Source organism: Pseudoduganella plicata (genome assembly GCF_004421005.1).
GTDB classification, from domain to species: domain Bacteria; phylum Pseudomonadota; class Gammaproteobacteria; order Burkholderiales; family Burkholderiaceae_D; genus Rugamonas; species Rugamonas plicata.
Map to the genome: position 1 here is coordinate 865,074 of NZ_CP038026.1, position 57,671 is coordinate 922,744.

The following is a 57,671-nucleotide window of genomic DNA, read 5'->3' on the forward strand; positions in this document are numbered from 1 at the left end:
GTGGGTCCAGACGCCGGACGACTGCGGCATCCTGGGCTCCGTCGACGCCAGATCCGCCTCCAGGCGCGCACACTCGTCGCGCGGCCGGATGTCGCGGATCGTCATGTGCAGGAACTCGTCCGTCGTATAGCCGTAGTGCCGGCAGGCGGCCGCGTTCACGCGCAGGAAGCGCAAGGTGTCGATATCGTAGATCCACATCGGCTGCGGATGATCCTGGAACAGGTCGCCAAAGCGCGCCAGGATGCGGGGCGCGGGCAATTGCTGGGCACGCCCGTGTACGGGGAGGCCTTTCCTTCGGTTCGCGGCGGCACGGTATTGGCCTTTCATGCGTGTCCCCTCATGCGACTCCCCGGCAGTGGTCTACGTGATAACTATATCCCAGGTGCACGGCGCTGTCGCGAATCGGGTGCACCCACGCGCGTGCGATGCGGCTTCGCAACAAAACAGCGTGGAGGATGCCATTTGGTCATGCCGCGCCCTGCGCCGACACGCCGTTGCGCCATTTTCCTACGTCAGCCGGCGCGCGAGCGACTTACCATGAGTCGTTGCCAGCCAAAGGAGAAGAAGATGTTTTCACTGAACAAGCTCAGCCCGACGATTACCGACATGATCCGCTTCGACCACTCGCACACGCTGGTGACGTTCCACCAGTACACGACGACGAAGAAACCGAAGGTAAAAAAAGCGCTGGCGGAAACGATCTGCACCGCGCTGGAAATCCATGCGACGCTGGAAGAGGAAATCTTCTACCCCGCCATGCGCCAGCTGGAAGGCTCCGATCCGACAATGCTGAAATCGGAACCGGAGCATAACGAGATGCGCCGCGTCATCGCCGCGCTGCGCGCCACCGACGGCGCCGACCCGCGCCACGATCAGCTCATCCATGAACTGATGCGCGACGTGATGCATCACGTGGCCGACGAGGAAACCGTATTGCTGCCGGATGCGGAACGCCTGATGACGCAGGAACGCATGAGCGAACTGGGGGTGCAGATGACGAAGCGCCGCATGCAGCTGGTGACGCCGCAGGCGGGCAAGATCGCGCGCGACACTGCCGTCGGCTTCTCCGGCAGCACGGCGGCGATGGTGGTGGGCGTAGCCGGGGCAGCGTTCGCGGCCAGCAAACTGCTGGGCAAGAAACCCGCCCACGCGTAACCCGGGATGAGACCGGGGTGCAGGAGCGATGGCAGGTATGCCACCACGCCTCCCTGACCCCGGATCTTTCGCGCGCGCTCGGCCGGACCGTTTATAAGAGACTATTTAAAACGTTTCCCACTCGTCGGCAGCCGTAGCAACGGTAACCTTTTTCGGCTTCGCGGCGGCGCTCTTCACCGGCGCCGCCAGTTTCACCTGGGCCGGCACCACGGCCGGCGCCTTGACATCCACGGCTCCGATGCGGAACTGCCCCACCAGCGACACGAGGGTGTCGGCCTGGTCCTGCAAGCTTTCCGCCGCGGCAGCCGCTTCTTCCACCAGCGCCGCGTTCTGCTGCGTTACGCTATCCATCTGCACGACCGCCTGGTTGATCTGGCTGATGCCGCTGCTCTGTTCGCCGCTGGCAGCCGCGATCTCGCTGATGATCGCCGCCACCCGCTGCACGCTGGAGACGACTTCGTCCATCGTGCCGCCGGCGTCGGCCACCAGCCGGCCACCCTGCTCGACCTGCCCCACCGAAGCGCCGATCAGCGCCTTGATTTCCTTTGCCGCGGAGGCGCTGCGCTGCGCCAGGTTGCGCACTTCGCTGGCGACGACGGCGAAGCCGCGTCCCTGCTCGCCGGCGCGGGCCGCTTCGACCGCCGCGTTCAGGGCCAGGATATTGGTCTGGAACGCGATTCCGTCGATGACGCCGATGATGTCCACCACCTTGCTCGACGAAGCGTTGATCGACGCCATGGTATCGACCACCTGCGCCACCACTGCCCCGCCGCGCACGGCCACTTCCGATGCCGACGCGGCCAGCTGGCGCGCCTGGATGGCGTTGTCCGAGTTCTGCTTGACAGTGCTGGTCAGCTGTTCCATCGACGCGGCGGTCTGCTGCAGCGCGCTGGCCTGCTGCTCGGTGCGGGCCGACAGGTCATGGTTGCCCTGGCTGATCTCGTGGCTGGCCGTGGCCACCGCTTCGGAGCTGTGGCGCACGCGCGCCAGCACGTGTTCGATCTTGGCGACGAATTCGTTGAAGCCGGTGCCGATCACGGCCAGTTCGTCCGTGCCGCGCACGGTCAGGCGCGCCGACAGGTCGGCATTGCCGCCGGCCAGCTGCTGCATCGTACGGGCCAGGCTGCGCAGGGGCTTCGTCATGCGGTTCAGCATGCACACCATCGCCAGCGCCGCCGCCGCGGCGCACAGCGCCGACACCAGTGCTGTGTACATCAGCAGCTCGCGCGCGGGTGCAGTGGCCACACTGTACGGGAACGACAGGCGCACGGCCCACGGCGCGATGTCGGCATGCAGCTGCAGCGGCTGCAGCAGGTGGACGACGTCGTCGCCGTCGCGATATTCATAGGCCTTGCCGGCGCGTACGGCGTCCAGTGCCGCCGCCGGAACGTCCTTGGCCGGCTTGCCGTTCAGTGCCGCATCCGGATTGCTGGCATACAGGCCGCCGTTTGAAATCAGCGCCAGCTGGCCGCCTTCCAGCGTCTTCATACCCGCGAGGATGGCCGAGAGCTTTGTCAGCATGAAGTCGGCGCTGGCCACGCCCAGGAATTTGCCGTTGACGACGATCGGGGCCACCATCGAGGCCATCAGCACGTCCTTGCCGTTGATCGGGTACGCGTACGGTTCGGTGAAGTGCACCTTGCCGCTTTTCTTCGGAATGTCGTACCAGTCGTTGGCACCGGGGGCGTTCGAGAACACGATCGGCTCCACACCCACGCCACCGGCCGGGTTGCGCGTGTAGTACGGCATGTACCGGCCGGTGGCATCGTACTCCGGTTTCTGGTCCGCATACTCGGCGTCCTTGCCATCCAGCGCGTCGGGCTCCCACGTGATGGCGGCGCCCACCAGGTCTTCCGACCAGAGCAGCGTGGCCTTCGTCATTTCGCCGATCGCGCGCCGATCCAGCGGCAGGCCAGCCGCCTTGGTGCCTTGCATTGCGGCGCCCAGCGTCGCGACGTTGGACAGATTGCTGGTGATGCGTGTGGCCAGCGCTTGCGACGCCTCGCGCGACGCGGTATTTGCCAGGCGCATGGCGGCGCTTTCCGCGTCGTTGCTGGCGCGGATGCCCGTGACCGTGGCGGTAATGCCCAGGCTGAGGATGACCAGCGCGCTGGCCGCCACGCAGATGCGTGCGTTCAGCGACAGCGCCAGTCGGGATGGTTTGGTTTGCATGGTGCGGAACTCCTGCTGCGGTTGCTTCGGATTCAGAAAGTACGGGTCACGGAAACGACCAGCGTGCCGCGCGTGACGTCGGCGTAGTCGATCGCGCCGCCCCTGGCGACGCCGGTGGTGTACGTCTTGTAGATGTCGGTCCTGCCCCAGGCGCGCGTGTAGGCCACGGCGGCGCTCCAGCCACCACCCAGCGTCCTGGTCACGCCGGCCCTGGCGTCACGCCAGTTCCAGATATCGTTGCCGTGTCCCGCCACGCGGCCGTCGCCGGCGTGCAGGTTGAGCATCCAGCCGTCGCCCAGTTCATGGTTGGCGCCCACGTCCAGGTAGCCCGTGCCGCGTGCGTTCGTGACGCCGAAGAAGTCGCGCGTGACCGTGTAGTTGTATTTGCCGTACAGCGACTTGTACGTCAGGCCGCCGGACAGCTCGGCGTAATCGAACTTCGTGCCGGTAGCGCTGATGACGGCGCGCGGATATTTATAGTAGTAGGCCAGCGCGCTGTAGCCGATCGCGCCGGCCGTGCCGCTGTAGCCGCCGTAGATGTCCAGTTCGACCGTGCCTTCTTCAACGAAGCGGTCGCTGATCGTCGATACCCACGTGCCGGCCGACCAGCCGCTCGGGTGGGCGTAGTCGATGCCCGCCTGCGCCGCCGGTTTGCCCCAGCTCTGGCGCACCCCGCGTGAGACATACTGGCTGACGAGGGTGGCATTGGCCGTCAACGACGCCTGCGCGGCGGGTGCCATCGTGGCGCCGTCGACGATCTGGGCGTGCGCGGCCGAGCCGCACAGCAGCGTGAGGAAAACAAGGGGAAACGCGGGCGTGAGCCGTCCGTGGCCATGCATCATGATGGTGTCCGAAATCCTGAGGTGCGGCACTGCCGCGGGGATGGAGGATTGGTGTATCCGTAGAGCAATCCTACAATGGCGATGCGCCTTTTCCGGCAGAAGTTGCCCAACCCGCCACGCAATAAATTGTTTGACGTACGTCAAAACAACACAACGGCGCCCGCCGTTGCAGGCGATTCAACGAGTTGTCAGGCCGCCAGCATCCCGCTTGCGGGGGCTTGGCAGCCGTCGCCGCAAATCATCCGCGACATCGTCTCGCAGACCGGAGCCTGGTTCCCGCGCGCATCCATCGGGCATCCGCGCGGGCTTCGCGTTGGCGCTGCCATGCTTTTGCCGCACTTCGGCGGCCGCGCATGCCGCGGATTACCTTAGCGTCGTGCAATGCTTTAGAATCGTGCTCTTTTATCACCACCGCAGGTTGCCATGGCAGACGGAAAGAACGAGCTCAAACGCGGCCTGAAAAGCCGGCACATCCAGTTGATTGCCCTGGGCGGCGCCATTGGCACTGGCCTCTTCCTCGGGATCGCGCAAACGATCCGCATGGCCGGGCCGTCCGTGCTGCTGGGTTACGCCGTGGCCGGCGTGATTGCCTTCCTGATCATGCGCCAGCTGGGCGAGATGGTTGTCGACGAACCGGTGGCCGGCTCCTTCAGCCATTTCGCCGACAAGTACTGCGGCCCGCTGGCCGGCTTCCTGTCGGGCTGGAACTACTGGGTGCTGTACGTGCTGGTCAGCATGGCCGAACTGTCGGCCGTGGGCATCTACGTGCAATACTGGTGGCCGGACGTCCCCACCTGGGTGTCCGCGCTGGCGTTCTTTGTCATCATCAACAGCATCAGCCTGTCGAACGTCAAGGCGTTCGGCGAGATGGAGTTCTGGTTCGCCATCGTGAAGGTGGTCGCCATCGTCGGCATGATCGGTTTCGGCGCGTGGCTGCTCGTTTCGGGCAATGCCGGGCCGGAAGCGTCGGTGGCGAACCTGTGGCGCCACGGGGGCTTCTTCCCCAACGGCGTCACAGGCCTCGTGATGGCGATCGCCGTCATCATGTTCTCCTTCGGCGGGCTGGAACTGGTGGGCATCACGGCTGCCGAGGCGGACGACCCGTCGCGCACCATTCCCAAAGCAACCAACCAGGCCATCTACCGTATCCTGATCTTCTACATCGGCGCGCTGGGCGTGCTGCTGTCGCTGTACCCCTGGCAGAAGGTCGTGGCCGGCGGCAGCCCGTTCGTGCTGATCTTCCACGCCCTCGACAGCGAATGGGTGGCGACGGTGCTCAATATCGTCGTGCTGACGGCGGCGCTGTCGGTGTACAACAGCTGCGTCTACTGCAACAGCCGCATGATGTACGGCCTGGCACTGCAGGGCAATGCGCCGCGTGCGATGCTGACGGTGAACCGTCGCGGCGTACCGCTGGCCGCGCTGGGCGTTTCCGCGCTGGCGACCGCCGTCTGTGTGTGCGTGAACTACTTCATGCCGGGCAAGGCGTTCGAGTTGCTGATGGGCCTGGTCGTTTCCGCGCTGATCATCAACTGGGGCATGATCAGCTGGATCCACCTGCGCTTTCGCGCCCACAAGCGCGCCCACGGCGAAACGACGGGCTTCCCGAGCCCGTGGCATCCGCTGTCGAACTGGCTGTGCCTGGCCTTCCTGGCCGGTGTGCTGGTGGTGATGTACCTGACGCCGGAGCTGCGCCTGTCGGTATGGCTCATTCCCGTCTGGCTGGGCGCACTGTATGTCGGCTACCGGCTCAAGGGCCGCAATGCCGCCACGCCCGAAAGCCGCGCGCCGGTCTGACGCCGCCGGTCAGTCCGGACCGGCGACCACACCGCGGTTGCGCCCGGCGGCCTTGGCTTCGTACAGCGCCATGTCGGCCTTGTGCAGCAACGCTTCGGGCGTATCGCCTTCGGCCGGCAGCATGGAACACAGGCCGACACTGATGGTGACGGCCGGTGCCGTCGGGGCGGTGGGATGCGGCAGGTCCAGCATCGTCACACGGCTGCACAGCCAGTCGCCGTACGTCAGCAGCTCCTCGCGCCGGGTATTGGGCAGCAACACGACGAATTCCTCGCCGCCGTAACGGGCCGCCAGCTCGCCCGGCCGGCGCGCGCCTTCGCGGATCGCGCCCGCCACGGCCTTCAGGCAGGCGTCGCCCTGCTGGTGGCCGTATTGGTCGTTGTACAGCTTGAAGTGGTCGACGTCGACCAGCGCCAGTCCCAGCGGCATGCCGTGGCGGCGGTGGCGGGCGAACTCCGTGGCCAGCTGGCTGTCGAAATGGCGCCGGTTGAACAGGCCCGTCAGGCCGTCCTGGTGTGCCAGCCCGTCCAGCGTGGCCAGTGCCGCCTGCAGCCGCAGATGGGTGCGCACACGCGCCTGCACCACGGCCGCGTTCAGCGGCTTGGGGATGAAGTCGACGGCGCCCGCGTCCAGGCAGGCGATTTCCGCTTCCGGCGACGACTGCGCCGTGACGAAAATGATCGCGCTGCTGCGCAGGGCCGGGTCGCGCCGGATGACGTCGCAAACGGCAAAGCCGTCCATCCCCGCCATCTCGACGTCGAGCAGGATCAGTTGCGGCCGCTGCAGCCGGGCGATGTCGATGCCGGCCGCGCCGTTGGTGGCGAACAGCACCCGCGCCTGGCCCCGCACCATGGCCGACAGCAGGCGGATCGTGTCGGCGTTGTCGTCGATGATCAGGATGGTGCTGTCGCTCTGCGTGACCGCGGTCATGGCGTCTCCCTGCGGGGCGACGCGGCGGGATCATGCCGCAGCCGCTCCGGCAGCACGGCCAGCACGGTATCGAAGTCGAGCGCGCCCATGGCGGCCGCGACGACGGCATCGTCCTCGGCGGACAACTGCGTGCCCAGCCATGTCCGCAGCGTTTCATAGTGCGTCACGGCGTCCAGGTCGCGCTGCTCCAGCAGCGCCAGCCATTCGGCCAGCGCCGCCGGCCGCTCGCCCGGCTGGCCGGACGACACAGGCTCCGGTGCTGATGAGGCCTGGGCCGCCAGCCAGGCGCGCGCCGCCGCCGCCGTGGCGCCGAGCTGGCGCGCGACTTCGTCGAACAGCCCTGCCACCAGTGCACCGCGCCCTTCGCGCAATGCCGCTTCCAGCCGCAACGTGGCCTGGGCAAAGTCGCGCGCGCCAAGACTGCCGACGCCACCGCGCAGCGCGTGCAGGGTCGCCCCGGCCGCCTTGGCATCGCCCTCCTCCCAGACCTCGCGCGCCCGCGCCAGCTCGGCCGGCGCTTCCCGGGCCATGCGTTCGACCAGCGTGACGAGGGCCAGGCGCTGGCCCGGGTCGCCGGCGCCCAGCGCGGCCAGCCGGTCCACATTGAACACGGCGGCGGCGGGCAAGGCGGGCGTCGCGGCGGCGCCCGCCGTCTTGTCCGTCCGTCCCAGGTGTTGCCGCAAGCTTTCCATCATCTGCTCCACATCGACCGGCTTTGCAATAAAATCGTTCATGCCCGCCGCGAGGCACTCTTCGCGCTCGGCGGCCGTCACGCCGGCGCTCATGGCCAGAATCGGCTGGCGCACGCCGAGGCGGGTGCGCAGGAGCCGCGTGGCCGTGTAGCCGTCCATGACAGGCATCTGCACGTCCATCAGCACCAGGTCGTAACGCGTCGGGTCCGCGCTCATCGCGTCCACGGCCTCCTGGCCGTTCCAGACGGCCGTCACGACCACCCCGGCCGGCTCCAGTATACCTTTCGCGACCAATTGGTTGAGCGCATTATCCTCGACCAGCAGGATACGAGCGCCCGCGAGGCCCGTGCCGCCAGCCGGCAGGTTCTCGCGCTGCGTGACCGCGGCGTGGCGCCCCGGCGTCGCCAGCGCGCTGCGCAGGCTGTGCGCGGTCACGGGCCGGGCCAGCGGCACCGCGCCCGGCAGCGGCGCCACGCCGCGGTCCGGGCCGCCCGTCAGCTGCAGCAGCGCCGCCTGCGCTTCCGGCCAGCGCGCGGCATGCGCGTCGAGCAGGCGCTGCACGCCCGGTTGCGCCGCGCCCGTCAGCAAGGCATCCACCGGCGCTGCGGCCAGCAGTTCCCCGGCCGCCTCTGTGTCGGACGCCGTGACGACCGTCCAGCCCAGGCTGGCGGCCGCGTGTTCGATCCCGCCGCGGCATGCCGGCGAGACGTCGATCACGAGCAGCCGTCCGCCCACCTGCGCCGGTGCCGGCACCGCGGGAGCACACGTCAGCGGCAGCGTCACGGTAAACGTGCTGCCCGCGCCAACGACGCTGGCGACGGCGATGCGTCCGCCCATCAGCTCGGTCAGCTGGCGCGCGATCGTCAGGCCAAGCCCCGTGCCGCCGAAGCGGCGCGAGATGCCCGCGTCGGCCTGTTCGAACGGCCGGAACAGCCGCGCCAGCTGTTCCTCGCTGATACCGATGCCGGTGTCGCGCACGTCGATCCGCAGCGACGCCGTGGCGCCATGCTGGGCGATGCGCGAGATCGTCACGACGACTTCGCCTGCCGTCGTGAACTTGAGCGCATTGCCGACCAGGTTCATGACCACCTGCTGCAGCCGCGTGACGTCGCCGATATAGGCCGGCGGCAGGTCCGGCGCAACGTCGACGACGAGATTGATCGGCTTGTCGCTGGCGCGCATGGCCGTGGCGATGCCTTCGACCAGTTGCGACAGCGGGAACGGCAGCGCGGCGATGTCGATGCGGCCCGCCTCGATCTTGGAGAAGTCCAGCACGTCGTTGATGATGCCCACCAGCGTCTTGCCGCACGACTGGATCATGGCCACGTATTCGCGCTGCGGCGGCGTCAGGCCGGTCTTGTCCAACAGGTGCGTCAGCCCCAGCACGGCGTTCATCGGCGTGCGGATCTCGTGGCTGACGTTGGCCACGAACTCGCTCTTGGCGCGGTTGGCGGCCTGCGCGAGGCGCTCGTTGCGCGCGTGGCCCAGCTCCGCCATCTTGCGGTCGGTGATGTCCGTCACCATCGTGTGAAAGCCCAGCACGACGCCGTTTGCGTCGATGTTGGGTACGTAGTCGCCCATGAAGTAGCGCGGCCAGCTGGGATGCTGGAAGTCCGTTTCGAAGTGCACGGATTTTCCCGCCAGCGCCTGGGCCACGTGCGGCTCAACGACGGCATAGGCCGGCTCGCCCAGCACGTCGCGCATGTGGCGCCCGACGATCGCCTCGGGCGCCAGGTTCAGCGTCGCTCCATAGGTACGGTTGGCGAAACGGTAGATGCGGTCGCGGTCGACGTAACCGATCATGGCCGGGTTGTTGTCGGCCATCGTGCGCAGGAAGCGCTCGCTGTCGGCCAGGCGGCGCTCGGCCTCTCGCCGTGCCGTGATGTCGCTGCTGGCCACCACGGCGCCCAGCGACTTGCCGTCGGCCGTCACCAGTGCGTGTCCGGAACACAGCAGGTGTCGCGCCGGCTGGCCCGGCGGGGCGATGACGATCTCCAAGCCGCTGATCGTCTCGCCCGCCAGCGCGCGCGCCAGCGGCACTGCGGCCGGCGCCACCGGCTCCGTGCCGTCCGGCGCGTACACGCTGCAGTGCTCCAGCCAGTCCTTGCGTATCGTCGCGTCGCGCGGGATGCCATAGATCTCGCGTGCGGCGCGGTTGAACAGGGTCAGCGCACCCGCTTCGTCGCACGCGGCGACGGCCACGTCGATCGCCTCCAGCACGGCGGCCAGCAGCGTGCGTTCGCTTTCCAGCTCGCGCTCGATGCGGCGGCGTGCCGAAATGTCGTTGACGAACGCGCCGAACGAGCGCACGCCCGCGACGTCGATCAGGCCGATCGTCATCTCGACGGGGAACTCGGTACCGTCGCGGCGCAGCGCCAGCAGTTCCAGGCGGCTGCCCAGCACGCGCGCCTCGCCCGTCGCCATGAAGCGATCCAGACCCCGTCGATGGGCGGAGCGCAAACCGGGCGGCACGACCACGTCGTGCAGCGGCGTGTCCAGCACCTCGTCGCGGCGCCAGCCGAACATGCGCTCGGCCTGCGGGTTCCAGTCGGTGATGCGGCCGGCACTGTCCATGCCGACGAACGCATCCTGGGCCGTCTCGAGGATCGTGCGGATGCGTTCCTCGCTGCGCCGCACCGTGTCGAGCGAGCTCGCCAGGTCGGCCGTGCGCTGTTCGACCCGGTGTTCCAGCTCGGCGTTTATCGCTGTCAGCTCTTTCTGCTGCTCGCGCAGGCGCCGCAGGCTGGCGTTGACGGCCCCCGTCAGCGCGGCCAGCTCGAAGAAGCTGCCCGGGGCAACGTCGATGGTACGGTCGGCGCCCTCCTCGATGGCGGCGGCGGACGTGGCGGCATCGAGCAGTGGCTGGGTGATGCGGCGCGAGACGCGCCAGCCCAGCAGTGAAAACGCCAGCGCCACGGCCACGCCCACACTGAACACGCGCAGCTGCAGCTCGCGCACCGGCGCATACGCCGACTGCGCATCCTGCCGCGTCAGCACGACCCAGCCCAGCCCCGCGTAGTCGCCCACGCCGGACGTCGGCGCCGCGGCGACCAGCCACGTATGGCCGTCGGCCCAGCGTTCCTCGGCGCTGCCGGTCTCGCCGTCCCGGGCGGCGGCCAGGCTGGCCGAGGCGATCACGGTACCCGCCAACCCCGCCGGTCCGGAAAGGACCTTGCCGGCGCGGTCGACGATCAGTGTCTGTTCGCCCGACGTCGCGGCCAGGTCGAACCGGCTGCGGATCTGTTCCGCCCAGCGCCAGTTCAGGTGCGCGCCCAGCACGGCCACGGGCTTGCCGTCCGGCCCGAGGACGGGAAAGGCAATGTCGACAAAGCGCGGCGGGCCGCCCGCCTGCACGGGCAGGAGCTTTGCCAGCAGGACGGCCTCGTGCACGTCATGCACGTAGAGGCCGGCCAGTGCGCCGGCAAACCACGGGCGCTTCGCCACGTTCGCCCCTTCCAGCAGGCCGCCGGTGGATGCCGTGACGACGCCGTCCAGATTGGCAAGGCCGATCCAGGCATACATGGGATAGCTGCCTTGCAGCGCCTCGATGACTTCGCGGCGGGCGCCCGGCGACAGCCCCGGCGCGCGCAGCTCGGGCCGGCCCGCGAGCAGCAGCACGTCGCGATAGCGTTCATGCATCGTCGCGTCCAGCTGCTGGGCGCCATGGCGGGCGCGCTCGGCCAGGCCGGCGCCGATCATGCGCTTGAGCTCTTCCGTCGACAGAAATCCCAGCAGCAGCACGAGCACCACCGTCAGCAGCAGCGCGCTGGCCGATGCCCACAGGGCGAGTGACGTGCCGAGCCGCTGGCGCGGCAGGATCGGAGTCAAGCTCACACCCGCGTCCCTGGCACGCGGCCGGGGCGAAGGGCCGCGGGCGCGGCGAAAACGGCAGAGGGGCGGCGGGCCAACAAGGCCACCACCGTGAAGATGGGCATGGATCGATCCTGTCTGGAGGCGAAGACACCAGCACCGCGGGCGGCTCGCGCGGCAACCGGAGTTGCCGCGCAGGTCATGCTACATGAGCGGGGCTGGCACTGGCGCAAGCTACCGCGCACCATTCGACGGCGCGGTGCGGCGTGGGCGGCGGGCCGGGCGCGGCAGCACCGCTCCGCCCGGCCGGTACATCAGGCGTGCAGCGCCTGCGCCGGTACGTCGTTCTGCGAAAACGCCACGCGGAACTTGCCGCGGCGATCGCCCATCAGCACGCGCAGGCCGGCAATCGTGATGTTGCTCACTTCATGCATGCGGATCAGCAGCGAAGGGCCGATGGCCAGGCGGAAATGGCGGATCTTGCTGATGACGGGCGGTGCCACTTCCAGGGTGCGGGCCAGGGCCGCGTCGTTCTTCAGGTCGAGCACGTCGATCAGGTGGTCCAGCAGGCGGTTCGGGTCGTAGTTCAGCAGCGGCTCGCCGGCATTGGGCATCGGTGCCGCCAGGGTTGCCAGGGTCATCGCAGTCATCGTGTGTTGGGTCGTCATGTCATTCTCCAGTCAATTGCAGTTCACAAGCCCCGGCAGGCGCCGGGACGATAAACCGGTGCCTGCATGAGGGGCCGTGGCGGCGCGTCGTGCGAGAAGATACCGGTGAGTGTGAGATGCGCCAGGAGTGGCGTCCCCGCGGAGGTGCGGAAGGGAACTCGAATCCGCGCGACAGAAGTTTGAGGTCGGCGAACTGGTTTCTATAGTGCACGAAAAATTCTTTAAATGCAATCGGCACGTGCGCATGTGGCTTTTCTGCAATATCGCGCAGGGCGCGCCCGACTTGCGCGGAACGCGGTAGGATCGGCAGGGAGGCGCCGACAATGAAAAATCACGATCATCCAGCCGTACCGGTGGACGCGTCCGCCTTGCCGCGCCACGCGAATCCGCCCGCCGATCTGCACCTCGAACAGCTGCTCGCGCATCTGCCGGCCGGCGTCGTGGTCCACGCCGCGGACGGCGTCATCCTGTCGGCCAACCCGGCGGCCGAACGGCTGCTGGGCCGGCCATTGCGGCAATTGCAGGGGGCCGCCGCCAGCGCGCCCGAATGGGCCCTGGTCCAGGGGGACGGGAGCCCGATGCCGGCCGAGCTGTATCCCGTGCATCAGGTGCTGCGCTCGGGCGCCCCGCTGTCCGGCTTCATTGCCGGGCTGCGCCGTCCTGGCGGCGCGACGTCGTGGATGATCTGCAACGGCTATCCCGTGCGCGACGCGACCGGCTACCTGTCCCAGGTCGTCGTCTGCTTCACCGACTGCACCAGCCTGAAGGACATGGAGGAGCAGTTGCGCAAGTCGGACGAGCGCCTGCGCCTCGTGCTGAGAGGCTCGCGCGACGCCGTCTGGGATTTCGACCTGCGCACGGGCGAAGCCTACTTTTCCGCGCGCTGGTGGGAGATGCTGGGCTACCAGCCGGGCGAAGTACATGCCGACCAGCTCTCGTGGCGACGCTTCCTGCATCCGGACGACAGCCGGCACATCGCCACATTCATGCAGGACCTGCTGGGGGGCTCGCGCGACAGCTTCAGCGTCGAGCTGCGTCTGGCGCACCGCGACGGCCGTTATGTGCCGGTGCTGACGCGCGGCTTCGTGCAGCACGACGGCGCCGGGCGTCCGGTCCGCGTGTCGGGGACCAATACCGACCTGACGGAGCGCAAGGAAAGCGAGCGGCGCATCCACCACCTGGCCTATTTCGATCACCTGACAGGGCTGCCCAACCGGCGCCATCTGCTGGAACAGCTGGCCAAGGTCGCCAGCCGCGGCAGCCGCCAATGCCGCGTCGGCGCCCTGCTGTTCATCGACCTGGACAATTTCAAGCAGCTCAACGACACGATGGGCCACGATGCGGGCGACCTGCTGCTGCGCCAGGTCGCGGACCGGCTGCGTCACGCCGTGCGCGACAGCGACCAGCTGGCGCGGCTCGGCGGAGACGAGTTTGTCGTGGCACTGGAGGATCTGGGTGCGACGGTGGATAAAGCCGCCGTCGAGGCCGAGAAAGTCGCCCACAAGATTCTGGTGCTGCTGGAGCGCACGCACCGGCTGGGCACGCGCGCCATCACCGTCACGCCCAGCATCGGGATCGCGCTGATTGGCGGCGGCACCCCGATGGACACGGTCATGAAGCAGGCCGACATCGCCATGTACCACGCCAAGGCGGCCGGCCGCAACACGCTGCGCTTTTTCGATCCGGCCATGCAGGCCGCCATCGACGCGCGCAGTGTGCTGGAGAACGATTTGCGCACGAGCCTGTCCTTGCACAACTTCCCGCTGCATTGCCAGCCCCAGTTCAGCGCCGATGGCAAGCTGGTCGGCGGCGAAATGCTGCTGCGCTGGCAGCATCCACAACGCGGGCTGGTGGGCCCGGCCGAATTCATCGACCTGGCCGAAAGCACGGGGCTCATCGTCGCGCTGGGCGACCAGGTGCTGCTGGACGCGTGCGCCTGCCTGGCCCGCTGGGCACGCCTGCCCGTGCTGTGCGATATCGCACTGGCCGTCAACATCAGCGTGCAGCAGCTGGTGCAGCCGGACTTCGTCAGCCGTGTGATGGCGATCCTGGCGGAAACGGGCGCGCCTCCTGCGCGGCTGAGCCTGGAGCTGACGGAAAGCATCCTGGCACAGGACGACGTAATCGACAAGATGGTTGCGCTGCGCGCACAGGGCGTGCTGTTTTCACTGGACGACTTCGGCACGGGCTATTCCTCGCTCAGCTACCTCAGGCGTTTCCCGTTCGGCACGCTGAAGGTGGACCGTTCCTTTGTCCATGATGCATGCCAGGGGTCCGATGCGGGCGCCATTGCCGAGATGATCGTCACCCTGGGCAAGACGCTGGGCATGAAGGTCATTGCCGAAGGCGTGGAAAACGAACAGCAGTTCGGCTTCCTGCGGGCGCAGCAGTGCGACGCATACCAGGGTTTTCTGTTCGCGCCGGCCCTCCCGCTGGACGAGTTCGAACGCCGCTACGGCGTGCACGGCGTATAAGCCCTGTTCGCCGTATAAGCCTTCTCAGTGGGCATCGCTGTATTCGCCGGGACGGCTTGACTTGCACCACACAACGGGAGATGCTGACGTTTGAACAGCATGTGAACGAGCCGAGGAGCCCAAATGTTTCAGGCAAGCGAACCGAACGGAGAGCGCCGGCGCGATACCGCCCTGGCAATCGCCGTGGACGAAGCGATCCGCTTCGACAGGGAATGCGGCGCAGCGCTGGCCTGGGCCTATCTGGCCAGCCACGGCCTGCCGCCCGAAACCATTCTGCGCGTGCTGTCGCAGGCGCCGGACGGGGCCGTGCCGAGGCGGCAGACCACGCACTGAATTTTCAGGCAGGCTGGTATGGATCAGTGCGCGGCCATCTGGGCCAGCGCGCCGCGGGCGGCGAAGTAGCAGGCACCGGCGCAGCGCTCCAGCCCTGCGCGGTCCAGCACGACGACCATGCCGCGGCGGCACTGGATCAGCCCTTCGGCCTGCAGCTTGCCGGCAGCGGCCGTGATGCTTTCGCGGCGCACGCCCAGCAGATTGGCGATCAGCTCCTGTGTCACTTTCAGCTCAAGCGATGGCGAACGGTCGATCCGCTCCAGCAGCCAGCGGCACAGTTTCTGCTCGATGCTGCTGTGGCGGCTGCTGACGACGTTCTGCGCCAGCTGGGCAAACAGGCAGCTGGTGTAGCGCATCAGTTGCTGGGCGAGCATGCCGCCTTCGCCGAAGAGTTCGCGCAGCGTATCGGTACGCATGCGGTATCCGTAGCCGGCACCCTGCACGACCGCCGTGTTGCTGGCGCGTTCGCCCTTGTACATCGTCACGCCGGCCACGCCTTCACGGCCTACCACGGCGATTTCCGTCGTGATGCCGTCCTCGTTGACATATTGCAGCGAGACGATGGCCGTCGTGGGGAAATAGCTGTATTCGACCTTTTCGCCGAAGTCGTACAGATGCTTGCCGACAGGCATGGCTACCAGTTCCAGATCCGGGATCAGTCGCTCCAGTTCCGCCTGCGGCAACGCACGCAGCAGTTCGTTCTGCTGCACGCCCGCCAGGCTGATGCCTTGCGGCAGCGCCTGGCCGCGCTTGGCCGAGGCGCGCTCGGCGGGCATCGTCAGCGTTTGCAGAGGCGCGCGCAGCGTGGTCGATTCGGTCTGGAGGGTCTTGAACATGTCGGTTACCTGTAGTGTTGTTGTCATTTCCTCCACTTTATTGCTGAGCCCTTGTTTTGAGAGTCGGACGAAGGGTCCACGCAATGTAGTACAGAAGCATTCGGCGCTGTAATCTAAGTCCTACGTGAACTGGCGCACATTCACGGCGAGGCGAATCCGCGAAAATACGTCTCAAGGGCAATGTCGCCGGGCCACCTCAGACCGCTTTCATGAACAACTTTGTCAAAGTCTCATACGCACTGCAACGCCAACAACGCGCTGTCGAACGCACGCTGTATGCCAGCTCGACCGAGGAGAGCGTTACGGCATCGAAATGGGCCGATGCCTGGCACCGCCTGGTACAGGCCCGCCTCGATCGCATGGCCGACATGGAAGCCCGCAGCAAATACGTTGACAGCCGCGGCCGCCTGCTGCACTGAGCCCCCTCCGGCGGCGCCGCCCGGTGCCGCCTGCTCAGGTCGGGCCGTTGCACACGTCAACCGCGTTCGGTGCCCCGCCTGCCACACTCCCGCGCCATTTGCCAAGCTCCATCGCACATCTCCCGTCAGTTTGTTGTCTGCGCAACAATTCCCCTTTCGGCAATCTGTTAACTCTGATTCACTGTTGCGCCGTGTGCTAGTATGCGGCGGCGGCGCGCCGGCCTCGGCCGGCCGTCCGACAAAGAACCGCTGCGGGCCTACCCGGCAACGCTCGGCATGACGAGACAACCAGTCACCCAATTGGAGAAGCAGTGAGTATTTTCAGAACTAAGAATCTCGACGATATGGTCGCGGCCAGCCGCAAACCGGGCGGCCTGAAGAAAGTCCTTGGCCCCTTCGACCTCGTGCTCATGGGTATCGGCGCCATTGTCGGTACCGGTATTTTCGTGCTGACCGGCACGGGCGCCCTGACCGCGGGCCCCGCGCTGCCGCTGTCGTTCGTCATCGCCGCGGTGGCCTGCGCCTTTGCCGCGCTATGCTACGCGGAATTCGCCTCCACGGTGCCCGTCGCCGGCTCCATCTATACGTACAGCTACGCCACGATGGGCGAGCTGGTGGCATGGATGATCGGCTGGGACCTGATGCTGGAATACGGCCTGGCCACGTCCGCCGTATCGGTCGGCTGGTCCGGCTACTTCCAGTCGCTGATCGCCAGTGTCGGCTGGCACCTGCCGGACGCTCTGACAGCCGCGCCCGGCGCCGTGCCGGGCAAGGTGACGTATTTCAACCTGCCTGCGCTGCTGATCATGCTCGTGCTGACGTGGTTGCTGGCCCTGGGCGTGCGCGAGTCGGCCCGCCTGAACAACGTGATGGTGGCCATCAAGATCGGCGTCGTCGTGCTGTTTATCGCCGTCGGCATCCGCCATGTGGAGCCCGCCAACTGGCAGCCGTTCATGCCGTTCGGCCATACGGGCGTGCTGGGCGCGGCCGCCCTGGTGTTCTTTGCCTTCATCGGTTTCGATGCCGTCACGTCCGCGGCCGAGGAAGTCAAGCGTCCCGAGCGCGACCTGCCGATCGGCATCATCGGCTCGCTGACCGTCTGTACGCTGCTGTACGTGACGGTGTCGGCCATCATGACCGGCATCGTGCCGTTCAAGCAGTTCGAAGGCGTCGATCACCCCGTCTCGCTGGCACTGAAATTCGCCGGTGAAAACTGGGTGGCCAGCTTTGTCGACGCCGGCGCGATCCTCGGCATGACGACAGTCATCCTGGTGATGCTGTACGGCCAGACCCGCGTGGTCTTCGCCATGTCGCGCGACGGCCTGCTGCCGGCCCGCCTGTCGGCAATTTCGCCGAAACACGGCACGCCCTACTTCGCCACGTGGGTGGTGGGCATCATCTTCAGCCTGATCGCCGCGCTGATCCCGCTGGACACGCTGGCCAAACTGGTCAACATGGGCACGCTGGCGGCGTTCTGCCTGGTGTCGGTGGCCGTCATCGTGCTGCGCCGCACGCGTCCCGAACTGCACCGCGCGTTCCGCTGTCCTGGCGTGCCGTTCGTCCCGGCGCTGGCCGTGGTCTGCTGCCTCGGCCTGATGTCCTACCTGTCGCTGGAAACGTGGATCGCGTTCGGCATCTGGCTGCTGATTGGCCTGGTGGTCTATTTCGCCTACGCGCGCAAACGCTCGCTGTTGCATCCGCGCTGATGCCTTCTGCGCGCTGCTCGCAGTAAGAGAAAAGGCACATGTCACGCGGTGACATGTGCCTTTTTTTCCGGCCCGCCACGCCAAGGTACGACAGCCCGGAAGAGCCTGCAACTCCCCGTCCTTGACGCCAGGTGGCGTGGCGTGCCTCATCCGGTCTGCCACGTAATGGCTGCGGTGTATCCGCCTGCCCCTAAGCCCGTGCCGGCCAAGGGGCCGTAACCTCCCCCGCGGGATCGGCTAGAGCAGCCGCAGCATGGCCGCCTTGACGACCCCGGCCGTCTTGTTGACGGCACCCAGCTTGGCCAGCGCATTGTTGACGTGGAAATTGACGGTGCGTTCCGAGATGTGCATGATCTGGCCGACCTCGCCGGACGTCTTGCCGTCCGCCGTCCAGCGCAGCACCTCCAGCTCGCGTGCCGTCAACGCCGGCCCCGACGGCGCGGCGATCGACACGACGCGCGTCATGCCCTCGTGCGCCACCTGCACGAGCCAGGACATTTTCAGCGAGTGGTCGCGCAGTTCCGACTCGCTCAGCCTGTCATGCGAGCGGGCCAGGGTCAGCAGGCCGCCCACGCCGCGCGCATCGTAGGAGGACTGGGCCCAGCCCACGCGCAAGCCGTGGTGGCGCGCATCTTCCCAGAACTCCTGGCACTGGTCGAACACCTTGTCGGTCCACACCAGCGGCAGCACCGATTTCATGCCGTGCGCTACCGTGGGATCGACGCGCACGTAGTTCAGCCGCGCATAACGCTCCTGCCAGTGCGGCGAGTAGTTATTGCGCATGTATACCTTCGGGTTCGACACGGGCAGCGGCATCCGCAGCCCATATGCGCAGTATTCGAATCCCAGGTCGCGTGCGGCAGCCGACAGCACGGCGAACAGATCGTCCTCCGTTGTCGCCGTGAGCAAACCCTGCAGCTGCAGGTCCTGCCATTGCGTGAAATTCACAGTATCAACTCCCTAGAAGCGGCGCACCGTGCGTCGGCATCGCCACAATGCCCGCCATATCGGCGGCGCGCGCCCGTTTGCTTCGCGCCACCTGTGGCGCGAAGAGAGCGTCTCTTATTGCAAGTCACAATAGCAGCATGGAAATTTGCCGTCAAATCAAAAGTTACCTGCGCGGAGGCGTCGATCGAAAAAAGATTGTCTCTGGCTGTCAACGTTAACAGTGGCCGGGACGGCCCGCCCACGCTTCAATAACCCTTACGGCGCGCCGGGCGCCGCTATCAGAGAGGTATTTCCATGTCCGATAAGCCCTACGTACGCATGACGTTTGACGCCATGCAGCGGCGCGCGCTGCGTCATCTGGTTTCCGCGCTTGACGAGGACGACACCGGCCATCCCGGCGATGGAGCATTTGCCAGCGCCATCACAGGTTATACCGAGTGGGTGGGCGAAGGCGAGCCCGTTTTGACGATGGGCTGGGATTGGGAGATGCGCGCCGGCAGCGACGGCGTCGCGCTGCGCCGCGTGGGCGATCCCCGCAGCAACCTGTGCGTGGTCATGCGCCCGGGCGCCGCCGACGATATCGCCGACAGCAGCACCCTGCTGAAAATCCTGATCGACCGCTCCAACTGGCAGGAGGAAACGTTGCGCTACTTGCAGCGCCGCTACGACGGCTGATGCTGCCATCCGGCACCGCCGCGACCCCGCCCCCTCGGACTCTCCCGTCCCGATGCTGTCAGCCCCGCTGACCGGCAGGCACTCCCACAATCCCAACTGTCAGAAGTTACAGTTTTGGCCGCGACGCAAAAATAGTCAAATGGCAACTCCTGATCAACCAGTCTTACCACTACAACGGAGCGGGGAATGAACAAGAACGCGGGTACCAGCAGCACTCTCAGCAAGGAGTTGTTCAACCAGGTCGGTCGATACCGCCACAAGGTGTTTGTCGAAACGCTGGGATGGGAACTGACCACACGCAACGGCGAGGAACTGGACCAGTTCGATCGTCCGGACACGCTGTACGTCGTCTCGCAGGACGACAAGGGCAACGTCAACGGCTGCGCCCGGCTGCTGCCGACCAGCCAGCCCTATCTGCTGGGCGAAGTTTTTCCCGAGCTGATGAACGGCGCGCCTGTGCCGTGCAGCGACGATATCTGGGAACTGTCGCGCTTCGCGGCCGTGGACTTCAACAGCCGTACGACGTCGGCGCTGTCGCAGTTCTCGTCGGAAGTGGCGGTCAAGCTGCTGCAGGACTCCATCGCCTTCGCCGCCGAGCAGGGTGCCAAACGGCTGATTACCGTGTCGCCGATCGGCATCGAACGGCTGCTGCGTCGCGCCGGCTTCCACGCCCACCGTGCCGGGCCGCCGATGATCATCGGCGGGCATCCCATCTTCGCCTGCTGGATCGAGGTCCGCCAGCCGGGGTAAGCGATTGGCGGCACGGCATCGGGGGCCGGCTGCGCCCCGATCTGCACCGCCGCTTCATCGTCTGGCCCCGCATTGCCATAGACCGCGCGAGTCGCGGCTGCGCCAATACCGGTGGCACGACGATATTGTCGTTGAGCCGCAGGAACGCGAAGCCGGCCAGGCGTACGGCCAGCTTGCCGGCACGCTCCTTGTCCGCCGCGCGGCGGCCGGCGTGCGCCCTGTTGTATCGAACGTTTCCTCGCGTACGCGAGGCCCGGCCGAATTCAGGAAGTGCCGCGTGCCGGCGCCAGGCACGACCGGTCACGGTGGCATGAGCAGCACCGTTGCCCGCCGGGTGCCCCCCGCCCATATTCTCGTTGTCCAGGGCGCCATCACCGTCGATACTAGGCGGTATAGCCAAACATCGTGTCCGGCCGAGAGGTCCGCCAGCCCTGACCTTGGCGTCAGATCCGGTTTCGACGCATCGCCGCACCGCTACCGCACGGGAGCACTATGGACATCTGCCTCAGCACCCACCCCGTCCGGCTGGCACTGTCGCGCTTCCCCCCGGCCGATGCCAGCCAGGCCATCACGTTCGCCGCGCAGCGCGAGGCCGAACAGTTCCTGCGTGCGCAGGCCGTGCCACCGACGGCCCTGCCGGCGCTGCGCGACCTGCTGGCGGCCAACGGCGCGGCCGCACCGGCAGGGGACGACGCCATCTGGCGCGGCTTGGCCCTGCTGCTGGTCACGCGCAGGCTGCATCTGGTGCGCCGCACCGTGCCCTCTGGCGGACGCTCGGGCGCAACGGCGGACGAGGCGCCCGCTCCGGTACCAGGACCAAAACGGGGCGCCGTGTCCGCCACGCCGCCCGTGCCGCCGCCCAGCGGCTCGAAAACCGCCGAGCCGGCGGCCGAGCCGGTCGTGGAACGCACGGCGGCGCTGGACCAGGACGTACAGGCGGCAGGCCTGGAGCAGGCCCATGCCGGCGCCAAGCCATTCTGCGCCGTCTGCGAACAGCGGCGCCAGGAACGCGAACGGCAGCAGGCCGCGGGGGAGCAGCCGGCATGACCGACATTCTCGACACATCTGCCGACGGGAGCGTCGACGCGGCCGTCGCGGCGGCCATCGCCACGCTGTGGCCGGCCGGCGACTCGCTGGAGGGTACGCAGGTGCACATGCTGGTGGACGGTGCCGCCGACCCGCAGCTGGCGGCGCGCATCCGCCTGGGCAAGCTCGATCACGACTGCCTGTTTGCCGGCCCGCTGACGGCGCGGCTGCAGGCCGCGGCTCCCTGGCTGGTACACCTTTCCGCCGCGTCGGCGCAGACGCGCGAACTGATCGGCCGGGCCGCATGCCACCAGGGCATCCTTGTCACGGCACCGGCGCACGTCAGCACCCGGCAATTGCGGCTGCACTTCAAGAAGCTGCTGTGGGTGCGCGACGAAAGCGGACGCGAACTGTACTTCCGCTTCTACGACCCGCGCGTGCTGGCGATCTACCTGCCCACCTGCACGCCTGAAGAAAAGCGCATCGTGTTCGGTCCCGCGCAGGCGCTGCATTGCATGGACGCGGACGGGCTGCGCAGCTTCCATCCGCGCTGACCCGCGCCGCGCCCGTCAGTACGCGCCCGTCAGTACGCGCCGGGCGGAACAGCGATACGGCGGAACTGGCGGTCGGCAGCTGCCCGGTTCTTGCATTTGCCGTTGCCGCCGGGCTGGTTCCTGCCATCGTCGCTGAGGATGTGCAGCGTGCCGGCCGGATCGAAGAACAGCGCTTCCGGCGTCAGGCCGGCCAGCAGAGGGAACGCCACACGCTCGGGCCGGTCGTTTTGAATGCCGGACCAGCGGAACAAGGCGAACCGGCTGTTCCTGTCCGCTTTGTCCTTGTCCCTGGATTTGTCTTTGTCGAACGGCCCGGCGACGATGTAGTAGCCCTCCCCGTGGCGTTCGATGCTGCGGATGCCCAGGCCACCCAGGTCGAGCGTGAAGCACGGCCCGAACCGGGCGGCGCCGCCCTGCACGACGTCCGCCGGGTTTTCAAGCGTCAGCACGAGCGCGCCGTCGGCGGGCACGGGATTGCGCAACCCGATCAGCAACGCGCCCCGGGGTGTCTCGGCCAGGCCCTCGATGCTGAGCCCGCCTTCTTTCTTCGGGTCCATCAGGGCGGCGCCCAGCAGGTCATAACCCTCGCGCGCGGGCGAAGCGTCGAAGTCTTCCAGCAGGCGGCGGTAAGGCCGGCCGAACTGGCGCAGCGTCCGCTCTCCCGGCCGCGCCCCCTCCTCCAGCCGCGTTGCAAACAGCACCCGCCGCAGTGGCGCCGGCATGCCGTCGCCATCCGCGCCGTGCGATCCGATCCAGTAGATCGTGTCGCCGCTCAGCGCACAACCTTCCAGATCGGCTTCGTCGTCCTTGCCGGTTCCCAGGAAGGCGTCCAGGTTGACGGAGTCCGCTGCATCGGCGCCATCGAAGCGGAAGATGTTCAGGACGCTGCGTTCGTCGTCGGCGACCACGAAGCGCCGCTCGTCCAGCGCCAGCGCGGCGGAGGCGTCGCAGATGCCGTAATGAATGTAGGGCTGGGGTGGTATTGCTGGGTCGGCAGGCACGGCGGTCTCCTTGAAGGTCTTCCCTGGTTCATTGTCCATGCCGTCAACATAGCAGACGTGCGCCCGCCGTGCCAGCACAGCCGTACGCCCCGGGTCTTCCCAGCGGTCGAGGCGCGGCCGCGCCGGCCGGTCCGCCCAAGCCTTACCAGACAGCGTGAACGACAACGTCACCGGCGCCGACAACGATCAACCATGCTGCATGCGCCGGTGCTCCACCGCAAACACGGCAGCCTGCAGGCGGCTGGAGACGTGCAGTTTCTTCAGCACGTCCTGCACGTGGATCCTGACGGTGCTTTCCGACAGGTCCAGCGAGCGCGCGATCACCTTGTTGCTATCGCCGCGCGCCAGGCACTCGAAGATTTCCTTCTCGCGCGACGTCAGGCGGTCGATGTCGGATGCCGGTTCCGCCGTGCGCCCGCCTGCCTGCAGTTGCGCCACCAGCTTGGCCGTCATCGCTTCGGCCACCATTGCCGCGCCGGCGGCGGCGCGGCGCGGCGCACGGCGCGACGGGAACCATGGTGCGGCGCGCGCATCGCGCCATATTCCGGGCGCAAGCAGCGCTGCGGCTCATGATCGGGGCGATCCGGCTGGGAAAGGCTGGGTCATTCGACCCGGAGGGGATGCCGCTGCGGCAGCATAGGGGTCTCAGGCGATGGGATCGGGGGGCGCTTGTCATGGGCGTTCCCGCCCGCGACAAGCGCCCGATCGACGGCTTGCGAAGGCCGGTGCCCTGAAGCAGACCTTCGCAGCGTCAACGTGTAAAGCTACGGGTCAGGCGTTCTTGCCGGCGCCCTTGCCCGACTGCTGCGCCGGTTGCGAAGCCTGCACATTGCCGTGCATCGACGCGCCGCCGGCTTCGCCATCGACCTGCATGCTGCCGCCTTCGCCCGCTTGCAGGTGGCCACGCGCGCTGCTGCCGTTGCCGTTACCGCTATGGCGGTGCGAATCGTGCTCGAACGGATCGCGGAAGTTGCGCAGCGACTCTTCCTGCTGACGCTTGCTGCGTTCGCTTTCCTCCGCCGCGACGCGTGCGACTTCATTGGCCAGGGTCTGCGCCGTGCGCGACGTTTCCTGCACGTGTTGCTCGGCCACGCGGGCCAGCTCGACCTGGGCATCGGCGGCCACGCGAGAAATGTGCTGGCCATAAGCGCGCAATTTTTCCGATGCGGGCTGGGCGCGCGACGCGGCGACCGAGATCGCGTCGTCGGCACGGTTCGTCGTCAGCAGCCGGTGGCCGGCGATGGTGCTTTCCTCGATCAGCGACTGGCCCAGCTGGATGTTCAGCTGGCACAGGTCCTGGAAGGAGCGGGACAGCGATTTCGACATGTCGTTCAGAAACGCGACCTGGGCATCCAGGTGCGAACGTACGGCGGGCGTGACGGATTGAGAGAATGGGAACATGACTGACCTTTATAAATGATAAAGCGCGTTGGAATTCGACCACGTCAGGCAATTCTGTTATCGGCGTCTGGCGGGCCAGGAGACAATTGGCAGCGTGCTGCCTTTTTCGCCCCGTCCACTGAGCAATGGGCGGAAGCGAATGCATACCCTAATCCCCGTTTATGACGGGCGTTTGACATATGGATGAGATTGGCCTCGCGGGACGCGAGATTTATTACACCGCAACTGTACTGCCGTCATAAAACAATTCCCGGCCGCCTCGTTTATTTCCTGCCTTTCACGACCAGGGAAATTCGCCTTCACAGCTGCAAGCAAACACCCCGTCAGACGCAGAAAGACGCTCCGCGCCCCCGGCGTATAGGGGGAAGACCGCCGGCCAATCCCCGAATCCAGCTGTCTTATTATATGGCCGCACATTAACCGCAGGAATGCACCTATTAATATGCAACTGAAATCGCCGGGGTGCACCACAATATATTCAGAAGGCCGAATCCCGGTTTGCGAGACAGATTTACGCCGCGTGCGGGCGATTATCGCGGGCCAGCCCAATCGAATCCAGGCGCCACCGGCATCGTGCCAATTGATGGTCGCGGCGCGAATCCACTATCGGCGCAATTGCCAGCAGTGAAGGTAAGGTAATCTCTCGAAACATATAATGATCAAGATAACGATGCCTGTTTATGATGTTCGCCGCGTCGGATCTGGCGAGCGTGCGGTGCACGTCAGAGCCTGCAAGCGGGCGCGAAAGACGGTCCGGCGGGCTGGCTCCGCCGGCGAGAACCTGGTCCAGATGCTCAGCCGCGAGCGCAAGGTGGCGCGCGTCGCCTTCCCGTGCCGGCGCCGTCAGGCCCTTTGCGGCAGCCTGTCCGGTTTTGCCCGGTGGCGTCCGTCGCCTCGCGCGATGGGCGTCAGTGCGGAACGGTTTTCGCAGTTGTTCGCACTGATAGACCTGTCGCGCCTGCTGCCCTGCACGTACCGGGCAGGCCGGTGCTGACCAATATTGCCACTGGCACGGCAGAACCATCATCGGACTGTTTAACGTTGTCGTGAAATTGTCTCGCGCGGTGACCGCCGCGATGTCGGTTGCTACGATGTTTTCCGGGCGGCCCATCCGGGCAGGCCGGGAGAGATCGATGAAAGCACTGGCGTGTCTTGCGATGCTGGCCCTGTTGAGCTCTTCCGCCGGCGCACTGACGATGAGCGAACAGACGAAGCGCCTGGCGCGGCAGGAGTTCCGCACGTCGGCGCAGCGTCCCTGCCTGCCCGCCAAACCCTGCTTCAGGGTGCGCAACAACTACCCGCAGACGGCCAAGCCCGGAAACCCGGCATGGGCGGCGATCGACTACCCGGACCGAACCGGAACGCTATCTGCAGGCCGTACTGGACTATCTCGTCGAGGGCAACGCGGCCGTCGACTGGGCATTGCACAAGAACCGCAAGCGGGACTGGTATCACGCCGCATGGATGCACCCGGCACGCGAACCCGTCCATGGCCTGACGTTCGAGCGCGGCAGCCGCCTGCACGAGCTGAGCGCGCAGCAGACGCGCCGCACCAACAACTGGGCCATCGGTTTCTACAACCGGGTGGGCGCGACAGCGTTCGCGAAAGTATGGAAAGACCGCACGCAGCCGACGACGGCCGGCTTCAGCTTCCCCGAGGGCACCGTCAGCGCCAAGTTGCTGTTTACCGACGCCACGGATGAGGAAGCGCCCTACCTGAAAGGCAACAACCTGACATGGGAAGCAGACATCCGCGGCAACGGTCAGCCGGTGGCATTGCGGCTGCTGCAGGTGGACGTGGCGATCAAGCACAAACCGGGCAATGGCCTGAACGGGTGGGTCTTCGGCACGTTCTATTTCGACGGGCGGCTTGGTCATGCGCACTACTGGAATAACCTGGTGCCGGCAGGGCTGGAATGGGGCACGTCGCCCGATTTCACGCGCGCGGACTTTGCGCAGGGCAAGCGCCCGCCCCAGAGCTGGGTCAACCCGGTCGCGGACGCGCAGTTTGCCACCCGCGCGCCGGACGGCAAGCTGGGTTACCTGGGCCGCATGAACGGTCCCGTCGACGATCCGCGCTCGAGCTGCCTGGCCTGCCACAGCCGCGCGATGGACATGGCCGGTGGCGCCGACCCGCCGCTGTTCGCCACGTTTGCCGCCAGCCGCATCCGCCAGGTGGCTGTCGCGCCGAACCAGACGTATGAAACGGTGCTGGCGGCCGGCCCCGTCAATGAAGAGGAGGTAGGCTTTTTCTTTCGCAACCTGGCGCCGGGCGAGTCGTTCGACGGCACGCATCAATCCCTCGACTACTCGCTGCAGCTGATGAAAGGTGTCGAGTTTTGGGGAGCGTGGGTGAAGGAGCAGACGGCAACGCCGGCGCTCATGAGGCGCCGGAACGCGGGCACGACAAGGGGGAATTAGCGCACGGCACTCCAGTGAGGCCGGACGCCGCTACGGTCCGGGTCAGTGTGCCGGGGCGGTCTGGGCGGCAGCCCGGTCCCGTCTGGCCTGCTCGGCGCGCGCTTGCTCTGCGGCTTTCTCCTTCTTCGCCTTCTTGTTGGCCATGTGACGGCCGACAACGCAGCCGCCCACCGCACCGACAACACCATGTTTGCCAGCCACATGCCCCGCTACGCCACCCACGGCGGCGCCCTTCAGGCATCCGGCCGCGTTGGCCGTGCCGGCGACCAGGGCAAGGCCGGTCACCAGGATTGTCATCAATCTTTTCATCGTCTTCCCTTCTGATGGCGCGACCGCTCTTGCGTCGGTCGCTGCCGTTGATCGGATCGCGCTGGCGTATCGCGAGTGCGGGCACGCCAGCGCTTTAGTTGCAACAATAATATCAGGCCGGGAATAACTCAGCCTGTCGCAATCGTGCGCGGCGGCGCTGCCATGTACGGGTCGGCTCTGGCAAGTCGCTACCGCCGCTGCTAAGATGTCCGCAAACCGGGGCGATCGCCCCACCGGCGCCTCGCGGAACCAGGGGCACACTGAAAGAGATTGCGTGCGCCTGCTGATTGCCCTCATTTTCCCGTGGCTGACCTTCTTCACGATCGGCCGGCCGATCGCCGGGATCATCTGCCTGATCCTCCAGATCACCCTGCTGGGCTGGCTGCCCGCCACCATCTGGGCTGTGTATGCGCTGAGCCAGTACAAGACCGACCAGAAAATCGCGGAGGCGATGCGCGAGCGGGGTTAAGGCACGCAGCGAACGACGGTTCGCGTGCGCGCCGGCAGAGAGGCGTTACCGGCACCTGGCGGTGCGGGAGTCGCCATATGCGGTCCTGTTTGCCACCATCGCCCGGGTGGGCGCAAGCGTGCGCCCGAAGCCGACCAACCGCGCCACTGTGCCAGCCGCAGCCGCTACTTCGGTTTGCCTTCTCCTCGAACGTCAAAATCGGCGCCTCCCGATCCTCGCCGCACAGCTCCACGGGGATCCTGCGTACGCACCGACCCGTTGCCGCAGGCCGGCCCATCGACGGGCCGGCATTTATCGCATCCCGGCACGGTATCCCGCTGTCAATGTGGAAATTTTTGACTTAGGTCAAGGATTTGCCGGTTCGGCCGGAGGCACAATGGCGGCAACGCAAACGCGAAGGGAAAAGGACCGTTCATGACGACATTGCACGACTACCTGGCCGCCGAGCACCGCGCCTGCGATGCGCACTACAAGCAAGCGAAAGAACATGTTATCGATCGCGACTGGGAGGCCGCCAGCGACGCGTTCGGCCGCTTCGCCTGCACGCTGGAGCAGCACCTGCAAGGCGAAGAGGCATTGCTGTTCCCCGCCGTGGAGCGGCTGACGGGCGGCGGCGGCCCGACCGCCACGATGCGCATGGAGCATGGGCACATACGCCTGCTGGTGCAGCGCATGGCCGATGCCATCGACGCGCACGATGCCAACGCATGCTTCGACCATGCTGACAGCCTGCGCATCCTGATGCACCAACACAAACTGAAGGAAGAGAACGTACTGTATCCAACGGCGCTGCACCTGCTGGGTGCCACCGCCCGGCCGTTGCTGGAACAGATGCGCCGGCAATGGGAGCACCCCGCAGGAGCGCCGTTGGGAGAACCTGCATGAATGCGCGCCAACCGGCGCCCGTGCATGCGGACGACCCGCTGCAACGGCGGACCACGCGCGGGTATGCAGTACTGTACCGTCCTGTTGCCGCGGCCGTGACGCGCTCTGTCGCGCCGGTCTACCGACTCTCGAGAACCCCATGAGAAAATACAAGTCGACCAAGCCGGTCCCGCAGCCCTCGGCCACGGGCCGCCTCAGCATCTACACGCACGCCGACGGCGGCCGCGTGCACCGCCTCAGTGACGACATCGCCTATCCGCTGCGGCGCACCGTGGGGGCCATCGGGCGCGACCCCATGGTGGCGGCGTTGTTCGGACCGGCACGGCGGACGACGTAGGCCGACCACATTTAGCGGTGGCAATCGTTAATTCACGGGTGCCGCAGGGTGTCACACAATTGTTTATAGGTGAACTGGCGCACTGTCCGGAGCGGCTGTACCGGGTAATCTGACGCTGTGCTCTCGCACGCACACAGATAACCTTCAGGAGAGACGCAATGAACCAAGTACAGCGCGCATATTCCCGCACCGACGTCACGACCGAACTGGTCATTAACCGTGCCCTGTTGATGCAGCAATCGCTGGGGTTGCGCGACGCGCATATGTTCCTGACGCGCAAGCGTATCAAGCCGGCCACCATCAAGCGCGTGCTGGCCTGTCCGGGCGAGCGCCGCGGCGTCTGAGCCGCGTCGGCAACCCCGTCACCACCGACATCAACAATACAGGCCGGCGAACAGCGCCGGCGGCAGCGCGGGATTGAACCACCATCCCTGTGCCTCGTCGCAGTCCTGCCCGCGCAGGAAATCGACCTGACCGAGGTGCTCGACGCCTTCGGCCACGATGCGCCGGCCCATGCTCTGGCCCATGCCAATCACGGCGCGCACGATCACCGGCCCGGCCGGATCCTGCCCGAGATCGCGGATGAAACTCTGGTCGATCTTGATCGTATCCACGGGCAGGCGGCGCAGGTAGCTGAGGCTCGAATACCCCGTGCCGAAATCGTCGATGGCGAGTCCGACGCCGAGATCGCGAATACGGCGCAGTTTCGCCAGCACCGCTTCGGTATCGCGCAATAGCACCCCTTCCGTGATTTCCAGCTGCAGGCGTTCAGGCGCGATGCCCGTATCGCGCAGCGTGCGCAGCAGGTCCGATTCAAAACCGGCACTGTGCAGCTCCTGCACAGACACATTGACCGCGACATGGGCCGGGGCGCAGCCGCCGCGCTGCCAGGCCATGTGCTGCGCGCATGCCGTCTCACGCACCCAACGGCCCAGTGCCACGATCAGCCCGAAATCCTCGGCGACAGCGATGAAGCGGCCCGGGGATACGGCACCCAGGGTCGGATGATCCCAGCGCGCCAGCGCTTCGCTGCCCGTCAGGCGCCCGGTGCGCAAGTCGAACTTGGGCTGGTAGTGCAGCGACAGTTCGCCATTGCCCAGTGCCGCGCGCAGCGCCGTCTGCAGGTACTGGCGCTGCACCGCGTCCTCGTTCATGTGCGGCTCGAAGAACCGGAATGCGTTCTTGCCCGCCGCCTTGGCCAGATACAGTGCCGTGTCGGCATTGCGCACCAGGCTTTCCGCATCCGCCCCGTCTTCCGGACAGATACTGATGCCGATGCTGGCACTCGTGTGCAGCACGGCGCCGTCGATCGTCAGCGGTGCGGCCAGTGCGGCCAGGATCTTCCCTGCCGTGACGCCGGCCATGTGGGCGGCATTCTCCGTCATCGTCAGCAGCACGACAAACTCGTCGCCGCCGAAGCGGCTGACGGTGTCGCTGCGGCGCACGCTGTCGCACAGCCGCTGCGCCACCGCAGCCAGCAGGGCGTCCCCGGCGCTGTGGCCAAGGGAGTCGTTGACGTGCTTGAAGTTGTCCAGGTCGAGGTACAGCACGGCCACGCCGGCGCCGTGCCGCGCGGCCAATGTCAGCTCATGCGTCAGCCGGCTCGACAGCAGCGCACGGTTCGGCAGATCGGTCAGGAAGTCATGGGTGGCCTGGTGCGTTATTCGTAGCATGCTCTGCTGCGCTTCGGTAACGTCATGAAACACCATCACGGCACCCGCCAGCGCGCCGCCGTTATCGAAGATCGGCGAAGTGCCGTCCTCGATGGCCAGCTCCTCGCCATCGCTTCGGACCAGGATCGTTCCCGGAGGCAGGCGCGTTGGCCGGCCACTTGCCAGCACCACGGCAACAGGATGCGTCATCGGCTCGAGGTCGCTGGACAGCAGCCGGGCCAGCTCCTCGACCGGCTTGCCCCGCAGGTCGGCAGCGCGCCCTCCCAGCAGCTTGCAGGCGGCCGGGTTGACATACGTGACGACGCCGCCTGCATCCGTGCACAGCACCGCATCGCTGATGGCACGTAATACCAGGTCCTCGAAAACCGTCCCCGCCGCACGGGTGACATCCGTGTCAAGGCCATCGGCAACAGGTGCCGACCGATCCACTGTGCTGCGCTCGCTCATCACGCCCCCTGCGTAGTCGCCGCGCCGGATGGCGCTGCGTTTGTCCAGGACAATCTGGAGGACGCTTCACTTTTAACACGGAGCGTAGGCGAGTGCAAGCCACACGTGCCACCTCGGTCGCCTAGCCACCGGACGGTGCGGGACGCTCCATCCAGGTAGGGCCGTCCGTGACCGGGCGGACGTTCTCCCAGTGCAATTGGTCGATGCACATACGGCGCCCTCCCATGTCGGGCTGCCAGGCGTGATAGACGATCCACGTCTCCTTGCCGTCGGGAGAACAGGTGAACGAGTTGTGGCCCGGGCCGATCAATCGGCCCGGGCGGGTGCTCATCAGCAAAGCGCGGCCGCCACCGGCCGGGCGGCTGAAGGGACCCAGCGGATTGTCGGCGACGACATAACTGACGCCATAGTTCTCCCGTTCCCACGCGCCGCCGCTGTAGAAGCAGTAATACCGGCCGTCATGGCACTGCATGGCCGGACCCTCGACCGTGTGCCAGTCGTACACCGCGCCATACATTGCCCGGTTCTTGAGAAACAGGTGCCAGTCCTCATGCGGGCGCACCACCACCCGTGGCTCGCCGGCCAGCGTCGTCATGTCGAGCAGCCGGTCGACCACGATACCGGTGCCGACGCGGTGATCGTCCTCCAGTTCCAGGAAGTCGATACAGTAGTACAGGTACCACTGTCCGTCGCCGTCACGGAACGGGTGGGCGTCGATCGAGAACGGCTGGTCCGGCACCAGCACGACACCCGCGTCCAGGAACGGCCCCCCGGGATGTTCGCTGACCGCCACGCGCAGCTGGTGATCCGCGTCGTCGATGCCCTGCGCCGAATAGTACATATAGAACTTGCCGTCGCGCGCCGCAACCTCGGGGGCCCAGAAGTCATGCCCGCCGGGCGGCACGAGCGCATGGCCCAGCGGCTCCCACGCTACCAGGTCGCGCGAGCGCAGCACGGGAAACGCGCGCCCGTCGGCGCCGACGGGCGCTGTGCCGTAGGCGTAGTACAGGCCATCGTGGCGCAGCACGAACGGATCGGCCATCGTGTGCGGGTAGACGGGATTGAGGTAATTCCGGGCCATGCTTTCTCCGATGATGTCGCGATGATGTGGATTACAGCTTGAAGCGCAGCGCCAGGCCGTACGTCGTGGGCGTGTAGCGGATGTCGCGCGGGCGGCTCGCGTCGCCGACGAAGCTTTCGTATTTCTCCTTGGTCAGGTTGATCGCATCGAACTGCAACGTCAGGTTCTTCGTCAGCTCGTACGACAGCGACAGGTCGACATAGGTCTGGCCCTGCACCGTGCGGTTCTGCAGGAAGCGCGGCTCGTTGATCTGCTCGACGTAGGAACCCCGGTGCGTGGACGCCAGCCGGCCCGTGATGCCGTGGCCCTCGTACAGCAGCGCGAAGTTGTTGCTGCGCCGGGCCACGTCGATCAGTGCCGTACGTTCAAACGTCGGGCTGTTGATCGACGTGCGGGTTTCATTGTCGCCCGTGATCATCGTGAAGTTGTACTGGGCGCCGAAGCCGCTCCAGAAACCGGGCAGGAAGTCGAAGAACTTCTGGATCGTAAACTCGGCGCCCTTCAGCGTGCCCTTGCCCGAGTTCTGCGGCCGCGTGATACGGTAGGTCTGTCCGCCGATCACCTCGTCCTGCGTGTAGTTCAGCAGATAGCCTTCGATCTTGCGGTGGAACAGCGCGACCTGCACGTAGCCATTCTTCGGAAAGTAGTATTCCAGCGTCGCATCCGTGTTGACCGACTTGGTGGGGTCCAGCTCCGGATTGCCCGCGTCCCCCGTGCCCGGCGCATTCACCGTGGGCGGAATCAGCGACATGGCCGGATTGAGGCGGTTGAACTCCGGCCGCGTGATGGTCTTGCCGACCGAGAAGTGCGACTGCAGGTTTTCGCGCCAGCCCACCAGCGCCGACAGGTTCGGCAGCACATTCGTCTCGGAAGCGGAGACGTCGATCGGCGTGAACACGTCGCCATTGCGCACCGTGCCCTGCATCTTGCGGTTCAGGCGAATGACGCGCACGCCGGCGTCGCCACTGACGTCCATTCCCGCCAGCGTGGTCTGCCAGCGCGCCGACCCGTAGATGGTGGCCGTGCGTTCGCGCTGCTCGAACGCGCGCGTGGGATCGTCCGGCACGCGGCCGGCCGGTGCGCCGTACACGGCGCGCACCGCGTCCCGCTGATTGATCAGGAAGTCGCGCGACGGCACCAGGAACGGGCCGCCGAGGCGGTCGACGCCGGGCACGAGGCTTTCGAACGAGCCACCAAACGCATCGACGGGATTGGGCCGCGCGTTCGGATTGACGTCGCTGTGCCCTTCCGCGCTGTGGTACTCCGTATTGCGGTGCGACAGCCGCACGCCGACGTTGACGGCACGGACAAAGCCTTGCCCCAGCTTGTACGTGGCATCCGTACGCCACTGGGCCTGCTTGCCGGTCGATTCCTCCCAGTTCTGCACCAGCCCGCGCAGCACGAATTCGCGCGGGTCGCGCAGCGGGTTGGTGCTGGTCGGTGTGGTGATGGCGTTATAGCCGCCGTGGCCGTCCGCGCCGTAGTTGTAGATGTTGGCGCTGGCGCCGGGAACCTGCTGGTCGACGATAACGGTATCGTTGATGAACTTCGAGTGCGTCAGCGCCAGCGCGGAGTTGACGCTCCATGGGCCGTCGCGGTACTGCAGCGCGAAGTTCAGGAAGTGCGTGTTGGTGCGTTCCTTGACGCCCCACGCGCTGGTGGCGACGTAGGGGTCGTATTCATACTGGTTGCCGTAGCGCGCGGCCGGCGCATAGGCCGACTGGATCGGGCAGATGATGCCTTCCGGCGTCGCGCAGCCGGCGTTTTCCTCGCCCAGCACGACATTGGTCAGCCGCGGCGTCCAGCCGACGATCGCCAGCTGGTAGTCCACTTCGCGCTCTTCGCGGTAGCCCATGCCGAGGTAGTGCGTGGTGAACTCCAGCTTCGGATTGATCTTCCACTGGAACACGCCGTGGCCGGAGAAGCGTTCGCGGTCGCCCGCGTTGTAGATGCCGCCCACGTGCTGCAGGCTGCCGAGGCGGTCGCCCGGGCGCAGCGGCGCGACCGGCTGGTCGTCGTTCAGGCGCGTGGCCGTGCCGTCCGGGCTGACGGAGAAGATGCGGTCGGGCCGGTCGTTCCACTGCACGGGATAGGCCCAGTGCTCCTTGTTGTACGCCACGTCGAACAGCGCCCCCATCTCGCCTGCGCCCGTATTCCAGCGGTTGCTGTACAGCGCCCCGCCGCCGGGGCTGTTGCGCGTCTCGCTGGCGGTGCTGCCGTTCGCCTGCGGACGCCGGTTCTCCACGTAGCCCGTCACCGTCTGCCCTTTGAAGTCGAACGGCGCGCGCAGGCGGATATTGATGGCCCCGGCAATGCCGCCCTCGAACTGGTTGGCGGTGGCCGATTTGTACACGTCCATCCCCGCGATGGACTGCACGGGCAGATCCTGGTACGACAGGCGCCGGCCACGGCCCGTGAAGATGTCGTTCCCGTCCAGCGTGGTGGCGACGTCCGGCAGGCCGCGGATGATGACGGACGACGTCTCGCCGCGGTCGCGGCCGACCTGCACGCCGGCAATGCGCTGCAGCGCCTCGCCGGCCGAACGGTCGGGGAACTTGCCGATGTCCTCGGCGTTGATGGAATCGACGACCTGGGTGGCGTCGCGCTTGATCTGTTCGGCCGACCGGATGCTGCGCCGGATGCCCGTCACCTCGACGGTGGCGATGGGCGCGGCAGCGGCGGCGGACGGGTCCGCAGCACTGCCCTGCGTGCCCTGCTGGGCGCTGGCCCCGGCCGCGTCCTGCGCCTGGGGCGCGCCGTTGGCCGAGGTTGGCTGCGCTGTCTGCGCGTCGCCCTGCTGCGGTTGGGACTGCGGTTGAGTTTGCGATTGCGCTCCCGGCAGGCTTTGCGCCAGCGCGCCGCCCGCCGCCAGCAGCAACACGGCGGCGCAGATAGGCTTGATCCGTAATGCGTTCATATTGTCTCCACTCCTGTCGTTGGCCCAGGCGCTGTTCGCGGCGCCGGACGATCCGGCGCGCAATGCTGCCGCGTGGCTTTCGCCTGGTGAAAGCACGGGGAATACGGGTAGTGCGCGGTATTGCGGTGTGGCCTGCTTCGTGTTTCGCCGATGTCTTTCGATCAAAATGACTTAATAAATATTAGTCATAACGGGCCGACAATGCCAACGCGATGCGTCGCGTGCGCAACGCTTTCGCCACGAAACGTGTCAAATGCGCCGGAAAGGCGGCGCGACGGACTCGCGCCGCACCAGCGGGCACTCCATCTTGATGTTCTGCCGCAGGCTCGGCGCGCCGGCACGGGCCTGTGCGATCAGCGTATCGGCAGCCCAGCGGCCCATCTCGAAGTTCGGCAGCAGCACCGTCGTCATCGGCGGATGGATGTAGCGCGCCATGTCCTGGTCGTCGTAGCCGACGATGGAGAGCCGCTCGGGAATGTCCAGCTTCAGCTTGCGCGCGGCGTCGATGGCGCCCACCGCCATCAGGTCGTTGGCGCAGAACAATGCCGTGGGCGGGTCCGCCTGTACCAGCAGCGACAGCGCATGCTCGAAGCCGCTGCCAACCTGCCAGTCGCCTTCCCGCACCAGCGCCGGATCGTAGGGGATGTCGCCCGTGGTCAGCGCCTGGCGATAGCCCTTGTGCCGCTCGCAGGCAGCCTCCAGCCATGGCTCGCCGTTGATGAAACCGATGCGCCGGTGGCCCGCCTCGATCAGGTGCATCGTTGCCGCATAACCGCCCAGCACTTCGGCCGGGACGACGGACGCAATGCCGGCCGCGGCGCGCTCGTTCGTGTGGCAGTTCAGCAGCACCGACGGCACGTCGTGCAGCGCGGCCGGCACTGTCGCCACCCGCGTGAAGATCGTCGCGTAGATCACGCCCAGCAGCGCGGGATTCGCCAGCATGTGCGTCAGGATGGCCGCCTCCCGATCGGGATCGCTGCGGGTGGCGAAGACGGAAACGATGCAGTCGTGCTCCCAGGCGTGGTTGGTGGCGCCGTCGATCGTCTGCATCGCGTGCGGACTGGTGGTCAGCTCGTCGGTCAGGTAGAGGATCAGGTTGCGCACCGGCGTCCTCGGGTTGCGCACGTGCCGCACCTGCGGATAGCCGATCTCGCGCGCGATCGACAGCACCAGTTCGCGCGTGGCCCTCGATACCTTGGTGCCATGCACGTCGTTCAGCACCAGCGACACGGTCGACTGCGAGACGCCCGCCTGCTTGGCGATATCCGTCATCGTCGGGCGGCGTGCGGGCATCCCCGGATCAGCCTTTCAGTCCGGTAGCGGCCAGGAAGCCGTGCGTGACGCGGCGCTGGAACACGAGATACGCCAGGGCCACCGGCAACGCGCCCAGCAGCGCGGCCGCCATCAGCTGGGCATAGCGCACGCCGAACGCGTCGTAGGTCTGCGTCAGGCCCAGCGGGATCGTCATCATGTCGCTGGACGTGACGATGATGAACGGCCAGAGGAAATTGTTCCAGGCGGCGATGAACGTGACGATCGCCATCGCCCAGACGATATTGCCGGACATGGGCAGATACACGCTCCACAGCACCCGCCAGGGGGACGCGCCGTCGAGGATGGCCGCCTCGCGGAAGTCGGCCGGAATGGCATCGAAGAACTGGCGGAACACGTAGATGACGACGGGCGACACCACCTGCGGCAGCACGATGCCCGCATAGCTGTTGATCATGCCCAGGGAATTCATCATGCGAAACAGCGGCACCAGGAGGGACTCGAACGGCAGCAGGAAAGCCAGCATCGCCAGCAGGAACAGTGCATCGCGCCCGCGGAAGCGCATCTGCGAGAACGCATACGCCGCCATCAGGCTGACGCCCATCGTGACGACGGTCACCAGGAACGCCACCAGCGCGCTGTTGAACAGCCAGCGCGGCACGTTGCCCGCACCAAGCACCTTGGCATAAGCCTCGAGCGTCCATTCCCGCGGCAGCCAGTGGAACACGGGCGAGATGGTCTCGTATTCGGGCCGCAGGGACGTGGACAGGGCCCACAGCAGCGGCGCCAGCCACAGTGCCGCCAGGACGATGCCCGCAAGCGCCGCCACCAGCGTCCACCCGAGATTGCCACGCCCCGTTCTACGCACCTTCATGAAGAACCTCCCAGCCGCCGCGCCACCCAGCCCTGCAGCAGCGACAGCAATACGACGATGACGACAAACGCCGTCGCGATCGCGGCCGCGTAGCCCGCGTCGCTTTGGGTGAACGCCGTTTCGTACATATAGTGCAGGGTCACGCGCGTGGTGTTGTACGGGCCGCCTGTCGTCATGATGTAAGTCTGGCCGAACACCTTCAGCGATGCGATCAGCTGCAGCACCAGCGCGGTGCCGGCCACGGGTTTCAGCTGGGGCCACGTGATGTGGCGGAACAGCGCGAAGCCGCTGGCGCCGTCCAGGGCCGCGGCCTCGTACAGCTCGCGCGGGATATTGCGCAGCCCTGCCAGGAACATCAGCATATTGAAGCCGACCGTCCACCAGACGGTGCCGATGGCAACCATCGGCATGGCCCAGTGCACGTCCGCGAACCACGCGCGCTGCATTCCCAGCAGATGGTTGACGATGCCCGACGACGGCTGCAGCATCCAGTCCGCGATCAGGGTCATGACGGAGATGGGCAGCACGAACGGCAGGAAGTACGCCCCCTGCAGCCACGGGCCGGCGCGCGTGAAGCGGTCCACCAGGAGCGCCATCAGCAGGCCCAGGATCGTCAGCGGCGGCACCGTCAGCAGCGCGAAATAGAACGTGTTGCCCAGCGACGCCCAGAACGACGGGTCCTGCACGAGCGTGGCGTAATTGGCCAGGCCGACAAAGGCGCTGGTGCGCGTCAGGCTGCTCTCGGTCAGGCTCAGGTAGAACGTCTGAATGGCCGGGACGAGGAAGAACAGCAGGAACACGGCCAGGAATGGCGCCAGCATCAGCAGTGCGGGCATTGTCTCGCGGCGGCGGGCAGGCATGAACGGCATCATCGGTCCGGGACTCAGATTACCGCGTCAATACAGGGGCGGACGCTTGCGCAGCAGGCGCACCGCCTCGGCCTCGAAACGGCGCAATGCGTCCGCCGGCGTCAGCTGGCCGGCCAGCGGGGCGGGCAGGAATTTCGACGCGATCGCTTCCAGCGGGCCCGCCGCGCCCATGTACCAGCCGTCCGGATCGTAGACGACGTTGTGCGCCGCTTCGGCATACTGGGCGTTCGGCTGCAGCGCGAGCGCTTCCGGCGATTCGGCCACCGGCCGGTACGCAGGAATATGGCCCCCTTCGGCCCAGCCCATCGAATGGCGCGCCACATACGCGACAAACGCCAGTACGGCATGCGCCTTGGCCGGCGTCATCGGCCGCTCGCCGTTGGCCGGCAGCGCGAAGCCGTGCGAATCGGCCCACGCGCTGGCGTTCCCGTACAGCTTCGGCAGCGGCACGATGCCGTAGTCGAACCCCAGCGTGCCCTTCTCGGTGCCCCGTACCAGCTCCGGCACCTCCCAGACGCCATTGATCATGAAGCCGGCGTTGCCGCCCATGAACTGGCTGGTCGACGCGGGATAATCCATGCCAGGCGTCGCATAGCCGGCATTGAACCACGCGGCGATCCGGCCCAGCGTCGCGGCACCGGCGGCGCCGTAGGCAAAGCGGCCATCGGCCACCACGGGCAGGCCCTGCTGCGCCAGCAGCGACAGCCACAGGCGCCAGATCGCATAGCTGCTTTGCGCGCTTTCCATCGTCATGCCCGGCTTGCCCGTCGCTTCCCTGACACGGCGGAACGCCTCCGTCAGCGCATCGATGCCTTCGATGGGTTTCAGTTTGCCGGCGCGGTCCAGCAGCCCTGCCTTGCCGACGAGATCCTTGTTGTAATACAGGACCAGCGGATGCTGGTCCAGCGGCACCGCGAACGTCCTGCCGGCGTACTGCGACTTGGCCCACTGGCGCGGCAGGAAGTCGCCGCCGGCCAGCCCGACGGCCGCCAGTTCGGCCGGCGCGATGGGCCGCAGCACGCCGCCGCCGGCCAGGTTGGGCAGGCGTGACAGGTGGATCGTCGCCAGCTCCGGGCCGGCCCCCACCACCGTGGCCGTGATCAGCTTCGTGTAGAACGGCTCGCCCCATTTGAGGGTCGTGCTTTCGACCCGCACGGCCCGCTGCGACGCATTGAATTCCTCGACCAGCGCGCGCATGCGGGCCCCGTCCCCGCCGCTCAGCAGGGTCCACATGCGCACGATTTCCGGTGTCGACGCGCCGCGCGCAGGCGTATCGGCCAGCGCGCGCGCGGCCAGGCCTGGGCCGAGGGCCGCCAGCCCGGCGGCACGCAGCAATGCGCGACGCTTGCCGTTCACGGTCCGGTCGACGTTGCACAGGTATTTCATCTTGCCTGCTTACCTGGCGGGCGTGACGACGCGCGGGCCGGGCGGCCCGGACGTTCCCGGCTGGTCGTCGGGTCCGCCGCTGCCGGCGGTCGGGTCGGCCACGGCGGCATCGCCCGGCAATTCCTGCAGCGCGATACGCACGTCCGCGCCGGTACCGGAATCGAGCCAGTCGGGCGGCTCCTTCCACGCATGCTTTTCGCGCCACAGCAGGCTGTGACCGAGCGGATCGACATACCAGTCGTGCAGCCGCGCATCCGGCCCCCGCGTCGCCTCCGCCAGCGCCTCGATGGGCGCCTTCGGCAGCCGCTCTTCCGTCAGCAGGCCGTTCTTCTCGTGGAATGTATCCGTCAGCTGCGTGTAGCAGAAGCCGGACAGCGCGCGGCAGCGGTGGATCGCCGCCATCAGTTCCCGGTAGCGGGCCAGCAGCTCGGCACCATCCCTGGCCACCGAATAGCCCCAGCCTTTCGGGTCGGCCTGCTCCATGCAGGCGATACCGCCGAATTCGGACAGGAACAGCGGCTTGTCCAGCCCATTGAAGCCGTCGATGACGAGCCGGCGCCGGGCCGGCCGCACGTGTTCGAACGTGTGGGGCAGCCGTTCGCGGCTGCCGTAACGGGCATACAGCTCTTCCGGATCGACATGATAGTCGTGGATATTGACGAAGTCGCCGCACGGCATTTCCCAGCCGTCGTTGCCGACGACCGGGCGGGTGCCATCGAGCGCCCGCGTCATGTGGTACATGGCGCGCACGAAGTCGACCTGGCGGCGGTCGTGCATCAGTTCCGGCACGCCCCAGGATTCGTTGGTGGGCACCCAGGCCACGATGCACGGGTGCGAGATGTCGCGCTCGACCAGTTCCTTCCACTCCTCCATCACGCCGTGCACGGTCGCGCTGGAGAAGCCGTAGGCGGACGGCATCTCGGCCCACACGCACAGCCCCAGCACGTCGCACCAGTACAGCCAGCGCGGGTCTTCCGATTTCTGGTGCTTGCGCACCCCGTTGAAGCCCAGCCGCTTGATCAGAAGAACGTCCTGGCGCAGCTGTTCGGCCGTCGCCACCATCAGGCTGTCCGGCCAGTAACCCTGGTCCAGCACCATGCGCAGATAATACGGCCGGCTGTTGAGCAGGAAGCGGTCGCCGTCCACCGAGACCGTGCGCAGCGCCGTATAGCTGACGACGTGATCGAGCACGATGCCGTCCTCCGCATGCAGCGTGATTTCGGCGTCGATCAGCTGCGGGCTTTCGGGACTCCACATCCAGTGGGCGCGGGCGTCGTCGATGCCCGGGTCGGGCAGCTGGAACAGCCGCGACAGGCAATCCTCCGTCATCAGGCAGCGGTCCGACACGAGGATGCGTTCGCCCAGGCGCAGCGTGACGTTCAGCGTGCTGTTTTTGGGCAGATGGGCGATGTCCGCATCGAGCCGGATCTGCCAGGTGAACACGTCCGCCGTCCAGCGCACGCGCGCGATGTGCGCGTAGGCCACCTTCTCCATCCAGACGGTGCGCCAGATGCCCGTCGTGCGTGGATACCAGATCGAATGGGGCTCCAGCTCCCAGTCCATCTTGCCGCGCACCTTGTGCATGTCGTGCGGATCGTCCTCGGCCTGGACGATGATTTCCAGCGTGTGGCTGTTCAGGTAACGGGTGACGTCGATCGAGAACGGACTGTGGCCGCCCTTGTGCTGAATGGCGAAGAAACCGTTGATCCAGACGCGCGCCCGGTGGTTGACGGCGCCGAAGTGCAGCATCAGCCGCTCGTCGGACGCCGGCAGCAGGCTGTCGTCCAGGCCCACGATCCGCTTGTACCAGACGCGTCGGCGAAAGCCCGTGTCATGCAGGCCGCTGGCCCGCGCCTCGGGCGGAAACGGGACGTTGATGGTACGGTCGAACGGCACCGTGGCCGGATCGTGATGGACGGCTTCGTCGTCCAGCATGGCCTGCCACTGGCCATCGAGATTGAGCCATTCGGGACGCCGCAATTGCGGCCGGGGGTGGTCCACTTTGTCGCTCCTCCGTATTTTTGTGCTGCCTTTTATGCCATCTTTACTCCCGGTTCATGTTACCAGTAATAATATTGCCAACGTCGTCCGCTTGGCAGCCGTGCGGCCGTCTGTGACTTCACCGCGACAGCCGGGCCGCCGTCACGTGCGAAAACACGGCCTGGCGTGCGCCGCCGCCCATCGCCACCAGACCAAGCTTCAAGGGCTCTGGCCCCAGCCGGTGCGTCCAGACCGCGCCACCCACCCAGTTCCTGCCGTCCTGGCTGGACCACGCGGCGATCTGCTGCCCGGACCCCTGCCGACGGATCTCCAGCCGCAGCCACGTCCACGGCTGGCCCGGCGTGCCCGCCACCGTATTGCCGTAGCGTGGCCAGTCCGGCTGCTCCGGCTGCCCTTCCTTGGCGAATTCCACCTGGTGCAGGCCCGCGTCGGCCAGCACGGCCAGCTTGACGTAGTTGTCGTCGTCGCCCAGCACCACCAGGCCCGCCTGCACGTGCGTGGCGCAGCAGTCTTCCGGCGCATCGAGCCGCACGCGCGCTTCGATCCGCACGTCTCCCGGCGGCAACGCGCGGGTCAGCACCGCCGCCGAGTTGACGTCGCCATACAGGTCGCCCGCCCCGTACGCCAGGCCAGGCCGCCCTTGCCCGCGCCTTTTCCCACTTTCCAGTCCCCGGCAGGCGGACGGCGCAGCCATTGCCAGGCCGGCGCCAGCCGCGTCCCCGCGAACGTTTCGCGCCACAGCGGGCGCGCCTTGTCCACGGCGGCCGGCGGGTCCAGCGGCGGGCGCAGCGTGGCGGCGTCGCCCGCCACGGCGCTGGGTCCGGGCAGCTTCGTATCGGACGGCCCCCGCCCCCCCGCCACGACGGGCCAGCCGTCGACCCAGTCGACCCGGTCCAGCATGGCGAGGCGGCGCGTCAGGTCGGGCGCGGCAAAGTAGGGTTCATTGCGGTCGACGGCGTGGTAGATCGTCCACCACTGGCCGGCGCCGTCCTGGAACACCGTGTTGTGGCCGGGGCCGATCCAGCGGTTGCCGCTTTGCGGCAGCACCGGCGTGCCGCCCACCCGGGCCGCCGCCATGTCGATGCCGTGGCGGTCGAGGAACGGCCCTTCCGGGCGGGTGGCGCGGCCGACGTAGAGGGCATAGCCCGTCAACGGCCCGGCGCAGCAGTTGGTCGCGGAAGCGAAAAGATAGTAGTGGCCGCCATGTTTCACCACTTCGGCGCCCTCGTAGCGCCACGTCGTGCCCACGCGCGTCGGCGCGCCAGCAAGCGCCAGGCCGTCGCTTGCGAGGCGCTGCACGAACATGCCGCCGCCATAGCTGCCGTAGTACAGGTAGTGGCGGCCGTCCTCCTGCGTCAGCACGTCCGGGTCGTAAGTCCAGTGGAACTTGCAGCCAGGCGCCGCGCGGCGCGGCGCGACCACCAGGCCGGGAGCGGGCTGCCACGGCCCGACCGGCGAGGCGCTGGTGGCCACGCCGATGGCGCTGTCCGCGTCGCAGCCCGGTTCCGGGCTGTGGGCATCGTCCACGTCCGTGATCGTGTAGTACAGGTAATAGCGGCCATTCAGGTACACCGGCTCCGGCGCCCACAGGCCCGCCGTCGCGGTGGCCGGCGCGGGGCGCTCGCTGAACGCGTCGGTGACGAACGTCCAGTCGATCAGGTCGTGCGAACGGTAGATCGGCATCAGGCGGAAGCGCCAGCCTTTCGCGTCCTTTTCCTTGCGGCTGACGGGGTCGGTGGTGCAGTACAGGTACCACGTGGGCTTGTCCGCCTGCCGATCGCGCAGGATGGCCGGGTCGGCACAATTTTGCGCCAGTTCGCCACCGGGCAGGCGCAGGTTCAGGGGATTTTTATAGGTGGGCGCCTCGGCCGAGGCGGTGGTGGCCAGGGCGGCCAGCAGGGCAGAAAGGGAAATACGGGCGGACACGCGACTCTCCTTTACCAATGGTCGCGGTACGTTACCATGCTTCGGGGCCGGGGTCAGGCATTCCGACATTTTGTCCGGATGCCTGATACCGTTGCTGCAATGCCGGCTTGTCAGCCGACCAGCTTGCCGATCACGGGCGCCAGCGCCGGCGGGCGGCAGCCGAAGGCGGCGAGGCGCCCCTGCGCGCCGGGGACGAGATCGAGATCGTACGGCAGCCGCCCCGCGACGACCCACAGCCTGTCGGCGGGCAGCGCGGCCAGCAGCCGCTGCTGCCCTTCCACCAGCATGGCGTTATACGTCTGCACGACGATCTGCTCCGACCCGGCCGCGAATGCGATGGCCTCGTCCACGTCGGCCGGCGTGGGCTGGGCGGACAGCGCATGCTCGCGCACCGTCAGCCCGCCCGCCGTCAGGCCTTCGAGCATCGAGCTGCGCGCCTCCTTGTTGCGGCCATTGGCCACCTCGTCGACTTCGGTGCGGTCGCGCACTTCGAACGTGATCAAAGCGACGGGCCTGGCCGGGTCGAGCGGCCGGAACCGACCTTCCACCTTCAGCGCGCGGCGCTGCACGTCGGCCGCCAGCGCCAGCGCATCGGCGTTCATCAGCCCGGCCGGCGTGGCAGGCAGCTCGCGCCAGCCCTGCACGGCGGCGGACTGCTTCAGCCGCCGGACGCGCGCCAGCACCTGCCCGATGCGTTCATCCGGCAGGCGCCCCGATGCCAGCGCCCCCGCCACGGCGTCGATCGCCGCATGCTGGCGCGCCTCGCTGTGCGAGATCAGCACGATGTCCGCGCCGGCCAGCAGGGTCCCGATGGCGCCCTCCTCCACGCCGATGCCGTCGGCGATCGCGCCCATTTCCAGGCAGTCGGAGATGACGACGCCGTCGTAACCCATCTCGTCGCGCAGCAGTCCCGTCAGCACGGCGCGGGACAGCGTGGCCGGCACACCGGCATCCTTCTCGAATGCGGGGAACGCGACGTGGGCCGTCATGATGGCATCCACGCCCTGGGCAATCGCGGCGCGGAACGGCGCCAGTTCGACGGCGTGCAGCCGCTCCCGGTCGTGACCCACCAGCGCCATCGCGTGGTGCGAGTCTACCGCCGTATCGCCATGGCCGGGGAAGTGCTTGGCCGTAACGAGCACGCCGGCCTGACGCAGCCCGCCGATGGCGGCGCCGCCGTAGCGGATCACCGTGTCCGCATCCTCGCCGAACGCGCGCACGCCGATGACGGGGTTGCTGCGGTTGTTGTTCACGTCCAGCACGGGGGCGAGCAGCATGTTGATGCCGATGGCGCGCATCTCGGCGCCGCTGATGCGGTGCAGCGCCTCGCAGTCGGCGCTGGAGCCGGCCGCCTGGAACGCCATCGGCGCCGGCATCGGCGTCACGCCCTGCTCGATGCGCATCACCATGCCACCCTCCTGGTCGATGCCGATCAGCAGCGGCACGTCGGACACTTCCGCATTGATCTCCTGCAGCCGGCGGCACAGCGTGGCCACCTGGCCGGGGGTGTGGACGTTGCGGCGGAACAGGATGACGCCGCCCACACGGCGTTCGCGGATCAGCCGCCCGATCGCCGCATCCGGCTCCAGGCCGTCGAAGCCCACCATGAACAACTGACCGATGTCCGTATTCTGCACTGCCATATCGCTTCCTCTCGTTTCAATTCAGTTGCGCCAGGACGCCAGTCCCAGCAGCCGCTCGCCCAGCGGCGTCAATTGTGCCGCGTCGTAGCGGCTCCCGTGCGCCGCGCCGTGCAGGCTGTAGCCCTGCGGCGCCATGCGCTCGCGCCAGCAGCGGATGCGCCATTCGCGCGCAGCCGCGTCTTCTTCGCGCGCCGGCAGCATGGCAATATACTGGGCCATGCGCACCTTGTCGCGCGAAATATTCTGCCGGATGCCGTGGCACAGCCGGCTGTTGAAGATCAGCAGGTCGCCCTTGCGCAGCGGTACCGCTACCCGCGGCAGTCCCGTCACGTCCGGCCGATACCAGTCCCAGTCGTCCGGCTGACGCGCGCGCCAGCGCGCATAGTGGCGAAACAGCTCGGGGATGCAGACGAAGCCGCCCACCTCCGGGTCCACCTGGTCGCCGATCGACAGCACCCCCTGTACGCTGTCGGCTTCGCCATCGGGATCGTAGTCGAAGTGCATGAAGCTCTTGAACTCGAAGCCCGGTTCCGGCGGCAGGTTCAGGTTGACGCGGTCGATCGAGACCCACAGTTCTTCCGTCCCCCACAGGTCGGCAAAGGCGCCATGCACGCGCGGGGACTGGCGCGCATCCCACAGCAGCTGGTGATGATACAGCTCCACCATCCCCGCGTTGTAGCTCAGTTCCGTGCGGCGCAGCCGCGATTTCTCGGGCGGATACCACGTGGCCGGATCGGTCCGGTCCATCCCTTCGAATTCCCAGATCAGGTCGCCGATGCCCTCGACCGTCGCGCGCGGCACCGCTCCCTCGATGACGACGTAGCCATTTTCCTCCCAGTGGCGCCAGTCGCCTTCGCTCAGCACGCGCAGCGGGCGGTCGCCGCGTGGCGCGAGGCGCGTTACGGCCGTGCCGACGGTGGACGGGTTGCGGTCGCGGATGCTGTGCTTGCCGATGGTGTCGATCGTGTCGTTCATGTCTCCTCCCGGGTGGTTGCGAGCGGACGCGCCATGCAGTGCAGGCGGTCGAAAAACAGCGGGTACGCATCGTCGAACGTGCCCCTGACCGTGAAGCCGCGGCGCCCGTACATCGGCAGCGCCGCGCTGCTTTGCCAGACCGTCAGGCAGACGGCGGCGCACCCGAGCGCCAGCGCCCTGCGCTCCACGTCCGCCAGCAGCACGTCCAGCAGGCCGCGCCCGCGGCAGGCCGGCTCGATGGCGAGACTGGCCACGAACAGGTCGTCCGCACCCGCATGCCGCGCGACGAAGGCGTCGTACGCCGCGTCCATCGCCTGGACCTCGTCACGATAGTGGTTGAGGGCCGGCGTGCCGGCATACTGCGCTGGCGTTGCAGCATTATAAAAACCGGCCAGGCGCGTGCCTTCGTACAGCGCGACGATATGCCGCAGCCACGGATCGATGTTCTGCCGCCGCTGCAACTGCCGCGGCGGCAGCCCGAGGCGGTTGGCCACGGAGCAGTATTCCAGGTAGCTGGTCTCGAACAGCAGCGCCGCCATGCGGTCCAGGTCGGGCGCCGGCACTGCGGGACCGGGAACGAACGTCAACGCCGTTGGGTTGCGCAGGTCATTCATGGGCGAACAGCTCGCGCCGACGAGGGACGGGCAACGTACCTGCGCAGGCGCCGCGCATCGGCTGCCAGAAGCCGCCCTGGGCGATGCGCTCGCCGTTGCGCGCCAGCAGATAGGCGGCAAACAGCGCGTTGACGCGCTCCAGATGCGGATCGTCGCACAGGAACGAGTAGTAATTGCAGCCAGGCGATTGCGCGCGCAGCTGCGGCGCATACGCCATCGGCGCCACCTCCGTCACCCACGCCACCTCGACGACGCGCTCGAGCTCCAACGGGTGCGCCAGCCGCCAGTCGCGTTCCGCCAGCCTTGCCACCGAGCGCTCGTACGCCTGCGCTTCGGCCGGCGACAATGGCTGCGGTGCGCCCGTATCGGCGTCCATCCTCAATCGCATCCCGCGCACGCCCGCCACGACCGCTTCAGGGCGCGGGTCCGCCAGTACGCCATACCCCTGCGTCATCTCGTGCCAGGACAGCAGCGTGCTGCCGGCTTGGCGACGCCACCTGTAGTACGTTGCCTGTTGCAGAAGGCGCGGGTCAGGCGTGCCAAAGGGCGACAACGTACCCAGCGCCGCCGCCATCTCGTCCGCCAGCTCACGTACCGCCGCGTCGCCCCGGCGTGCCACCAGCAGGCCGTTCTCGTCGCGCACGAGGTTCAGCCACGACACGTGCCTGGCGGTCACCTGGCCGTCCACGCTGTCGAAGCCTACGTAGTCCGGCACCTCGGGCCGCGCCAGGAACACCGTGGCGCTGCGGTACGGCATCGTGTCCGCGTCCAGGTAGACGCCGCCGTGTTCTCGCAGCACGAGGATGCGCAGGTAATCGGACAGGTTGACGTAGCAGCCAGCCGCATGCCACCGGGCCAGCCGCTGCGCCAGCGCGGGCACGCACTGGCGGATCAGCGTGGCCAGGCTGTGCACGTCCAGGTCGCGGCCGCCGATCGTGTAGCGGCCGATGCAGCCCTGGTCGTTGCCCGGACCGGGCCGGAACAGCGGATCTTCCGCCAGTTGCGCCGCATCCCACACCCACAACACCGACGACCAGCCGCCATCGACTTCTTCGAGCGCGGCGCCCCACTGGCAGATGGCCTGGCGCGCCCCGTCGGGCAGCGCGCCGCCCATCCAGATGCGGTGCAGCAGCGTCTCGTCCAGCGCACGCGTGGGCATTCCGATCAGGGACGACACGCGCCGCGCGTCGAACAGTTCGAAATTCGTGTGCACGTGGTCGCGCAGCGCCGCCAGCCGCTGGCGCCAGGCGCGGCCCTGCTGGACCAGCCGCTGCGCCGCATCCGCCGACGCGCCGTGGCTGCAGAGCAGCTCCCACTGCCGGCAGGCCAGGAAATCGGCCTTCAGCGCCCGTACTGCCAGTTCGTATCCGGTATCGAAACTCATCGGCTTCTCCTTGCGCCGTCAGGCAAGATCGGGCAGACCCGCGACAGCGTCACGCACGCGCGCATCGTGGCCCCGGGCGATATGAAACAGCCCGGCGCAGACAGCCAGCGCCACGGGTACGCCGCACAGCGCGTACGCCTGCAACGTGTAGCCGAAGCGCTCGCAGATGGCGTTATACAGCTCCAGCCCCAGTGCGATGTACAGGCAATACAACAGGCTCATGGCGGCCGACGTCAGGCTCATCGACTGTCCGGTGGCGGTCAGCGCGATACGGATCAGCGCCCCGTTGAAGAGCCCAAAGCCGGCGGAAAACACGAACATGCAGGCGATGAACAGCTGCGGCTGGCCGGCCGCGAAGCCGGCACCGCCCAGCCCGACCACCGCCAGCACGCCGCCCTGGCGCAGAAGCCGTCCGAGCGGCAGCTCCCCGCCCATGCGCCCGATGGCAAAGGTGCTCAGGACGAAACCGACAAAGATGGCGCACTGCCAGGCGATGTAGGTGCCGTAGCTGGCGCCGCCGTGCTGCAGTAGGATGGCGGGCGAGAGGCCGATCCACGCCGTCAGCGGTGTAATGGCGAGCCCCGCGACCAGAATGCCAAGCATGAAGGTGCGGTTGGTGAAGATGGCGCGGTAGCTGGCGGTCAGGCTCTTGTCGCCGGCCGCCAGCGGCTTGCCGCCGCCCGCCGGCATCGTCCGCGCCAGGCCGAGCCACGCGACGGCACCCAGCACGAACGCCGTGACGAACACGGCGCGCCAGTCGAACACGCTGATGACGGCACTGCCGGCCACGGGTCCGATCAGCGGGGCGAACACGGTGGTGTTTCCCATCAGGGTCGTCAGCTTGACGGCGCGTGTGTCGTCGAACAGTTCATGGATGGCTGCGTAGCCGATAAAGATGAAGCACGAGCCCATGCCCTGGAAGAAGCGGATCGCAAGAAATTGCGGCGCCGACCCCGCCATAGGCACCAGCGCGGTGGCCAACAGGAAGAACGCCGCGCCGCCCAGCATCACGCGGCGCTTGCCAATGCGGTCCGCCAGCGGTCCCAGGCCGATCTGCAGCGTGCAGCCGCCCAGGATGTACAGGCTCAGCGACAGGCCGATATACCGGCTGGGCCCGCCAAACTCCGCCATGACGCTCGGCATGCCAGGCATGATCATGTCGTTGGTCAGATAGACCGTCAGCTCGTAGAGCAGGAAAAAAGCCGAAAACCACCACAGACGCTTCATGAATCCTCCGGTCAGGTTACGCGGCTCCGATACCAGCTGGACAGCAATCGGTATTGGATTGGCATGTATACTAGAACAAGTGGAATTGCATTGGTATCGTTTTGTGGTCTTTTTTCATCCACCGCTTTCGTTGCCTCACTGAACCGTGTGATTGGCTTGCCGCTGTGCTTGTTACCCTGCCGACAAGCAAAAGCCGGAGGCAACATGAAGTTCTGGAGTCAATTCACCTTTGTGCGCAGTATCGAACTGGAGAACTGGCTGACCGCGGGCGCCGTCGCCGTGGCGGCGTTCGTGCTGATGCATGCGCTAATCGCGTGGGCACGGCGGCGCATCGCCAGGCTGGCCGAAGCCGGCAAGTCGGACCGGCCCTATGCCGAAGTGCTGGCCGCCACGCTGGGCCGTACCAGCATGGTCGCCGTGGCGCTGACGGCCATCCTGATCGGGTTGACGGTGCTGGACCTGCCGACGCCGTGGGACCTGCGCGTGCGGAACCTGTGGTTCATCACCCTGGGCACGCAACTGGTGCTGTACGTCGACCATGCGGTGTCCGTGACGTCACGGCGTTATTTCCGCACCCACGCGAAGGCTCCCGACGCGCCGGCCACGGTGGCCCATACGCTCCTCAACTGGGCGATGAAGACGGTGCTGTGGACCGTGTTCCTGCTGGCCGTGCTGGCCAATCTGGGGATCAATATCTCGGCGTTCGTCGCCAGCCTGGGCATCGGCGGCGTGGCCGTCGCGCTGGCCGTTCAGAACATCCTGGGCGACCTGTTCGCGTCGCTGTCGATCGCGGTCGACAAGCCGTTCGAGGTGGGCGACGCGATCGTCGTCAACGGTGTCTCCGGCGCGGTGGAAAAGGTGGGGCTGAAGACGACGCGCATCCGCGCCGACAGCGGTGAGCAGGTCGTCATTGCCAACGCCGACCTGCTCAAGAACACGGTCCGCAACTACAAGCGGATGGCCAACCGCCGCGTGGCATTCCCGCTGCTGCTCGACCCGGCCACGCCGGTGGCGGTGGCGCGCGAGATTCCGGCACGGATGAAGGAAATCGTGGAGCGGCAGGAATCGGTGCGCTTCGACCGTGCCCACCTGAAGAACGTGACGCAGGATGCACTGGAGTTCGAGGTCGTGTACTTTGTACTGGTGCCATCGTACGGCACCTTCATGGACACGCAGCAGCAGGTGCTGCTGGGCGCCCTGGAGCTGATGGAGGAACTGGGCGTGGGCAATGTGCGCCCCGTTCAGCGCGTGGCCGTGGACATGGCGCGCGGCCTGCACGTCGTTGGCGAGGAAGATCAGGACTCCGAAGCCGGGAACGAGCCGGCGCCGGCCGCGCGGCTGGGCGTGCGCACGGTATGAGGCATTGTCTTACATGACCGGAGCGCGACGCGAATTGCTGATAGATTATGTTGACTGAAATCTCATAACCCATCTGTCAAACCGCCCATGAAAACGTTTCACTGCGACAAATGTTCCCAACAGGTCTTTTTTGAAAACACCGTCTGCTTCAACTGCGGCAGCATGCTGGGCTACCAGCCGGCGCTGCGCCGCATCAACAGCTTCGAACCTGCCGCCGACGGTCTCTGGCGCAGCCTGAACCGCCTCGATGAAGGCAAACTGTACAAGCAGTGCGCCAACTACGTGCAGCACGACGTGTGCAACTGGATGCTGCCGGCGGACGATCCGCACGACCTGTGCGAGTCCTGCCAGCTGACGGTCGTCATTCCCGCGCTGTCGTCGGAAAAGAACCGCGTGCTGTGGTCGCGGCTGGAAGCGGCCAAGCGCCGCCTGCTGTTTTCGCTGGCAACACTGCATCTTACGCCCGTCTCCAAGGAGGTCGAGCCGGACACCGGCCTGGCCTTCGAGTTCCTGGAAGACGGCGTGTCCGACCAGACGGTGATGACGGGCCATGCCAACGGCCTGATCACGCTGAACATCGCCGAAGCCGATCCGGCCGAACGCGAGCGCACGCGCGAACAAATGCACGAACGTTATCGCACGCTGCTGGGACACTTCCGCCATGAGAGCGGCCATTATTATTTCGACCGGCTGGTCGTCGGTACCGACTGGATCGACGAGTACCGGGCCCTGTTCGGCGACGAGCGAGCCGATTACGGCGAGGCGCTCAAGCGCCATTACGCCGAGGGTCCGCGCGCCGACTGGGCGTCGCATTTCGTCAGCAGCTATGCCAGCTCGCACCCGTGGGAGGACTGGGCCGAGACGTGGGCCCACTACCTGCACATGATGGACACGCTGGAGACGGCGCATTCGTGCGGCCTGGCGCTGAACCCGCCCAAGCCGAACGAGCCGGCGCTGGAGATTGCCGTGCCGCCCGCAAAGACGGACGCGTTCGACGAAACCGTCAGCGAATGGTTCGCGCTGACGTACGTCCTGAACAGCCTGAATCGCAGCATCGGCATGCCGGACTCCTATCCGTTCACGCTCAGCACGCCCGTTCTGGAGAAGCTCGCGTTCGTCCACAAGGTCGTGCGGGCGCAGATGAAGGCCGCCTGACGCCGTTCAGCGGCTACTCGCCGAATTCGGCCGCGATCAGCTCGCGTAGCCACGTGTTGCCGGGATCCTGGCCGAAGCGGCGGTGCCAGAACACATTGGTCTGCAAGGTCGGCAATGTCAGCGGCGGCTCGATCCACGTCAGCCCGAATGGCGCCGCGGCGCGCTCGGCGAGCTTTTGCGGCACCGTTACCACCAGGTCGCCGGCGCCGACGATGTACGGCACCGCCGTGAAGTGCGGCACGCTGGCCGCCGGCACGACACCGGCCCTGGCCAGCAGGCCGTTGATGCGGTCGTACGGACTGTCCACCGCATCGACGATCAGGTGCGCGGCGCCGACGAAGCGCCCGGCGTCGACAACGCCCTGGGTCAGCGGATGTCCGGCGCGCAGCAGTGTCACGAAGCGCTGGCGGAACAGGTGACGCTGGAACAGCGCTTCGGACATGTCGTCGAAGGCGCCGATCGCCACGTCGACGCGGCCCGTTTCCATGGCCTCCTTCAGCGCGATGCTGCCGGCACGCACGGAACTGACGCGCACGCGCGGCGCCAGCGCGCGGCAGCGCTCGATCAGCACGGGCATGAAATAGACCTCGCCCACGTCGCTCAGCGCGACCGTGAAGCGCCGCTCGCTGGTGGCAGGATCGAAGCCGCTGCGGTAGTTCAGCGCCAGCGCCACGTTGTCCAGCGCCGCGCCGATCGGCTCGGCCAGCTGCTCGGCAAACGGTGTCGGCTGCATGCCCAGCGCCGTGCGCACGAACAGCTCGTCGCCGAACGCCTTGCGCAGCCGCGCCAGCGCGTTGCTGACGGCCGACTGCGTCAATCCCAGCCGCCGCGCGGCCGCCGAGATCTGGCGCTCGCGGTACACATGCTGAAAGACTGCCAGCAGGTTCAGGTCGATATCCATGGCATCTAGCATTTATAAAATCAATAGTCTACATTCAAGTATTGATCTCGTAAAATCCCTGACCTTGCTTTACAGTGCCGCCAAGATAAAAAAAACCGGTGACAGGCTCCTGTTTTCACATGCCGAAAACAGGAGCCTGTCACCGGTTTTCAAAAAAAGGAGACCTGCCATGGAAGCAACCAGCCTGCCGAGCGGCTATCTGACCGGGTTCGGCAACGAATTCGCCACCGAGGCGCTGCCGGGCGCCCTGCCCGCGCACCGCAACTCGCCGCAGCGCGCGCCGTACGGCCTGTATGCCGAGCAGATTTCCGGCACGGCGTTCACCGCGCCGCGCAGCCATAACCGCCGCTCCTGGCTATACCGCATCCGGCCGGCCGCGCAGCACGGCGAATTCGAACGGATCGACAACGGCCGCATCGTCAGCGCCTTCACCAACGCGGCGCCGCCGAATCAGCTGCGCTGGGACCCGCTGCCGTTCCCGGACGCACCGACGGACTTCATCGAAGGCTGGGTCACGATGGCCGGCAACGGTTCGCCCGAGGCCATGACGGGTTGCGCCATCCACCTGTACGCGGCCAACCGCTCCATGGCGGACCGCTATTTTTATGACGCGGATGGCGAGCTGCTGGTCGTGCCGCAGCAGGGCCGCCTGCGGCTGCGCACGGAAATGGGGGTGCTGGACGTGGAACCGCAGCAGATTGCCGTGATCCCGCGCGGTGTGCGCTTCTCCGTGGATCTGCCCGACGGCAGCGCGCGCGGCTATCTCTGCGAAAACTTCGGCGCGCTGCTGCAGCTGCCGGACCTGGGGCCGATCGGCTCGAACGGCCTGGCCAACCCGCGCGACTTCGAGACGCCGGTGGCCGCCTTCGAGGAACGCGAGGGGGAATGTGAACTGGTGGCGAAATTCTGCGGCAATCTATGGCGTGCGCCGATCGGCCACTCGCCGCTGGACGTCGTTGCCTGGCACGGCAACTATGCGCCCTACCGCTACGACCTGCGCCACTTCAACACGATCGGCTCGATCAGTTACGACCACCCGGACCCGTCCATCTTCCTCGTGCTGCAGGCGCCTTCGGACACGCCCGGTGTCGACACGCTGGATTTCGTCATCTTCCCGCCACGCTGGCTGGCGGGAGAAAACACGTTCCGGCCGCCGTGGTTCCACCGCAACGTCGCCAGCGAATTCATGGGACTGATCCACGGCGCCTACGACGCCAAGGAGGGCGGCGGCTTCGTGCCGGGCGGCGCCAGCCTGCACAACTGCATGAGCGGCCACGGTCCCGACGCGGCCACCTTCGACAAGGCCAGTGCCGCCGACACCAGCAAGCCCGCCAAGGTGGCGGACACGATGGCGTTCATGTTCGAGACGAGGAATGTGATCGTGCCGACGGCGCACGCGCTGGCGACGCCGCTGCGGCAGTGCGAATATCAGCGCTGCTGGGATGGGATACGCAAGAACTTCAACGGCGCGCCGTAATCACACCGGCTTATTACATCGACGTCGGCGGCATCGGGCCGTCGACGAACGGCTGGCCCGACCTGTCGAAAGCGCGCACGAACGCGGCCCACAGGTTACGGGCAGCGCGGCGGATGGCACCGTGGGTCTGGATCGGCAGGGCGTGGCTGTAAGCGGACATCGTTTTGACTAGTTGGTGTTAAGCAATGGGCGTAGCTTACGCACCGCCAGCCCATCAATCCAATTGCGATTTCCCATCTCGGCCATTCACGGCGCTGATGACCGTGCCGCGGAGCATCCACACTTGATAATGATTATCATTTACGGCATGATGGCGCCTCCCTGAAACACCGGCCACGACATGATTCTCCGCCCGCTCCATCTCGCCATCGCGCTCGCCTTCCCTGCCGCCGCCCTGGCCCAGCCCGACGACACGGACCTGCAGGCCGTCCGCATCACCGCCGCCAGGGCGCAGGGCTTCGTGCCGAACACCGTCGAAGCAGGCACGTTCCGCGGCGCGGACATCATGGAGGTCCCGTCCACCGTCAACGTCATCACGCGCGAAGTGCTGGAGCTGCAGGCTGCCGCCGGCCTGTACGACGCCCTGCGCAACACGGCCGGCGTGACGCGCCAGCAGAACGGCGGCGAGACGTGGGACCAGCTGGTCATCCGCGGCATCGCTGTCGAGAACCGCACCAATTATCGTCTGAACGGCTCCCTTCCCGTGATGAACTTCTCGCAGGTGCCGATGGAGAATAAGGAAAGAGTCGAGGTGCTCAAGGGCGCCACGGCGCTTTACTACGGCTTCACGTCGCCGGCCGGCGTGGTGAACTTCGTCACCAAACGGGCTGGCGCGAAGGACATCACCACGACGGGGCTGGTCGTCGACGACAACGGCAGCGCCGTAGCATCGGTGGACGTTGGGCGCCGCTTCGGCAACGTGGGCGTACGCGTCAACGCCGCCGGTGGCACGCTGGGGTCGCACATGGACGATGTCGGCAACGGCAACCGCGCCTTTGTCTCGGCCGCGCTGGACTGGACCGTCAGCCCGCGCCTGCGGGTCAAGGCGGACGTGGAATACGATCGCCGCCGCATCACCGAGCAGGCGGGCATCGCGCTGCCCACAGCCGTGACGGGCGTCATTGCGCTGCCGCATCCTGTCGATCCGCGCCGTGCCGTGGGCCCGGACTGGGCGCTGTTTGCCACCGAATCGAAGAACGTGCAGCTGCGCGCCGACTACGCAGTCAACGACGACTGGGTGCTGACGGTCGAAGGCGGTCATGCGGAGACGGCACGCACGCGCCGGCTCGCCATTTTTCGCCTGAATAACGCAGCGGCCGTGACGACCGGCGCGGGGCGCATCGCCGGCAATATCCAGGACCTGGACGTGGATTCCACCATGCTGCGCGCGGAACTGGCCGGCACCGTCACGACCGGCCCTGTGCGCCACGATGTCACCTTCGGCGTGGCTCGCACCGACAAGGGCCAGGCGCCGATCTACCAATCCAACTACACGATCGCGGCGCAGAGCCTGTACGATCCGACGTTCATGTCGGGCGTAAAAGGCATCACGTTCAGCGCCATGCCGACAACGCCAACGACGGCCGCGCTGGACAGCCGCGACACGGGCCTGTATGCCATCGACCGCATGGCGCTGTCGGACCAGTGGCAGCTCATTACCGCCGTGCGCGCTGTGCGCTTGCGCAGCGACCAGGGTGCCAATCACTACGCCGTCAGCAAGACGACGCCGATGGCGGCCCTGGTCTGGCAGCCGACCCGCGACGTGTCGCTGTACGCTTCGGCCGCGCAAGGTCTGGAGGAAGGCGACACGGCACCGACGGGCAGCGCCAACCAGGGCGAACGCCTGGCGCCGGGCGTCAGCCGCCAGCGCGAAATCGGCATGCGCTGGCGCGCACCGGTCGGTACGCTGCTGCAACTGGCCTTGTTCGATATCGATCGCCCCGGCTACTACACCAACGCGGCCAACGTGTTCACCGCCGACGGCGAACAGCGCTATCGCGGCATCGAAGCCTCGGCCCAGGGCAAGCTGACGCCGCGCCTGTCGTGGCAGGCATCGGCCCAGCTGATCGGCCCGACGTTCCGCGACATCGGCGCCGCCTACGACGGCAAGCTGCCGGAAAACGCCTCGAAGCGGACGGCCAGCGCGTTCCTGTCCTACGACATCGCGGCCGTGCCCGGGCTGTCGTTCAACGCCGGCGCCTACTATACGGGCCGGCGTCCCGTAAACGATCTCAATCAGGCGTTCCTGGGCGGGACCACGCTGTACTCGGCCGGCGGGCGCTATGCGACCGAGCTGCTGGGACAGCGCACGACGTGGCAGCTCAACGTGGACAACGCCGCCGACAAGCGTTACTGGGCCAGCGCCGGCACGCGCCTGGCGGCGGGACTGCCGCGCACCGTCAAGCTGACGGTGAAGGTGGACTGGTAACGATCAGGCGCCGGCGTTGCCGTCCAGCGGCTCGCCGATCGCATAGTAATGGCCGCCGGCCACGTGGTGCAGGCTGCGCCACCCGGGCCCGGCCTGCTCGAAGTGCCAGTGGCCCTCGGCAAACACGCGCGTATCGGACCATGCCGCTTCGACTTCGCCGATGAACAGGTCGTAGGTCTGCTGGTTGTGCGGCTCCGGCACCAGCCGGCACGCCAGCCACGCGGCGCAGCCTTCCACCAGCGGCGCGGTTTCGCCGTCGATGCGAAACAGCGTGACACCACATTTCTCCAGCTTGTCCGGGTCGTCCGCCAAGGTCATGTTGCCGACCGCCTGCGTCAGTGCCAGCTGGCGCGCGGCCGGCACCTGCAAGACAAAGCGCCCGCCCGCCTCGACCAGCGCGCGCGTCTTCGTGCTCTTGTCCAGCACCACCGTCACCTTCGGTGGCGCAAAATCGAGCGCGCAGGCCCACGCTGCGGCCATCACGTTGTCCACGCCGGCGTGACTGGCGGAGACGAGGACGGTCGGGCCGTGGTTCAGCAGGCGGTAGGCTTTAGCCAGTTCGACGGGGGCGATGTGAGGGTTCATGGCGAGTCCGATTCGTGAGAGCCCCGATTATAGCGGCGCGGGCACTGGCGTGCCGGACGTCCTCGGGCGACAATAGGTCGGCAAATGGTGCGGCCAATCATGGAGGAAGCATGCAGATACTGGAAGCGTGGTGCGAAGAACTAGGCCAGAGCATGGACATCTACACCGCGCAGCGCGCCTACTTCGCGCAGCCGGAGCCCTGCCGTAGGCGCTTCACGTTCCGCTGCTCGGACGAAGCCTGCCGGCTGGCCCGCAATCCGCTCGTCTCCGGCGTGGGCTATCACCAGCTGGCCGAGGAAGGCGAGAAGTTCCGGCAGATTCACTTCCGCGCGCCGCCCGGCCATCCGCACCTGCCCACTTGCCGCTGGGTGCGCGATGAAGACGAACGCACTGCCGATGCGGTCAATGGCGACGGTGCGCGCAAGGAACGGGCCAAGGCCACCAACGTCATCGACGTCTTCGCTCCGCGCCGCGCGGAAGCGGCGCCCCGGCGCGCGGGCACGGGAACCGCTGCCGCCGCGGATGCCGACGGCGGCGACGGCGACGACGCTGGCGATGCCGGCCGGCCGCGTGCCGCGCGCACCGGCCAGACGCGCACCGGCCTGCTGGAAAAATTCATCGATTGCTGGTCGCAGTTCGAGGGGGACGAACTGAAAGAGCAGTACGTAACGATCGAGGGCCAGCGCCTCAGCTACCGGCAGGCCGTCACCCAGGTACGCTGGATCGGGCCGGACACCAATGGCCGCCGCATCGTCTACGGCGGCGCGCGCATCGCGCTGTGGCCGGCGGCGCAGCCGAAGCACGTCTACCTCAATTTCATCGACGAATGCGAAGGCCTGCCGGAACACGAAGGCAGCCGCAAGCTGA

General features: G+C 67.0%; 50 protein-coding genes and 1 pseudogene (2 of these 51 cut by a window edge). 20 read left to right on the forward strand and 31 right to left on the reverse strand.

Translation table 11 applies throughout. The features are described 5' to 3' along the window. A protein-coding gene (locus tag E1742_RS03615) for a sensor domain-containing protein (RefSeq protein WP_134383592.1) crosses the window boundary here: on the reverse strand, positions 1–327 show its start. 2,172 nt of this gene lie to the left of the window's left edge; 327 of the gene's 2,499 nt are visible here — the first part of the coding sequence; the start codon lies at positions 325–327; its stop codon lies beyond the left edge, outside the window. Between the two features lie 240 nt (positions 328–567). Here E1742_RS03615 and E1742_RS03620 point away from each other — a divergent pair, with 240 nt between their 5' ends. Further along, positions 568–1,155, forward strand: a complete 588-nt coding sequence (locus E1742_RS03620) for a hemerythrin domain-containing protein (RefSeq protein ID WP_134383593.1) — start codon at positions 568–570, stop codon at positions 1,153–1,155. 105 nt (positions 1,156–1,260) lie between these two features. Here E1742_RS03620 and E1742_RS03625 read toward each other — a convergent pair whose 3' ends face one another. Both E1742_RS03625 and E1742_RS03630 read right to left on the reverse strand, forming a co-directional pair. Beyond that, positions 1,261–3,327, reverse strand: coding sequence for a methyl-accepting chemotaxis protein (locus tag E1742_RS03625; protein ID WP_134383594.1), 2,067 nt, complete (start codon positions 3,325–3,327; stop codon positions 1,261–1,263). Between the two features lie 32 nt (positions 3,328–3,359). Continuing rightward, positions 3,360–4,169, reverse strand: coding sequence for a TorF family putative porin (locus E1742_RS03630; protein WP_229466492.1), 810 nt, complete (start codon positions 4,167–4,169; stop codon positions 3,360–3,362). 423 nt (positions 4,170–4,592) lie between these two features. Between E1742_RS03630 and E1742_RS03635 the strand changes: the two genes are divergently transcribed. Continuing rightward, a complete protein-coding gene (locus E1742_RS03635; RefSeq protein WP_134383595.1) occupies positions 4,593–5,966 on the forward strand; it encodes an amino acid permease in 1,374 nt (457 codons plus the stop codon). A gap of 9 nt (positions 5,967–5,975) precedes the next feature. Here the strand turns inward: E1742_RS03635 and E1742_RS03640 are convergent, their stop codons facing one another. The 3 genes from E1742_RS03640 to E1742_RS03650 all read right to left on the reverse strand — a co-directional run bounded on the left by E1742_RS03640 (position 5,976) and on the right by E1742_RS03650 (position 12,012). Continuing rightward, entirely contained in the window at positions 5,976–6,896 is a 921-nt protein-coding gene (locus E1742_RS03640) for a diguanylate cyclase domain-containing protein (RefSeq protein WP_134383596.1), read from the reverse strand. Next, complete coding sequence (locus tag E1742_RS03645; RefSeq protein ID WP_134383597.1) at positions 6,893–11,422, reverse strand: PAS domain S-box protein; 4,530 nt, start codon at positions 11,420–11,422, stop codon at positions 6,893–6,895. Before E1742_RS03645 ends, E1742_RS03640 begins: the two co-directional genes overlap by 4 nt. A 290-nt stretch (positions 11,423–11,712) precedes the next feature. Further along, a complete protein-coding gene (locus E1742_RS03650; protein ID WP_134387980.1) occupies positions 11,713–12,012 on the reverse strand; it encodes a hypothetical protein in 300 nt (99 codons plus the stop codon). Between the two features lie 377 nt (positions 12,013–12,389). On the opposite strand from E1742_RS03650, the gene E1742_RS03655 reads away from it, so the two are divergent. Both E1742_RS03655 and E1742_RS03660 read left to right on the forward strand, forming a co-directional pair. After that, the gene (locus E1742_RS03655; protein ID WP_134383598.1) at positions 12,390–14,540 is read left to right on the forward strand and encodes a putative bifunctional diguanylate cyclase/phosphodiesterase; all 2,151 of its coding nucleotides are present in this window, start codon (positions 12,390–12,392) and stop codon (positions 14,538–14,540) included. Positions 14,541–14,663: 123 nt separating this feature from the next. Then, on the forward strand, positions 14,664–14,873 hold the full coding sequence (locus E1742_RS03660; protein ID WP_134383599.1) for a hypothetical protein: 210 nt from the start codon (positions 14,664–14,666) through the stop codon (positions 14,871–14,873). A 23-nt stretch (positions 14,874–14,896) separates the two neighbouring features. Here the strand turns inward: E1742_RS03660 and E1742_RS03665 are convergent, their stop codons facing one another. After that, positions 14,897–15,649, reverse strand: coding sequence for a Crp/Fnr family transcriptional regulator (locus E1742_RS03665; protein WP_134387982.1), 753 nt, complete (start codon positions 15,647–15,649; stop codon positions 14,897–14,899). Positions 15,650–15,918: 269 nt separating this feature from the next. Between E1742_RS03665 and E1742_RS03670 the strand changes: the two genes are divergently transcribed. Next, positions 15,919–16,128, forward strand: a complete 210-nt coding sequence (locus E1742_RS03670) for a hypothetical protein (RefSeq protein WP_134383600.1) — start codon at positions 15,919–15,921, stop codon at positions 16,126–16,128. A gap of 311 nt (positions 16,129–16,439) precedes the next feature. Beyond that, positions 16,440–17,834 (forward strand): branched-chain amino acid transporter BcaP, encoded by a 1,395-nt coding sequence (bcaP, locus tag E1742_RS03675; protein ID WP_134383601.1) that lies wholly within the window; start codon positions 16,440–16,442, stop codon positions 17,832–17,834. Between the two features lie 237 nt (positions 17,835–18,071). Here the strand turns inward: bcaP and E1742_RS03680 are convergent, their stop codons facing one another. Further along, positions 18,072–18,782, reverse strand: a complete 711-nt coding sequence (locus E1742_RS03680) for a LuxR family transcriptional regulator (RefSeq protein ID WP_189569134.1) — start codon at positions 18,780–18,782, stop codon at positions 18,072–18,074. 294 nt (positions 18,783–19,076) lie between these two features. Between E1742_RS03680 and E1742_RS03685 the strand changes: the two genes are divergently transcribed. The 4 genes from E1742_RS03685 (at position 19,077) to E1742_RS03700 (ending at position 21,787) form a co-directional block, all read left to right on the forward strand. Next, positions 19,077–19,457, forward strand: a complete 381-nt coding sequence (locus E1742_RS03685) for a DUF4902 domain-containing protein (RefSeq protein ID WP_134383602.1) — start codon at positions 19,077–19,079, stop codon at positions 19,455–19,457. A gap of 186 nt (positions 19,458–19,643) precedes the next feature. Then, on the forward strand, positions 19,644–20,207 hold the full coding sequence (locus E1742_RS03690) for an acyl-homoserine-lactone synthase (protein WP_134383603.1): 564 nt from the start codon (positions 19,644–19,646) through the stop codon (positions 20,205–20,207). 492 nt (positions 20,208–20,699) lie between these two features. Then, on the forward strand, positions 20,700–21,254 hold the full coding sequence (locus E1742_RS03695) for a hypothetical protein (RefSeq protein WP_134383604.1): 555 nt from the start codon (positions 20,700–20,702) through the stop codon (positions 21,252–21,254). After that, a complete protein-coding gene (locus tag E1742_RS03700; RefSeq protein ID WP_134383605.1) occupies positions 21,251–21,787 on the forward strand; it encodes a DUF4123 domain-containing protein in 537 nt (178 codons plus the stop codon). Before E1742_RS03695 ends, E1742_RS03700 begins: the two co-directional genes overlap by 4 nt. A gap of 29 nt (positions 21,788–21,816) precedes the next feature. On the opposite strand, the gene E1742_RS03705 is transcribed toward E1742_RS03700, so the two are convergent. From E1742_RS03705 to E1742_RS03720, 4 genes and pseudogenes are all read right to left on the reverse strand, one after another. Then, positions 21,817–22,788, reverse strand: coding sequence for a DUF3616 domain-containing protein (locus E1742_RS03705; RefSeq protein ID WP_166793407.1), 972 nt, complete (start codon positions 22,786–22,788; stop codon positions 21,817–21,819). Positions 22,789–22,974: 186 nt separating this feature from the next. Then, a pseudogene (locus E1742_RS03710) lies at positions 22,975–23,289 on the reverse strand (LuxR C-terminal-related transcriptional regulator); the annotation flags it as partial. Between the two features lie 270 nt (positions 23,290–23,559). Then, positions 23,560–24,189 (reverse strand): phasin family protein, encoded by a 630-nt coding sequence (locus tag E1742_RS03715; protein ID WP_134383608.1) that lies wholly within the window; start codon positions 24,187–24,189, stop codon positions 23,560–23,562. A 511-nt stretch (positions 24,190–24,700) separates the two neighbouring features. After that, positions 24,701–25,480, reverse strand: a complete 780-nt coding sequence (locus tag E1742_RS03720; RefSeq protein ID WP_134383609.1) for a hypothetical protein — start codon at positions 25,478–25,480, stop codon at positions 24,701–24,703. Positions 25,481–25,611: 131 nt separating this feature from the next. On the opposite strand from E1742_RS03720, the gene E1742_RS03725 reads away from it, so the two are divergent. Then, positions 25,612–26,610 (forward strand): hypothetical protein, encoded by a 999-nt coding sequence (locus tag E1742_RS03725; RefSeq protein ID WP_134383610.1) that lies wholly within the window; start codon positions 25,612–25,614, stop codon positions 26,608–26,610. Positions 26,611–26,652: 42 nt separating this feature from the next. Here the strand turns inward: E1742_RS03725 and E1742_RS03730 are convergent, their stop codons facing one another. After that, positions 26,653–26,919, reverse strand: a complete 267-nt coding sequence (locus tag E1742_RS03730) for a hypothetical protein (protein WP_134383611.1) — start codon at positions 26,917–26,919, stop codon at positions 26,653–26,655. 274 nt (positions 26,920–27,193) lie between these two features. Between E1742_RS03730 and E1742_RS03735 the strand changes: the two genes are divergently transcribed. The 4 genes from E1742_RS03735 to E1742_RS03755 all read left to right on the forward strand — a co-directional run bounded on the left by E1742_RS03735 (position 27,194) and on the right by E1742_RS03755 (position 28,954). After that, entirely contained in the window at positions 27,194–27,388 is a 195-nt protein-coding gene (locus tag E1742_RS03735) for a YqaE/Pmp3 family membrane protein (RefSeq protein ID WP_134383612.1), read from the forward strand. Positions 27,389–27,802: 414 nt separating this feature from the next. Beyond that, entirely contained in the window at positions 27,803–28,273 is a 471-nt protein-coding gene (locus E1742_RS03745) for a hemerythrin domain-containing protein (protein WP_134383614.1), read from the forward strand. A gap of 139 nt (positions 28,274–28,412) precedes the next feature. Then, a complete protein-coding gene (locus E1742_RS03750) occupies positions 28,413–28,610 on the forward strand; it encodes a hypothetical protein (RefSeq protein WP_134383615.1) in 198 nt (65 codons plus the stop codon). 158 nt (positions 28,611–28,768) lie between these two features. Further along, positions 28,769–28,954 (forward strand): hypothetical protein, encoded by a 186-nt coding sequence (locus tag E1742_RS03755; protein WP_134383616.1) that lies wholly within the window; start codon positions 28,769–28,771, stop codon positions 28,952–28,954. A 30-nt stretch (positions 28,955–28,984) separates the two neighbouring features. Here E1742_RS03755 and E1742_RS03760 read toward each other — a convergent pair whose 3' ends face one another. From E1742_RS03760 to E1742_RS03830, 15 genes are all read right to left on the reverse strand, one after another. Further along, the gene (locus tag E1742_RS03760; protein ID WP_134383617.1) at positions 28,985–30,730 is read right to left on the reverse strand and encodes a putative bifunctional diguanylate cyclase/phosphodiesterase; all 1,746 of its coding nucleotides are present in this window, start codon (positions 30,728–30,730) and stop codon (positions 28,985–28,987) included. Positions 30,731–30,851: 121 nt separating this feature from the next. After that, complete coding sequence (locus E1742_RS03765) at positions 30,852–31,811, reverse strand: glycoside hydrolase family 43 protein (RefSeq protein ID WP_134383618.1); 960 nt, start codon at positions 31,809–31,811, stop codon at positions 30,852–30,854. 31 nt (positions 31,812–31,842) lie between these two features. Beyond that, complete coding sequence (locus tag E1742_RS03770; protein WP_134383619.1) at positions 31,843–34,728, reverse strand: TonB-dependent receptor; 2,886 nt, start codon at positions 34,726–34,728, stop codon at positions 31,843–31,845. A gap of 249 nt (positions 34,729–34,977) precedes the next feature. Further along, complete coding sequence (locus tag E1742_RS03775; protein WP_229466494.1) at positions 34,978–36,021, reverse strand: LacI family DNA-binding transcriptional regulator; 1,044 nt, start codon at positions 36,019–36,021, stop codon at positions 34,978–34,980. A 7-nt stretch (positions 36,022–36,028) separates the two neighbouring features. Then, a complete protein-coding gene (locus tag E1742_RS03780) occupies positions 36,029–36,874 on the reverse strand; it encodes a carbohydrate ABC transporter permease (protein ID WP_134383620.1) in 846 nt (281 codons plus the stop codon). Next, complete coding sequence (locus E1742_RS03785) at positions 36,871–37,734, reverse strand: carbohydrate ABC transporter permease (protein ID WP_229466496.1); 864 nt, start codon at positions 37,732–37,734, stop codon at positions 36,871–36,873. Before E1742_RS03785 ends, E1742_RS03780 begins: the two co-directional genes overlap by 4 nt. 36 nt (positions 37,735–37,770) lie before the next feature. Further along, a complete protein-coding gene (locus E1742_RS03790; RefSeq protein ID WP_229466498.1) occupies positions 37,771–39,129 on the reverse strand; it encodes an extracellular solute-binding protein in 1,359 nt (452 codons plus the stop codon). Between the two features lie 9 nt (positions 39,130–39,138). Then, positions 39,139–41,130: a glycoside hydrolase family 2 protein gene (locus E1742_RS03795; RefSeq protein WP_229466500.1), complete on the reverse strand. Its 1,992-nt coding sequence runs from the start codon at positions 41,128–41,130 to the stop codon at positions 39,139–39,141. 118 nt (positions 41,131–41,248) lie between these two features. Continuing rightward, positions 41,249–41,710, reverse strand: a complete 462-nt coding sequence (locus E1742_RS03800) for a DUF1349 domain-containing protein (RefSeq protein ID WP_134383622.1) — start codon at positions 41,708–41,710, stop codon at positions 41,249–41,251. Next, positions 41,704–43,056 (reverse strand): family 43 glycosylhydrolase, encoded by a 1,353-nt coding sequence (locus E1742_RS03805; RefSeq protein ID WP_166793408.1) that lies wholly within the window; start codon positions 43,054–43,056, stop codon positions 41,704–41,706. The genes E1742_RS03800 and E1742_RS03805 overlap by 7 nt, the downstream gene beginning before the upstream one ends. Before the next feature lie 110 nt (positions 43,057–43,166). Beyond that, complete coding sequence (gene nagZ / locus E1742_RS03810; RefSeq protein ID WP_134383624.1) at positions 43,167–44,699, reverse strand: beta-N-acetylhexosaminidase; 1,533 nt, start codon at positions 44,697–44,699, stop codon at positions 43,167–43,169. A gap of 21 nt (positions 44,700–44,720) precedes the next feature. Continuing rightward, positions 44,721–45,674 (reverse strand): phytanoyl-CoA dioxygenase family protein, encoded by a 954-nt coding sequence (locus tag E1742_RS03815; protein WP_134383625.1) that lies wholly within the window; start codon positions 45,672–45,674, stop codon positions 44,721–44,723. Further along, a complete protein-coding gene (locus tag E1742_RS03820; RefSeq protein WP_166793409.1) occupies positions 45,671–46,288 on the reverse strand; it encodes a GNAT family N-acetyltransferase in 618 nt (205 codons plus the stop codon). Before E1742_RS03820 ends, E1742_RS03815 begins: the two co-directional genes overlap by 4 nt. Next, entirely contained in the window at positions 46,281–47,672 is a 1,392-nt protein-coding gene (locus E1742_RS03825; protein WP_134383627.1) for a glycosyltransferase, read from the reverse strand. Before E1742_RS03825 ends, E1742_RS03820 begins: the two co-directional genes overlap by 8 nt. Before the next feature lie 18 nt (positions 47,673–47,690). Next, positions 47,691–48,899 (reverse strand): MFS transporter, encoded by a 1,209-nt coding sequence (locus E1742_RS03830; protein ID WP_134383628.1) that lies wholly within the window; start codon positions 48,897–48,899, stop codon positions 47,691–47,693. 204 nt (positions 48,900–49,103) lie between these two features. On the opposite strand from E1742_RS03830, the gene E1742_RS03835 reads away from it, so the two are divergent. Continuing rightward, on the forward strand, positions 49,104–50,258 hold the full coding sequence (locus tag E1742_RS03835; RefSeq protein ID WP_134383629.1) for a mechanosensitive ion channel family protein: 1,155 nt from the start codon (positions 49,104–49,106) through the stop codon (positions 50,256–50,258). Between the two features lie 87 nt (positions 50,259–50,345). Next, positions 50,346–51,413 carry a zinc-binding metallopeptidase family protein gene (locus E1742_RS03840; protein WP_134383630.1) on the forward strand — a complete coding sequence of 356 codons (1,068 nt, stop codon included), beginning with the start codon at positions 50,346–50,348 and terminating at the stop codon, positions 51,411–51,413. Positions 51,414–51,426: 13 nt separating this feature from the next. Here E1742_RS03840 and E1742_RS03845 read toward each other — a convergent pair whose 3' ends face one another. Continuing rightward, positions 51,427–52,326, reverse strand: a complete 900-nt coding sequence (locus E1742_RS03845) for a LysR family transcriptional regulator (RefSeq protein ID WP_134383631.1) — start codon at positions 52,324–52,326, stop codon at positions 51,427–51,429. A 157-nt stretch (positions 52,327–52,483) separates the two neighbouring features. Here E1742_RS03845 and hmgA point away from each other — a divergent pair, with 157 nt between their 5' ends. Further along, a complete protein-coding gene (gene hmgA, locus E1742_RS03850; RefSeq protein ID WP_134383632.1) occupies positions 52,484–53,791 on the forward strand; it encodes a homogentisate 1,2-dioxygenase in 1,308 nt (435 codons plus the stop codon). Positions 53,792–53,804: 13 nt separating this feature from the next. On the opposite strand, the gene E1742_RS26070 is transcribed toward hmgA, so the two are convergent. Then, on the reverse strand, positions 53,805–53,951 hold the full coding sequence (locus tag E1742_RS26070; RefSeq protein WP_166793410.1) for a hypothetical protein: 147 nt from the start codon (positions 53,949–53,951) through the stop codon (positions 53,805–53,807). A 180-nt stretch (positions 53,952–54,131) separates the two neighbouring features. Between E1742_RS26070 and E1742_RS03855 the strand changes: the two genes are divergently transcribed. Next, positions 54,132–56,219 carry a TonB-dependent siderophore receptor gene (locus tag E1742_RS03855; RefSeq protein WP_134383633.1) on the forward strand — a complete coding sequence of 696 codons (2,088 nt, stop codon included), beginning with the start codon at positions 54,132–54,134 and terminating at the stop codon, positions 56,217–56,219. Between the two features lie 3 nt (positions 56,220–56,222). Here the strand turns inward: E1742_RS03855 and E1742_RS03860 are convergent, their stop codons facing one another. After that, positions 56,223–56,804: a flavin reductase family protein gene (locus E1742_RS03860; RefSeq protein WP_134383634.1), complete on the reverse strand. Its 582-nt coding sequence runs from the start codon at positions 56,802–56,804 to the stop codon at positions 56,223–56,225. Between the two features lie 110 nt (positions 56,805–56,914). Between E1742_RS03860 and E1742_RS03865 the strand changes: the two genes are divergently transcribed. Continuing rightward, a protein-coding gene (locus E1742_RS03865; RefSeq protein ID WP_134383635.1) for a hypothetical protein crosses the window boundary here: on the forward strand, positions 56,915–57,671 show its 5' portion. 209 nt of this gene lie beyond the right edge of the window; only the first 757 of its 966 coding nucleotides appear in the window; it begins with the start codon at positions 56,915–56,917; the stop codon falls past the right edge of the window.

What these genes read in the sequence shown, in the direction of transcription:
- E1742_RS03620 (WP_134383593.1), top strand. Translation starts at nt 568, where the DNA reads ATGTTTTCACTGAACAAGCTCAGCCCGACGATTACCGACATGATCCGC.
- E1742_RS03625 (WP_134383594.1), bottom strand. Translation starts at nt 3,327, where the DNA reads ATGCAAACCAAACCATCCCGACTGGCGCTGTCGCTGAACGCACGCATC.
- E1742_RS03630 (WP_229466492.1), bottom strand. Translation starts at nt 4,169, where the DNA reads ATGATGCATGGCCACGGACGGCTCACGCCCGCGTTTCCCCTTGTTTTC.
- E1742_RS03635 (WP_134383595.1), top strand. Translation starts at nt 4,593, where the DNA reads ATGGCAGACGGAAAGAACGAGCTCAAACGCGGCCTGAAAAGCCGGCAC.
- E1742_RS03640 (WP_134383596.1), bottom strand. Translation starts at nt 6,896, where the DNA reads ATGACCGCGGTCACGCAGAGCGACAGCACCATCCTGATCATCGACGAC.
- E1742_RS03650 (WP_134387980.1), bottom strand. Translation starts at nt 12,012, where the DNA reads ATGCCCAATGCCGGCGAGCCGCTGCTGAACTACGACCCGAACCGCCTG.
- E1742_RS03655 (WP_134383598.1), top strand. Translation starts at nt 12,390, where the DNA reads ATGAAAAATCACGATCATCCAGCCGTACCGGTGGACGCGTCCGCCTTG.
- E1742_RS03660 (WP_134383599.1), top strand. Translation starts at nt 14,664, where the DNA reads ATGTTTCAGGCAAGCGAACCGAACGGAGAGCGCCGGCGCGATACCGCC.
- E1742_RS03665 (WP_134387982.1), bottom strand. Translation starts at nt 15,649, where the DNA reads ATGCCCGCCGAGCGCGCCTCGGCCAAGCGCGGCCAGGCGCTGCCGCAA.
- E1742_RS03670 (WP_134383600.1), top strand. Translation starts at nt 15,919, where the DNA reads ATGAACAACTTTGTCAAAGTCTCATACGCACTGCAACGCCAACAACGC.
- E1742_RS03685 (WP_134383602.1), top strand. Translation starts at nt 19,077, where the DNA reads ATGTCCGATAAGCCCTACGTACGCATGACGTTTGACGCCATGCAGCGG.
- E1742_RS03690 (WP_134383603.1), top strand. Translation starts at nt 19,644, where the DNA reads ATGAACAAGAACGCGGGTACCAGCAGCACTCTCAGCAAGGAGTTGTTC.
- E1742_RS03695 (WP_134383604.1), top strand. Translation starts at nt 20,700, where the DNA reads ATGGACATCTGCCTCAGCACCCACCCCGTCCGGCTGGCACTGTCGCGC.
- E1742_RS03700 (WP_134383605.1), top strand. Translation starts at nt 21,251, where the DNA reads ATGACCGACATTCTCGACACATCTGCCGACGGGAGCGTCGACGCGGCC.
- E1742_RS03715 (WP_134383608.1), bottom strand. Translation starts at nt 24,189, where the DNA reads ATGTTCCCATTCTCTCAATCCGTCACGCCCGCCGTACGTTCGCACCTG.
- E1742_RS03730 (WP_134383611.1), bottom strand. Translation starts at nt 26,919, where the DNA reads ATGAAAAGATTGATGACAATCCTGGTGACCGGCCTTGCCCTGGTCGCC.
- E1742_RS03745 (WP_134383614.1), top strand. Translation starts at nt 27,803, where the DNA reads ATGACGACATTGCACGACTACCTGGCCGCCGAGCACCGCGCCTGCGAT.
- E1742_RS03750 (WP_134383615.1), top strand. Translation starts at nt 28,413, where the DNA reads ATGAGAAAATACAAGTCGACCAAGCCGGTCCCGCAGCCCTCGGCCACG.
- E1742_RS03755 (WP_134383616.1), top strand. Translation starts at nt 28,769, where the DNA reads ATGAACCAAGTACAGCGCGCATATTCCCGCACCGACGTCACGACCGAA.
- E1742_RS03760 (WP_134383617.1), bottom strand. Translation starts at nt 30,730, where the DNA reads ATGAGCGAGCGCAGCACAGTGGATCGGTCGGCACCTGTTGCCGATGGC.
- E1742_RS03765 (WP_134383618.1), bottom strand. Translation starts at nt 31,811, where the DNA reads ATGGCCCGGAATTACCTCAATCCCGTCTACCCGCACACGATGGCCGAT.
- E1742_RS03770 (WP_134383619.1), bottom strand. Translation starts at nt 34,728, where the DNA reads ATGAACGCATTACGGATCAAGCCTATCTGCGCCGCCGTGTTGCTGCTG.
- E1742_RS03775 (WP_229466494.1), bottom strand. Translation starts at nt 36,021, where the DNA reads ATGCCCGCACGCCGCCCGACGATGACGGATATCGCCAAGCAGGCGGGC.
- E1742_RS03780 (WP_134383620.1), bottom strand. Translation starts at nt 36,874, where the DNA reads ATGAAGGTGCGTAGAACGGGGCGTGGCAATCTCGGGTGGACGCTGGTG.
- E1742_RS03785 (WP_229466496.1), bottom strand. Translation starts at nt 37,734, where the DNA reads ATGCCTGCCCGCCGCCGCGAGACAATGCCCGCACTGCTGATGCTGGCG.
- E1742_RS03790 (WP_229466498.1), bottom strand. Translation starts at nt 39,129, where the DNA reads ATGAAATACCTGTGCAACGTCGACCGGACCGTGAACGGCAAGCGTCGC.
- nagZ (WP_134383624.1), bottom strand. Translation starts at nt 44,699, where the DNA reads ATGGCAGTGCAGAATACGGACATCGGTCAGTTGTTCATGGTGGGCTTC.
- E1742_RS03815 (WP_134383625.1), bottom strand. Translation starts at nt 45,674, where the DNA reads ATGAACGACACGATCGACACCATCGGCAAGCACAGCATCCGCGACCGC.
- E1742_RS03820 (WP_166793409.1), bottom strand. Translation starts at nt 46,288, where the DNA reads ATGAATGACCTGCGCAACCCAACGGCGTTGACGTTCGTTCCCGGTCCC.
- E1742_RS03825 (WP_134383627.1), bottom strand. Translation starts at nt 47,672, where the DNA reads ATGAGTTTCGATACCGGATACGAACTGGCAGTACGGGCGCTGAAGGCC.
- E1742_RS03830 (WP_134383628.1), bottom strand. Translation starts at nt 48,899, where the DNA reads ATGAAGCGTCTGTGGTGGTTTTCGGCTTTTTTCCTGCTCTACGAGCTG.
- E1742_RS03835 (WP_134383629.1), top strand. Translation starts at nt 49,104, where the DNA reads ATGAAGTTCTGGAGTCAATTCACCTTTGTGCGCAGTATCGAACTGGAG.
- E1742_RS03840 (WP_134383630.1), top strand. Translation starts at nt 50,346, where the DNA reads ATGAAAACGTTTCACTGCGACAAATGTTCCCAACAGGTCTTTTTTGAA.
- E1742_RS03845 (WP_134383631.1), bottom strand. Translation starts at nt 52,326, where the DNA reads ATGCTAGATGCCATGGATATCGACCTGAACCTGCTGGCAGTCTTTCAG.
- hmgA (WP_134383632.1), top strand. Translation starts at nt 52,484, where the DNA reads ATGGAAGCAACCAGCCTGCCGAGCGGCTATCTGACCGGGTTCGGCAAC.
- E1742_RS26070 (WP_166793410.1), bottom strand. Translation starts at nt 53,951, where the DNA reads ATGTCCGCTTACAGCCACGCCCTGCCGATCCAGACCCACGGTGCCATC.
- E1742_RS03855 (WP_134383633.1), top strand. Translation starts at nt 54,132, where the DNA reads ATGATTCTCCGCCCGCTCCATCTCGCCATCGCGCTCGCCTTCCCTGCC.
- E1742_RS03860 (WP_134383634.1), bottom strand. Translation starts at nt 56,804, where the DNA reads ATGAACCCTCACATCGCCCCCGTCGAACTGGCTAAAGCCTACCGCCTG.